The sequence below is a fragment of the Picosynechococcus sp. PCC 8807 genome, assembly GCF_001693295.1.
Taxonomy (GTDB): Bacteria; Cyanobacteriota; Cyanobacteriia; order Cyanobacteriales; family MRBY01; genus MRBY01.
In genome coordinates this window covers 744,107-801,045 of the sequence record NZ_CP016483.1, presented here as the reverse complement: position 1 = coordinate 801,045, position 56,939 = coordinate 744,107, and the positions used below count along the sequence as shown (strand labels likewise).

Below are 56,939 nucleotides of genomic sequence, written 5' to 3'. Positions count from 1 at the left end.
GATGCGCTTGAAGCCTTCAATGGTTTCTTCAAGGGTCACATACTTACCAGGAGAACCGGTAAATACCTCTGCCACGAAGAAAGGCTGAGACAAGAAACGCTCAATCTTCCGGGCCCGGTCTACGGTCAGACGGTCTTCTTCAGAAAGTTCGTCCAAACCAAGAATTGCGATGATGTCCTGGAGTTCCTTATAGCGCTGGAGGGTAGACTGTACCGCACGCGCCGTGTTGTAATGGTCTTCACCCACGATGCTGGGCTGAAGCATTGTACTGGTGGAATCGAGGGGATCCACAGCAGGATAAATCCCTTTAGACGCCAAAGCACGGGAAAGTACAGTAGTACCGTCGAGGTGAGCGAAGGTGGTTGCCGGAGCAGGGTCAGTCAAGTCATCCGCAGGGACATAAACTGCCTGGATCGAGGTGATAGAACCTTCCTTGGTGGAGGTGATGCGCTCCTGGAGATCCCCAACGTCAGTACCGAGGGTGGGCTGATAACCTACCGCAGAAGGCATCCGACCGAGCAGTGCCGATACTTCAGAACCAGCCTGGACAAAGCGGAAGATGTTGTCAACGAAGAGAAGTACATCCTGCTTGTTTACATCACGGAAATATTCCGCCATGGTCAAACCAGACAGACCAACCCGCATCCGGGCTCCGGGGGGCTCGTTCATCTGACCGTACACAAGGGCGATCTTGGAATCGTTGAGGTTATCGGGGTTGATAACGCCAGATTCGATCATTTCGTTGTAAAGGTCATTCCCTTCACGGGTCCGTTCCCCTACACCAGCGAATACAGACACACCACCGTGGTTAGTGGCGATGTTGTTGATCAGCTCCATCATGATGACGGTTTTACCAACACCAGCACCACCAAAGAGACCAATTTTCCCACCACGACGGTACGGAGTAAGAAGGTCAACAACTTTAATGCCCGTTTCAAACACAGAAGGAGCCGTGTCGAGTTCGGTCAGCTTAGGAGCAGGGCGGTGGATTGGGGAGGTTTCTTCTGCACCAACTTCGCCTTTTTCGTCTACGGGTTCACCGAGGACGTTGAAAATCCGACCGAGGGTTTTCTTCCCTACAGGAACGCTGATGGGAGCACCAGTGTCGAGGATATCCATGCCGCGAACGAGACCGTCGGTGGAGCTCATGGCAACGGCCCGGACTTGGTTGTCGCCGAGCAACTGTTGAACTTCACAGGTGAGGTTGATTTCTTGACCGTAGGGGTTTTTTCCTTGGATTTTTAGAGCGTTATAAATCCGAGGCATTTTGCCACTGGGGAACTCTGCGTCAATGACAGGGCCAATGATCTGAGTGATTTTACCTAAAGTTTTTTCTTGTGTAGCTACCATGCTTCTCTATTATCGATTGGTTTCGCTCTAGGCCAAATGCTGGCTTTGTTCCTAAAGTTTTAACCAAATGTAAAAATTTGCCATACTCAGGGTACCATCTCTTGGGATCAAGTAAACAAGATTCGACAGAGGGCCAGGGAGCTTGATCTATAAGGCTTAAACCGGGGCGAGGGGGGATTGTTTCGGCAGGCCGATCGCCCTGGGGAATTGGGGGGCTGTGGTCTGTTTTTTCTCGATGTAGAGACAGGTGCGCTGGCCTTGAGTAATCGGGGTTGTAAATTGCTGTACGGCTAGGAGTTGACCACCACATTGGGCGATCGCCCCTTGGAGTTGTTCTGTTTCAGTCTCAGACCATTGACCCCGATAGAGAACCGCGAGGCCGCCAATTTTGAGTAGGGGCAAGAGATATTCCACACAGAGGGAGGCTTTACCCACGGCGCGGATCGTCGCGATGTCGTAGCGTTCACGGTGATTCGGATCTTGACCTAGGGTTTCGGCTCGGTCAGCGATGCCCAGGGTATTGAGTTGGAGGGTTTGGCTCAGTTCAACGAGGAAATTAATTTTTTTACGGGTGGAATCGAGCAGGGTGATTTGCCACTCAGGAAAGGCGATCGCCAAGGGAATGCCGGGAAAGCCGCCCCCAGTGCCCACATCGATGACTTTTTGGGGCTGGGTTAAACGCTCTGCCAATACGTCTAGTTTCAAAGCGGCGTAGGAATCCCACAAATGTTTTTCCCAAAAGTCTTCTGGAGACGTGATTCGGGTCAGATTCAGCCGCTGGTTGCCGTCGCAGATTCCGTGGTAAAGGGCAGCAAAAGCCGGATAGTGGGAGGAATCGGGTTGCCAAAGGTGAGGATCGGCATAGCGCTGGCATAGGTCGCGAAATAGAGCTTCGATGTCGTTCATGGTTTCAAGAAAAAATAAAGCCTAGATTGGGATCAACGGGGAATTTGGAGGCGTTGGTAAGCGGTAACGAGGCTGTGGCGATCGCCCACATTGCCAGGAAACAGTACCACAGGTAACTGGGGAAATTGCGGGTGATCATGCTCCGTTTGCACGAGGCAACAACCGGAGATAATTTGGCCGAGTAACTGAATCGCTGGAACCCGCAAACCTTTTTGGAGCAGCGCATTGGTGGTGTTACCGCCTTTACTAATCACAAAGCCGAGATCTGCGGGCAACTGGGCAAAAATTTCAAGGAATAGAGCCGTGATATTTTTACCAAATTCAAGGTTATGTTGGGCTTGGTCGCTGGCTGGCACTTGCCGACTGGTAAAGAGTACGGGGGTTTGTCCGGCCTGACGAATTTTTTGGATCTGCTCTAGCATCGCTACTGCTAGTTGATCACGGCCTAGGGATGTTTGGCACAGATCTACGTCGATTTCAATGCCGACAACGCCTGCTAATTGCAGTAATTCCGTGAGTTGGACGGTTGTTTTTTGCGTGTGGGAACCGACAATAATCAGTCCAGGCTGAGGCGATCGCCGCACGGTAAAACTTTCTTCTGGGGGAATCGGCTGGGGGCCGAGAGCCGCGAGGGAAGTCAGCAAACTGGCGGCACTACGAAAGAGAAACTTTTTACCCTGGTGAATCGCGTGAAATAGCGCCGGAACTAGACGATCAAAATCAGCCTGTTGTTCACCGTCGAGGACAACGTATTTGCCATTCTGCAGACGACAAAAATAATCTTGAAGATTTTCGGGTAAATTCCCTGGATTCAGGCAAGCCACTTGATTCGCTGTCACTACGCCCTTCGTTTTTGTCGCAATAAAATCAGGTAAAAAACTGTCCTGAAAACCAAAGAGGCGATCGCCCGCAAATTCTGTCTCAGCCACGGGGATCAAGCGTTCATTTTCCTGGACATAGTGAATGCCGTTGCGGGTAATGCGGCCCCCCTCAAAAAATGCTGGGGCAAAAAAACAAGCATCAAACGGCCCTAATACGTTGGCGATCGCCTCAGTTTCTGCCGGGAAATGGCCCCTCAAGGTGGAATCCGAGCGACTAACGATTAGATATTCCTGGATATTTTCCTGGGTCAGGGCAATTTTGAGATTCCGACAAACTGCTGTGGTAGTGGCGATCGCCTCTGGTTCCGTCAAAGCGCGGGTATTCGCCAAAATAAAAATAATGGGGGCCGGATCCCGTAAGCCCAACCGCAGCGTGTCCACATCCCAACGCAATAATAATGGACAACTATGTACCGTTTGGGAACCCGTCGGGTCATCATCAAGCACAATAATTTTTGCTGTCATGGTCACTTTCTCCCAGAAACCATGGAGACCGGATCGGCGATCGCGTTTGTCTGGGGCACCAGGGCCAAGGCTTGCTCAATAATTTCTCGTCCCACCGTCGTTCCTCGACCTTCCTCCGTGATAAACCGTTTCCAGGCTTTGGTGCCGGGCTGGCCTAAAAACAGCGACAACATGTGACGGCTAATGCTGTGGAGTTTCACCCCGGCTTTTGTGGCACGTTCAATGTAGGGCAACATCTCCTCAACAATTTCATGGCGGCTTTTGGGCTGAATCGCTTCCCCGTAGATATCGCGGTCCACCGTCGCAAACAGATAGGGGTTGTCATAGGCTGCCCGCCCCACCATGACCGCATCCACTTGGGTTAAATGGGTTTGAATTTGTTCTAGCGCCGTAATGCCGCCATTGATCTCGATCCAGAGGTGAGGAAAGTCTTGTTTTAACCGATAAACATCTGCATAACGTAAAGGTGGGACCGTGCGGTTTTCTTTTGGGCTTAAACCCTGTAGCCAGGCTTTGCGGGCATGGACAGAAAAGCGATTGCATCCGGTTGCCGAGACAATCTCGATAAAGCGGCAGAGGTCTGCGTAACTATCTTGTTCATCGACGCCAATGCGATGTTTTACCGTAACGGGAATATTGACTGCCCCCTGCATCGCCGCTACACAATCGGCCACCAACTCCGGCTGGGTCATCAAACAAGCGCCAAAATTGCCCTGTTGCACCCTCGGACTGGGACAGCCCACATTGAGATTAATTTCGTCGTAACCCCAGTCTTCGCCCACTTTGGCACATTCGGCTAATTCCTTGGGATTATCGCCTCCCAATTGGAGGGAAATGGGATGTTCTGCGGCATCGAAGTCTAAGAGCTTGGGGCGATCGCCATGGATAATCGCCTGGGTGGTAATCATCTCTGTGTAGAGTAATGTCCGTCGGGTAATCTGGCGCATCAAGTAACGAAAATGGCGATCGGTGCGATCCATCATCGGCGCTACACTTAACAAATGGGGACAAACCACGGCATTGATCCTCTGCGACATAAACCAAAACGGATGAAGAAATATTCAATGGAAATTTCAGCCAATCCTAGAACAAAACAGAAACCAGCCAACAGGCTACAATGCGATGTATTCTCAACGCTAACTGATTTCTTTAGAGCAATGCCCCATGGCTGTTTTTGACGATATCCAATCTGCAGGAAAGGGAGAAGTGATGGTTTATGCTCCCTACTATCCAAAAAATAAACAAAAAACACTGCCCAAAGCCCTCGGACTATACCAGATCGGCTCCGTTGAGGGGAAACGGGTGATCGAAAAAGGAGAAAGTATCCCCTTTGTGGCCAGTTGGTATGTCTCTAAATTACCGTCGGAAATGACCAGTTGTCGCCTTCAATTTGCGGCCCAGGCGGATCTCAGTTACAGCGTGACATTACCAAACCACCAGTTCGTAGATTACCTCATTGATCTCTTAATTGGCTTCGGCCGTGACGGGGCCATTGACTTTCCTAAGGATTTTTATCGGGAGCTTCTGGGCCTAAAAAAAGAATAGCGTCCTGGTTTGCTCAGTCGCGAAATTCCGTTATTGTGGAGGCTAAAGAATGTGAGCTTCTAAAGGAGTAGTGGGTGTGACCAATTCAACCCAACATATCGTCGTTGCTTCTACCGAACCCTACAGTGGGAAATCTGCTGTGCTACTTGGGTTGGTACAGAGCCTTAAGCAAAAAGGCATCTCTGTGGCCTACAGTAAGCCCATCGGTACAGTTTGGCATGACGAGCAGAATGGGCGTTTCACCCGCATCGAAGATGATCTCCGGTTCCTTGGGGAAGCCTTTGGTCTTAGGGAAACGGAGGTGCGATCGCCGGTACTTTTTCTGGATGAGGCAACGGTGGCCCAGCGACTCACGGGTCAAGACCAAATCGATTATCCTCAAAAATTAAAGGATGATCTAGGGGCGATCGCCAGTGACATCACCTTTATCGAAGCCCCCAAAAGTCTCTGGGAAGGGAGTTTATTTAACCTCTCTGCCGGAGAAATTGCGGCGACCCTAGGGGCCAAAATCCTCTTGGTCATTCCCTACCACCACAAGCTTTTAGTTGATAGTTTGTTGACAATTTATCGGTTCCTGGGCGATCGCCTCATGGGAGTGGTGATTAACAAAATTCCCCCCGAAGCCCTCGAAACCGCCGAGACTCAAATTAAGCCCTTCTTGGCCCAGCGGGGTATTGATGTCTATGGCCTTGTCCCCGCCGACCGCATCCTCCGCAGTGTAACGGTGCGGGAATTGGTGAAGCGCCTCAATGCGGAAGTTCTTTGTCGGGCCAATCGCCTAGATCTGATGGTCGAAAGTCTCACCATTGGCGCGATGAACGTTAACTCTGCCTTGAAATATTTCCGGCAACGGCAAAATATGGCGGTGGTCACTGGGGGCGATCGCACTGATCTGCAACTGGCAGCCCTAGAAACCTCAACCCAATGTCTGATCCTGACAGGCCATGTCGCCCCCCAAGAAATTATTCTCAACCGCGCCGAAGACCTAGAAATCCCAATTCTGTCGGTGGACTATGACACCCTGACCACCGTCGAAATCATCGACCAAGCCTTTAACCATGTGCGCCTCCAGGAGCCGATTAAAGTAGAAGTGGCCCAGACCCTATTCCAAAAGCATTTTGACTTCGAGCGTTTCTTGGCCCAGATGCCCTTTCCCGTTGCCTAGAACCTTTGCCAACGCTTATGCTTAGATCCTAGATACCAGCGACTTTTTGTAATTTCCTATCCTCAAGTTCCATGCAAGCTGTAGAGCGTCCTGTGCAAACGACCGATTCCCTTGTGGATACCACTATCCATCGCCGGAAAACCAGAGCTGTCAAGGTGGGCAATGTCACCATCGGCAGTGATTATCCTGTGGTTGTCCAGTCGATGATCAACGAAGATACCCTTGACGTGGAGGGCTCCGTCGCGGCAATCCGCCGACTTCATGAAATTGGCTGTGAAATCGTCCGGGTAACTGTTCCGAGTATGGCCCATGCCCGTTCCCTGGCCCAAATCAAAGCTAAGCTCGCCGAAACCTACCAGGCAGTGCCAATTGTGGCGGATGTCCACCATAACGGCATGAAAATTGCCCTAGAGGTGGCAAAACATGTGGATAAAGTGCGCATCAATCCTGGTCTTTATGTTTTTGAACAGGCCAGTGGCGATCGCACTGGTTATACCGAAGCAGAATTTGCGGCCATTGGTGAAAAGATTCGTGAAACCCTCGAACCCTTAGTGGTTTCCCTGCGGGATCAAGGCAAAGCCATGCGCATCGGCGTAAACCATGGTTCCCTCGCTGAGCGGATGCTCTTCACCTACGGGGATACTCCCGAAGGCATGGTCGAATCAGCCCTAGAATTTATTCGGATTTGTCAGTCCCTCGATTTCCATAACCTGATCATTTCCATGAAGGCATCCCGTGTCCCGGTGATGTTGGCTGCCTATCGCCTCATGGCTAAACGGATGGATGAACTCGGCATGGACTATCCCCTGCACCTGGGCGTAACCGAAGCTGGAGATGGGGAATATGGCCGCATTAAATCTACCGCAGGCATTGGGACGCTCCTGGCGGAAGGCATTGGCGACACAATCCGTGTTTCCCTCACGGAAGCACCTGAAAAGGAAATTCCCGTCTGCTATAGCATCCTCCAAGCCCTAGGCCTACGGAAAACCATGGTGGAATACGTCGCCTGCCCTTCCTGTGGCCGGACGCTCTTTAACCTCGAAGAAGTGCTCCACAAGGTGCGCGAAGCGACAAATCACCTCACGGGTCTAGATATTGCCGTAATGGGTTGTATCGTGAATGGCCCCGGTGAAATGGCCGATGCGGATTATGGCTATGTGGGGAAAACGCCCGGTGTAATTTCCCTATACCGTGGTCGGGAAGAAATCCGCAAAGTCCCGGAAGCCCAAGGGGTTGAAGAACTGATTAACCTTATTAAAGCTGATGGTCGCTGGGTTGATCCGCCTCAATAGTTTTTGATAGAAATTTTCTCAATCATTTGTCACCCAGGCGATATCAATTCATCCCCTGGGTTTTTTCTCGTATCAAAGCAATGAACCGATTGATGCAGAGCCGAATCCTTGATATTCAGACTGTCAATCATAGGAACGTTCTACGGTTTGTTTTTGTTCCTGCTAATCTTCCGCGTCTTCGGGGTAACGGGCATCGTAAGCGGGGCGTTCTGCTTCACTGACGAGGTGCTTAAGGGCATCCAGGCGGGAATTCAGCAGCAGTTGGGCAACGGTGGCTGCATCCCCTTCTTTGATCTGCATGGTAGCGAGGGAATCAAAGAGCTTTTGGTAACACTGGTTAAGCTCGTGGTGCAGCTGAAAACGAATTTCGGAGGTATCACGCATGGGCCAAAGGTTGATCGAGTCTAAAAGGGCATATCTTTTTTCATAGCATGCTCTTCTGTCGGAGTTAAGGCGCGGCAATATATGTTGATTTTCAAGGAAAATGCTTACTGTTTTACTTGAGTCGTTCGAGCATAGAACCGGGGCACCAATCGGTAAAGCCATCAACGGTAAACATGACGTAATCAACCCCGTAGGCGTCCCAATAATCCACTACTTTGCCCTGTTTTTGCTCTGGATCTGCCCGGCGTTGCACAAGGCAACCAAGGGGGAACTCCTGGGCGATCGCCTTATCTTTCAAATCCCTGAGCTTGAGAATGCGGCCCTGTTGATCTGCCGATAATTGTTTCCAGGCGATCGCCTTAAAGTCGGAGTAGGCTTGGGTGAGCAGTTCAATTTCTGCCCAGGTTTGGGCTTGGGTGAGACATTCCGCCAACTGTTCGGGAGATTCAAGCACAGGGACAGGATGAGGAGCAGTGGTCATGGCAAGCTTCAAAATTTAACGGGACTGAAACGGATTTTGCACCATGGTTTTTGTGACTTGGGCTGCCGCTTGATCGAGGGCTTCTACTTCAGCGGCGCTTAGGTGCCAACCCAATGCCCCAGCATTTTCCTGGGCTTGGGTGAGATTTTTTGCCCCCGGAATCGGCATTGTCCCTTTACAAATACACCAGTTTAAAGCGACCTGGGCCATGGTTTTTTGGTGCAGCGCCATCAGCTCCTGTAAACAGCTCTGCAACGGGGCTATATTTGGCAAAACTTGCTTAAAAACTCGCCGTCGTAAACCTTTGGGCAGCGGTTTATCTAAGCTGTATTTTCCCGTCAACAGACCAAGGGCCAGGGGACTATAGGCGATTAACTGAATTTCCAATTCGTCGCATACGGCTTTGACGTCATATTTCAGTACCGGATCCGTTGAAAGCAAAGAATACTGCACTTGCAATGTCCGAATCGGTACGCCCCAATCCTGAAACCAACGGTGCACTTCCCGGAGTCGCTGACCACCATAGTTGGATAACCCTACGCCTTTCACCTGACCCGTTTCGTACAGTTCTGCTAAACCCCGCAATAATCGTTTTTCCTGCCAAGGAGCATAATTTGCCGTTGACCAATGCATTTGCACTAAATCAATTGGCCGCTGGAGGCGTTTTGCGGAGGCAGCCCCAGCCCGCTTCATGGAGCCAGCGGTGAGCCGCCAAGGATAAGGAGCTAGTTTAGTCGCCAGAATGATTTCCTGTTGGTGACGGCCAGTGTAGGCTTGGGAAAATTGCCCCAAAAGGCTTTCACTACGACCGCTTAAACGCCCAGTGCCATAGGAATCCCCCGTATCAAAGAGGGTAATCCCGCTGGTCACACAGAAATTAAACACCTGTTGTAGTTCTTGATCCATGCTGGGTTGGTACCCCCACAGGAGGCGATTGCCCCAGGCCCAAGTGCCACAGCCCATGGTGGGGAGAATGAGTTGCTCTCGCATAACATCGGTTTGAATGGAGTGAAATGTGGATAAAAGTCAGGAAAAGCTGATTAGCGCCGACTGAAAATTTGCCAACAGACCAGTAGGGTGACCCCAAAATAGCCGGCGATCGCCACCCAATCTAACACCGCAGTCTCCATCGCCATAATCCTCCTAGAACGATTCATTCTCCCACCAAAGCAGGTTTGCGCCCTATAAAAATAACTTGAATCTTCCCAGACACAACCCACAAATCCCCATCTTTAGCCCTTTTACAGCCTTCTCCCTGGGTCATGGGGAACTTTTTAAGGATTGTGACAATGGCGTGATATGATTGCACGTGGTTTGTACTGTTTCCCTTGTACAAAGCAATATAGACAGTCAAATAAACTGATCAAAACCCTTGATCTTCTAAACCTGCTGAGCGTGAATTCATCTGAGTCTCAAAGCCAATCAGACATTCCCAACTCTTCTAACTCAACCTTAGAAAACAATGGGGATTCGGCAAGTAACACCCCAATGGACGAGTACTATCAGCTCAAACAGTCCATTTTTTTTGTGACTCTTGCCATCAGTGGGGCGATCGCCCTGTTGGTCTGGTACTTTTATTCTGCCCAAACAGCGGTGAGTTATCTCATTGGTGCTGGCGTTGGAATAATTTATTTGAGACAGTTGGCAAAAAGCGTAGAAAAAATCAGTAGCACTAATCCCAGAACCGGTTCCGGTCGCCTAGCCCTTTTTATCGGCTTGATCGTCATCGCAACCCAACTGGAGCAACTGGAAATTCTCCCCGCTTTTTTAGGGTTCATTACCTATAAACTTGCCATCATTGTTTATGTGCTGCCGAATAGTTTACTTGCCGCAGACAAAACAAATTAGAATTCCGCCCTAGCCCTTGATTGTCGAGAGAAAGAACCGGGGAAAGATCATCAAATGGAAATGCTTAATAGTTTAACTACATTTAGTTTATTTCCCCTTGCTGAACTCGAAGTCGGCAAACATTTTTATTGGGAACTCGGTGGCTTAAAAGTTCACGGACAGGTACTAATGACCTCTTGGTTCGTTATTGCTGTACTCGTGCTTGCTTCGATCCTAGCAACCCGTAATGTTCAGCGTGTCCCTGGTGGTTTCCAAAACTTCATGGAATACGCCCTCGAATTTATTCGGGATCTGGCTAAAAACCAGCTAGGCGAAAAAGAATATCGTCCTTGGGTGCCCTTCATTGGAACATTGTTCCTCTTCATCTTCATTGCCAACTGGTCCGGTGCCCTTGTGCCTTGGAAAATCATTGGTTTACCCGAAGGTGAATTGGCCGCTCCCACTAACGACATTAACACCACCGTAGCCCTAGCTCTGTTGACTTCCTTGGCATACTTTTATGCTGGGTTCAAAAAGCGTGGAATTGGTTACCTGAAAAAATATTTGGAACCAACCCCTATCCTGCTTCCAATTAACATTCTGGAAGATTTCACCAAGCCCCTCTCCCTGAGCTTCCGTCTTTTCGGAAACATCCTCGCGGACGAACTGGTGGTTGGTGTACTGGTTTTCTTGGTTCCCCTGATTATTCCTTTACCCTTGATGGCACTTGGTTTATTTGCCAGTGCGATCCAAGCGTTGATTTTTGCGACCCTCGCCGCAGCCTACATTGCTGAAGCGATGGAAGGTCATCACTAAGGGAAGGTTTGACTTCAGGATTATTGATAAAAGCCCGAAGGCTAGCTAGAAATTTCAACTTGATTTGTGTTTCTGGTCACTTTTTCTGTTAATTTTTTTGACGGGGATCTGTTTTAGAGACCTGTTTATACCCACTTCAATAACATCGAAAGGAAAAAATTATGGATTCTTTAACTGCTGCTGCTTCTGTTATTGCTGCTGCTCTTGCTGTTGGTCTTGCGGCGATCGGCCCTGGTATTGGTCAAGGTAATGCTGCGGGTAGTGCAGCCGAAGGGATTGCCCGTCAACCCGAAGCGGAAGGCAAAATCCGCGGTACTCTCCTCCTCAGCTTGGCTTTTATGGAAGCTTTAACCATCTACGGTCTTGTTGTTGCCCTCGTTCTCTTGTTTGCAAACCCCTTTGCATAAAAAGACACTGGACTGGGTTTAGGTCATTCGAGGCTGATTTAAAGGCAGCTTACCTGGATGACCTAAGCCCCGTTTTTCCATGGGACAATGGGGTAACCCCCTAGATGTATAAACTCTATAAGACCCAAACACGGTGGGGTCAATTGATAAATGACACACTGGACAATTGTTTTAGCAACTGAAGCAGTCGAGAAAACCGCTGAGGGTGGTCTTTTTGATTTTGACGCAACGCTCCCCGTGATGGCCATTCAGTTTTTGGTCTTGGCGGCGTTGTTAAATAAGCTTTTTTATAAGCCTATTGGTCAAGCAATTGACGACCGTTCCGATTACATTCGCACCAACTTAGTGGACGCGAAAGAACGTCAGCAAAAGGCGGAGGACTTAGCCGCTCAATATGAGCAAGAACTCCGTGATGTGCGTCGTGAAGCCCAGGATGTAATTGCAAAAGCTCAGACTGAAGCTCAAAAGGTCGTAGCAGATGAAGTGAAGTCTGCCCAGGCTGAGGCTTTGGCGGAGCGGGAAAAAGCAGCTCTGGAAATCGAGGCACAACGGGAATCTGCGTTCAAATCCCTTGAACAACAAGTTGATTCTCTAAGCCAGGCGATCGCCTCTAAATTAGTTGGGGCAAAGCTTTAGGGTAGTGCGGTTTTCGCTGCCTAGATGGGAACTCTTGAAGATTTCAAGCTTTTATATCTTTAAGAAAAAGAGTTATCCATTTTTAGATGTATACACCATAAGCAAATAGCGCTGGGGTAGATCGATATCATGGGAATTATTTCCTACCTTGCCACCGCATCGGAGGGTGGTTTTCATTTAAACTTCGACATTTTAGAAACAAACATTATCAACCTTGCGATCATCATTGGGGTTCTGTACGTCTATGGGAGCAAGTTTATTGGCAATATTTTAGAGACGCGCAAAAGCAAAATTGTCGCCGATCTAGAAGACGCTGAAAACCGCGCGAAAAAAGCCCAAGAAGCACTGACAAAAGCCCAGAAAGATCTCGAACAGGCCCAGGCCCAGGCTGCCAAGATTCGGGAAGACGCTAAGGTTGCCGCAGAAAAAACCAAACAAGACATCTTGGCCAAAGGTCGCGATGAAGTTGAAAAACTCAAGGCCTCTGCGGTTAAAGAATTAAGCACAGAACAAGCGAAAGTAATCACCGAGCTGAAGCGACGGGTTGCAGAGCTTGCTCTGGCAAAAGTGGAAGCTCAATTGCGGTCTGATTTGGATGAGTCTGCTCAAGCCAAGTTAGTTGATCGCAGCATTGCACAACTGGGAGGTGGCGCATGAAAGGCAACACGATGATTGCTCAGGTTGTTGAGCCCTATGCTGGTGCCCTGATGACCCTTGCGCAAGAGACCAATAAAGTCGAGGCATTTGCAGAAAATTGTCGGGCTTTACTGTCACTCTTTCAAGAGTCTGCGGAGTTCCGGTCTTTTGTGATGAATCCTTTGGTCAAAGCAGAGGATAAAAAAGGTGTTCTCCAAGGGGTTTGTGGCCAGGATGTAGATGCCTACTTCCTTAACTTTTTGTTTTTGCTTGTGGATCGTCGGCGTATTGTTTTCCTCGAAGGCATTTGCCAGGAATTCGTCGCCCTCCAGCGAAAACTGAACAATATTGTTCTCGCTGATGTCACGAGTGCGCAACCGTTGACCACTGACCAAGAAGCGGCGATCGCCGATCAAGTCAAACAAATGACCGGGGCCAATGCCGTCGAATTGAACATTAGCACCGATGCCGATTTGATTGGTGGTGTCGTGATCAAAGTCGGTTCCAAGGTCTTTGACGCTAGCTTGCGGGGCCAACTCCGGCGGATCAGCATGAATCTATTAGGCTCAAACTAAGCTGGTGCCAATTTTTTGGACCTGTTTTAACACCGGCCACTTAACTTTAAAAGTGTCTCAATAGACTGTCCCTAGAATTAACCTTATTTAACAGTACAGACATGATTAGTATCAGACCCGACGAAATTAGTAGCATTATTCGTCAACAAATTGAGTCCTACGACCAAAAAGTTCAAGTCGATAACGTCGGCACCGTACTTCAAGTCGGTGATGGGATTGCTCGGATCTATGGTCTTGAGCAGGCCATGGCCGGTGAATTGCTTGAGTTTGAAGATGGCACCGTAGGGATCGCCCTCAACCTTGAAGAAGACAACGTCGGTGCCGTATTGATGGGCGACGGTCGTGACATCCAAGAAGGCAGTAGTGTGAAGTCCACTGGCCGGATTGCAGAAATCCCCGTTGGCGACGCGACCGTTGGCCGTGTCGTTGATGCCCTTGCCCGTCCCATCGATGGGAAAGGCGACATTGACGCTACCGATACCCGCCTCATCGAATTCATGGCCCCTGGGATTATTGCCCGTCGCTCTGTCCATGAACCGATGCAGACTGGGATTACCGCAATTGACGCGATGATTCCCGTCGGTCGGGGTCAGCGGGAATTAATCATTGGTGACCGTCAAACTGGTAAAACTGCCGTTGCGGTTGACACAATCATCAACCAGAAGGGTGAAGATGTAATTTGTGTGTACGTGGCCGTTGGTCAAAAGGCGTCCACCGTTGCTCAAGTTGTTTCGACCCTCGAATCTAAGGGCGCTTTAGATTACACCGTCGTTGTTGCTGCGAATGCTAACGATCCGGCAACTCTCCAGTACCTTGCTCCCTACACTGGTGCGGCGATCGCCGAGCACTTCATGTACCAAGGTAAGGCGACCCTCGTTGTCTACGATGACCTTTCCAAGCAAGCCCAGGCCTACCGCCAAATGTCCCTGCTGCTCCGTCGTCCCCCCGGACGTGAAGCTTATCCCGGTGACGTTTTCTACTTGCACTCTCGTCTGTTAGAACGGGCAGCGAAACTCAGTGATGAACTCGGCGGCGGTAGCATGACCGCTCTACCGATCATCGAAACCCAAGCCGGTGACGTTTCCGCTTACATTCCCACCAACGTTATTTCCATTACCGACGGTCAGATCTTCTTGTCCTCTGACCTATTCAACGCAGGTTTCCGTCCGGCGATCAACGCGGGTATTTCCGTATCCCGGGTTGGTTCTGCGGCTCAAACCAAAGCGATGAAAAAAGTTGCCGGTAAGCTGAAGTTGGAATTGGCCCAGTTCGCAGAACTCGAAGCCTTTGCCCAGTTTGCTTCTGACTTGGATGCAGCAACCCAAAACCAGTTGGCCCGGGGTCAGCGCCTGCGTCAGATCCTCAAACAGCCCCAGAACTCTCCCCTCTCCGTTGCTGAGCAGGTGGCGATTGTTTACGCTGGCTTGAATGGCTATCTTGATGATGTTCCTGTAGATAAAGTGGTTGAGTTTGCTGCTGGCCTCCGTCAGTACCTCGCCACCAGCAAAGCCCGGTACGGTGAAATCATTGCCAACGATAAAGTGCTTTCTGAAGAAGCGGAGAACCTCCTCAAAGAGGCGATCGCCGAGCACAAGCAAAGTTTCGCCGCTGCGGCCTAAGCAGATGATCATGTCGCCTGTGGCCTATGGCTAGCATCACCAGGGGTTGCAGGCGACCCAGAATCGAACTAAGGGATATTACTCATGCCAAACCTAAAGGGGATTCGCGACCGGATTCAATCCGTCAAAAATACCAAGAAAATTACCGAAGCGATGCGTCTGGTGGCCGCGGCAAAAGTACGTCGTGCCCAAGAACAGGTGACTTCCACCCGTCCCTTTGCTAACACCCTCTTGCAGGTACTCTATAGCCTCAAGAGTCGTCTCCGCCTTGAAGAAGCAGATTTGCCCCTCCTCAAGCAACGGGAAGTAAAGTGTGTCGGTCTGTTGGTCATCACTGGCGATCGCGGCCTTTGTGGGGGCTACAACGCCAACATCATCCGCAAAGCCGAACAAAGAGCAAAAGAATTAGCAGCGGCTGGTATCAGCTACAAGTTTGTGCTGGTGGGCCGTAAAGCGGTGCAATATTTTCAGAATCGCCAAGCTCCCGTTGCTAAAACCTATGCTGGTTTAGAACAAATTCCTTCGGCAGCAGAAGCGTCGGACATTGCCGATGAACTGCTCTCTTTGTTCCTCTCGGAAGAAGTGGACAAAATTGAACTGATTTACACACGCTTTGTGTCTTTGATTAGTTCTCAGCCCGTTGTGCAAACGCTGTTGCCTTTGGTACCTGAAGCGCTCACCAACCCTGACGACGAAACTTTCAACCTGATTACCCGGGGTGGTAAGTTCCAGGTCGAACGGGAAAAGGTGGCAACCGAAGTTAAAGAACTGCCCGCAGATATGATCTTCGAGCAGGATCCGAAGGACATTTTGAATGCTTTGTTGCCGCTATATCTCAGCAACCAACTGCTGCGGGCGCTCCAGGAAGGGGCAGCCAGTGAGTTGGCGGCGCGGATGACGGCGATGAACAATGCCAGTGACAATGCTTCTGAACTGATGAAAACCTTGACGTTGTCCTATAACAAGGCCCGTCAGGCAGCGATTACCCAGGAGCTATTGGAAGTGGTCGCCGGTGCAAATGCACTCTAAACAGACGAACAAGTCATTTCTATTACCGTCACTAACGCTAACGGTTACTTGAGGACGGCTTTAATAACATGAAAGGGTGGCATAACCATGTCACTCTTTTTTTATAGTGGCCTAGGGAGGCGATCGCCAAAGAGTTTTAAGGAGTTTTTAGAGGGGATCAATTTACTGACCAAAGGAGATTTTTGGGGGTGAATTTTAATTGAAATATTGAGCCGTCAAGAATCCGTCCCAGACCCATCACCTTGGCAAACGCCTCTGGAAACGTCAAAATAGAATATTGAAATGTCAATTGTGGGTTCCATTTGTGAGTCAAGTTCGCACCGTTTCCGATACGAAGCGTGATTTTTATACACATCATACTCGGCCAATTAATTCGATTTTTCGGCGCGTCGTCGAAGAACTTTTGGTTGAAATGCATTTACTGTCGGTGAACGCCGATTTTCGCTACGACCCTTTCTATGCGCTGGGCGTCGTCACTTCCTTTGAGCGCTTTATGCAAGGCTACCGCCCAGAGGCAGATAAAGTTTCTATTTTCCAAAGCATGTGCCAAGCGATTGGGGGCGACGCCAACCGTTACAAAGAAGATGCAATGGCCCTGGTTGAACTGGCAAAACATTGTTCTGGGACGCAACTGATTGAGTGCTTCCGGCAAGATATGCCTCCTGAAGGTGCCCAGGAATTATGGGAAAAAATTGAGGCGATCGCCAAAAATGATCACTTCAAATATAGTCGGTTGTTTGCCATTGGCGTCTATACTTTTTTGGGTGAATCAGAGCCACAACTCCTTGAGGACACCGAGAAGCGCGACGAAATGCTGACCACGGTCACCGCAGGTCTGAATCTCCCTGAGGAGAAAATGAAAAAAGACTTAGATCTTTATCGCAGCAATCTCGAAAAAATGAATCAAGTTCTAGAGGTTTTAGAAGATGCCCTCGCCGTAGAACGGCAACGTCGAGAAAAGGCAGAAGCAGAGGCGAAGGCCAAAACAGCAGAAGCCACCGTAGCGACTGAAACCAACGACGAACAAGACGAACAAAAAGAAACCAGTGAATCCGGCTCCGATGCTTAGGATTACTTGTGCGAAACCTTGATTCTTAAATGTTATTTACTAACACCTTGATCTTCAGGATTTTTGATTGCCTTTGTGGGGTAAAAACTGCAGATCAAGGTGTTCTTTAATGGGTAATTGTGGCGGTGAAATCGTTCCCTCTTCTACGGTGTCGATAATCGCCTGTTCTTGAATAAAAAATTCCCCAAAATTTTGTTGCTGGAGTTGCAACTCATGGAATTGTAATTGCCCGGCGATCGCCAATTCTGCCCCAGGCTCCGGCAGCGGAGTTTCCGTAATCACCCAAATGCGCCCGGTGCTGTCCTGCAATTCGTAAGCACCTTGATCGAGGAGAGGCACCCGCTGGGTTACAGTTCCCTGGACATAGACCTCAGCCCCCGGTGACACGGCCCCAAGACTGGCGATGGGCTGCCTGGTTGTGCCCAGGTTTTCCTGTTGAGATAAAACTGTCCAAGGAGTACAGCCGATTAAATTTACTGCGATGAAGCCGCTAAGACACCACCGACTAACTTTGAAGGCGATCGCCATAGACAACACAAGCTTATAAACGCATCACAAAATCAAAAAAGTATATCCAGTGTACTCGATTCCCCAGAAGCTTCAAAAATCTTGGGACCAGTGATCAATGTTTCCAAAGAAATGTCTAGAAAATTTAGCGATGTACTGACCCCGAAATATCAACAAGATTGTCTAAGTTTGTGGAATCGTATCGAGGCCCGCCTTAGCCAGAAACTCCCTTGCTAGGATCAAAAGCAGCATTTCTAGCCGACGGTTCCCCTATGGTTTCTCCCCAAAACCCAGTTCAGATCTACGACACCACCCTCCGCGATGGTTGTCAGCGGGAAGGGCTTGCCCTCTCCCTCGAAGATAAAGTCCGCATCGCCCAACACCTCGATCGCCTCGGCATTCCTTTTATTGAAGGGGGCTGGCCAGGGGCAAATCCCAAGGATGAACAATTTTTTCTACATCTCCGGGAATATCCACTCCAGCAGGCGAAAATTGTCGCCTTTTGTTCAACACGACGTCCCCATTCCGCCGTCGAAACGGACTCTTTACTCCAGGCATCCCTCCGGGCGCAAACCCACTGGATTACTCTTTTTGGCAAATCTTGGGATCTCCATGTCACCCTTGGTTTAGGCACTACTTTGGCAGAAAATTGCGCGATGATCCGGGAGAGCCTCGCCTATCTAAAATCCCAAAATCGGCGGGTAATTTATGATGCCGAACATTGGTTTGATGGCTACCAACAAAACCCCGAATATGCCCTCAAGACCCTCGAAGCAGCGATCCAAGGGGGAGCCGAATATCTAGTTTTGTGCGATACCAACGGCGGCACATTGCCCCAAGGAATTATGGCCAGTCTCCAGGATATTCAACGGGCATTTCCGGATCTCAAGATTCCCCTCGGCATCCACACCCACAACGATTCGGGGATGGCGGTGGCCAATGCAGTAATGGCCGTGCAAGCCGGAGCCACCATGGTCCAGGGCACCATCAATGGCTATGGAGAACGGTGTGGTAATGCCAATTTATGCACGTTAATTCCCACCCTGCAACTGAAGTTAAATCAGCCTTGTCTCGCACCGGAAAAACTACAACAGCTCACCAGTACAAGCCGCTTAATCAGTGAAATTGTCAATTTAGCTCCCGATGACCATGCGCCCTATGTGGGCCGTTCGGCTTTTGCCCATAAGGGAGGAATTCATGTCTCAGCAGTGCAAAAAAATGCCCTCACCTATGAACACATCAATCCGCAAACGGTGGGCAATGAGCGGCGTATTGTTGTGTCAGAACAGGCGGGATTAAGCAATATTTTGGCTAAAGCGAAAAGCTTCGGCATTGCCCTAGAGAAAACGGATCTGGCTAGTCGGACGATCCTGCAAAAATTAAAGAATTTGGAGCATGAAGGCTACCAATTTGAGGCGGCAGAGGCGAGTTTTCAGTTGTTAATCCGTTCGGCATTGGGGCATCGGCAGGAATTTTTCAAGCTGCGGGGATTCCATGTGAATTGTGATGTGGGAGAAACTCAAAGTACGGCGATCGCCACGATCAAGTTAGAAGTGAACGGGAAAAATTTGCTCGAGGCAGCAGAAGGGAACGGCCCCGTTTCGGCGTTGGATCAGGCGTTGCGGAAGGTGTTGACGAAATTTTACCCAGAGATTGCCGAGTTCCAATTGACGGATTATAAAGTGCGAATTTTGGATGGGGCAGCGGGCACCGGGGCGAAAACCAGGGTTTTGGTGGAATCAAGTGATGGTCTGGAACGGTGGACGACGGTGGGCGTATCAGCCAATATTCTTGAGGCATCCTATCGGGCTGTGGTCGAGGGCATTGAGTATGGTCTGTTGCGGCGATCGCCTTATCCCTCTGTGCCTTTACCTGTGGCAACCCTGTGACTCTAACTCTGCGGAGACGGTGTAGATTTTTGACCCATTTTTCGATGCGGGAGAGTTGACATTTAGAGGCGATCGCCACCCCTCCTTTTTTGATCTGAGCTAGTATGGTTTGCAAGTCAAAATACCTAAAAAATTTTGGGTATCAGTATTCTTCATTGCCGTCTCGTGTTCTAGTTGCCGGACTCACTCAACTCAGATTTTTAGTCTATTTTCTGGTTCTGGTGTTGATCTACTATGACCCAAACCTACCAAACCCAAAGGACTCTCTTTTTGGAAAATTAGTAACTTAAAAGTTGCTAAGGCTTCAGAATTCTTGGGGACTGGGTCGCATCCTCTCCACGCAATTTTCATGTTTGATAATCTTCTTCCCCCCCTCAACGAGCATAATCTGCCCTATCCCGACACAATTCACCCGATTGTGGTGCATTTTGTGATTGCGATGGTGTTGTTTGCTTTTTTCTGTGATGTGCTTGGCTATTTCAGCCGCAACAGCAAACTCTATGAAGTGAGCTGGTGGAATATGTTCGTCGCCACGGTTTCGATTTTTATTGCCATTATCTTCGGACAAATCGAAGCAGGTTTAGCGATCGCCTACGATGCCGTTGAACCCGTGCTGAATCTCCACACGATCATTGGTTGGTCTTTGTCGGGGATTGTCGCGGCCTTGACCGGTTGGCGCTACGTGATTCGCTCTAAAAACCCGGAAACCTTGCCGATGTCCTATCTGGGCATGGGAGCCATTTTGACGGGGATTGTCTTTTTCCAGGTGTATCTCGGCGATAAATTGGTCTGGGTTTACGGACTCCACACCACAGAGATTGTCCAAGCAGCAAAAGAGGGACTTTTATAAGCGATGTATTCTGATCTGATCCATCAACTCGATTTGGGGGCAAACGGCTTACCCTACAGCATTCCCATTCACCCGAATCTGGTGCATCTGACCCTGGGGCTGTTCATCATTGGCATTGCTTTCGATATTGTCGGTGTATTTTTTACTTTTGAGCGTCCCATTTTTAAATATCTGGCGATCCCGGCCACCCGTTCTAATTTCTTTGATGTGGGCTGGTACAACATGGTAGCGGCGTCAATCATTACCTTTTTTACAGTGGCGGCAGGTTTCTACGAAATGCTGTTGATGGATGCCCCGTCTGAGGTAAAAAGTGCCTGGAATTTTACTGCGATAGATACGATGATTTGGCACGGCATCGGCGGTGTGCTGTTGCTGGCATTAATCGTTGGGATGACGGTTTGGCGAGGCTTTCAGCGCTATGTGTGGCGCAGCGATCGCAGTCGGCAGGTGCAGTGGTGGTATCTGTTGGCGGGACTGGTGATTATGTTTGTGATGTATATCCACGGCACATTAGGCGCTCAGTTAGCCGCAGAATTTGGCGCGCACAATACGGCGGGTCATTTGCTCCGGCTCGGTGAAGATCCCAATGTGCTGTTGCGGTAGGGGTGAGAAAACTTAGGCTATGAAATTAAAAACAATTATTTCACTTTCGGCGATCGCCCTAATTTTAGGGATATTTAGCTACAACGTCGGGCAATGGTCTTACAGTTGGTTGCCGCCCCAGGCTTCCGTGGAATCCCAACTGGTGGATCGGCTCTTTAGCACCCTGGTGGCGATCGGCACATTTATCCTGTTTGGCGTTGCCGGCACGATGACCTATTCGATCCTCTTCCACCGGGCAGGACGCTACGACACTAGTGATGGCCCCCCCATCGAAGGCAACGTCACCCTAGAAATCGTTTGGACAACGATCCCCTTCTTGATCGTGATTTATCTGGCCTATTTCAGCTATCAAACCTACCGCGAGATGAATATTCAAGCTCCGGGACATATGCACCAAGAGGCTTTAGTGACCAATGTTTCTACAGGGAAAACCACCATGGAGATGCCCGTCACCAATGTGGAAGTCACTGCCAAGCAATGGTCCTGGATTTTCCATTACCCTGAAAAAAATGTCACCAGCACCGAACTCCATCTCCCGGTAAACCAACGCGCCCACTTCATTCTGCGATCGCCCGATGTGATCCATGGCTTTTTTATCCCCGCCTTCCGGGTGAAACAGGACGTGATCCCCTTTGAAGACACCGATTTTGAATTTACACCGATCAAAACAGGGAAATACCGCATCCGTGATTCCCAATTTAGTGGCACTTATTTCGCAGCGATGCAAGCCGATGTGGTGGTGGAATCCCAGGAAGACTACCAAACCTGGTTAAACCAAGCCGCCCGCCAAACCCCCACCCCTGCCCCTAACCAAGCCGTCAGTGAATACGCCCGCCGTCAACAGAAAGCAGACCGCGCCGCCTGGAAAACCGTACCCCCTGCGCCGCCGCCCGTGGTGAATTATCATCCCTGATTTTGTTTATTGACCTTTTTCCTCTGAATTTTGTTGTCAGTCTTCGATAAATTTTCTGTAATTCCGTAATCGCTCACAAACCATGACCCAAGCTCCCCCAGAAGCCCTGACCAACGAGGGACAACCCCTCACCAACCTGCCCAACTGGCGTACCTTTTTTTCCTTTAGTACCGACCACAAAGTAATTGGGCTGCAATACATTGTCACGTCTTTTTTCTTTTTCCTCGTCGCCGGAATTTTTGCGATGATCATGCGAGGGGAATTGATTACCCCAGAGCCGGATCTCGTGGATCGCACCGTTTACAATGCCCTGTTTACGATGCATGGCAGCATCATGCTGTTTGGCTGGACATTTCCGGTGTTGGCGGGTTTCGCAAATTATCTGGTTCCCCTGATGATCGGGGCACGGGATATGGCATTCCCCCGACTAAATGCGATCGCCTTTTGGATGGTGCCGGTGTTTGGGTCGCTGCTAATCCTTAGTTTCCTGGTTCCTGGTGGCCCGGCTCAGTCAGGATGGTGGTCTTATCCCCCGGTGAGTATCCAGAATCCAGCGGGCGTTTTGCTCAATGGCGAATTTCTCTGGTTGGTTTCCGTGGCGCTGTCGGGGATTTCCTCGATCCTGGGGGCAGTGAATATTGTCACGACCATTGTGCGGATGCGGTGTCCGGGAATGGGCTGGTTTAAGACTCCGGCATTTGTCTGGACAGTGATGGCGGCTCAAATTATTCAGCTTTTTGGGTTACCCGCTTTAACTGCTGGGGCGGTGATGTTGCTCTTTGATCTCACGGTGGGCACAACCTTCTTCGATGCCTCCCAGGGGGGCAGTCCGGTGTTGTACCAGCACTTTTTCTGGTTCTATTCCCACCCGGCGGTGTATGTGATGGTGTTGCCGGTGTTTGGCTTTTTCTCGGAACTGTTTCCCGTTTACGCCCGCAAGCCCCTGTTTGGCTACAAGGTCGTCGTCGTTTCCTCAATGATTATTGTTGTCCTTAGTGCGGTGGTCTGGGTACACCATATGTTTGCCAGTGGTACGCCCCCCTGGATGCGGATGTTATTTATGTTCTCGACGATGTTGATCTCTGTGCCGACAGGGATTAAGGTCTTTGCCTGGGTGGCGACCCTCTGGGGGGGGAAATTGCGCCTGGATACACCGATGCTTTTTGCGATGGGGGGTTTGATTAACTTTGTGTTTGCGGGGATCACGGGGATTATGTTGGCATCGGTTCCGGTGGATATCCATGTGAACAATACCTATTTTGTGGTGGGGCATTTCCACTATGTGATCTACGGGGCGATCGTCTTTGGCATCTTTGGGGCGGTCTACCACTGGTTCCCGAAAATGACGGGCAAGATGTACTACGAGGGTCTGGGGAAACTGCATTTTTGGTTAACGATGATCGGCACGACCTTAAATTTTCTGCCGATGCACCCGGTGGGTTTGATGGGGATGCCGCGCCGGGTTGCGTCCTATGATCCGGAGTTTGCCTTCTGGAATGTGATTGCCAGTATCGGCGGTTTTATCCTCGGCATGTCCACGATTCCTTTTTTACTCAATATGATTGCGTCCTGGATTAACGGCGATCGCGCTCCCGCAAATCCGTGGCGGGCGATCGGTTTGGAATGGCTGATTCCTTCTCCCCCGGAACATGAAAATTTCGAGGAGTTGCCCATCGTCATCGCGGAACCCTATGGCTACGGCAAATCGGAACCCCTCACGGAAAATCTGGGGGGTTAAACCCATGATTTTTTTGTTGTTGCCCCATCACCATTCGTAGGGGCGGTTCGCGAACCGCCCCTACCGTCCCCACCAAACGAACCCCCTACCTAGAAATTCAGTTTTTTTAACACTGCGATTATTGTTATGACTGCCATCAATGAAACCCCGATCTCGGCAACAAGCCACGGACATGGAGAAGAGGATCATCGCCTGTTTGGATTTATTGTCTTTTTGCTCTCAGAAAGTGTGATTTTTATCAGCTTTTTTGTGGGTTATATCGTCTATAAACTCTCGGCAACGGATTGGCTACCGCCGGGGGTGGAGGGGTTAGAAATCCATGATCCGGCGATTAATACGGTGGTGCTGGTTTCGAGTAGCGGTGTGATCTATCTGGCGGAACGGTTTCTGCATAAAGAAAATCTCTGGGGCTTCCGTTTTTTCTGGCTATTAACAATGGCAATGGGGAGTTATTTTCTCTATGGTCAGGCGGTGGAATGGCAGAGTTTAGAGTTTGGGTTTACATCTGGGGTCTATGGCGGAATTTTCTATCTCCTGACGGGGTTTCACGGGTTGCACGTCCTAACGGGGGTCTTGCTGCAAGGGGTAATGCTGGGGCGATCTTTCCTGCCGAATAACTACGCTGGTGGACAGTATGGCGTGGAGGCAACGTCGTGGTTTTGGCACTTCGTGGATGTGATTTGGATTATCCTTTTCGGGCTGATTTATCTCTGGCAATAATTGGAGCGATCGCCGCTCTTTTTTCCCTACGAAAATTTGAGACATGAAATTTAGACATAGTGGTGTGTAAGTAATGATTATTGATGACCAAATTTATGACGTAATCGTTGTTGGAACTGGGGCAGGGGGCGGCACGATCGCCCGGAAATTGGCGGATGCAGGCAAAAAAGTTTTGGTGCTAGAACAGGGGCAATTTTCTGAAAAGGAAAGCTCCGAATTAACCGAAGTCGAAGTTTTTAAAAAAGAGCAATACCACGCCCCGGAACAGTGGTACGACCAGCACGGTGAGCCATTTCATCCCCAAACCAGTTATTGTGTCGGCGGCAACACCAAAATCTATAGCGGCGTGTTAATGCGGCTCCGGGAAAAGGATTTTGAAGCGGTGGAACACAAAGATGGCATTTCCCCAGAGTGGGGGTTGAAATACGCCGATTTTGAACCCTATTACACCGAAGCGGAAAAGTTATACCAGGTGCATGGGCAAGTCGGCGATGATGCCACGGAACCCTCCCGGAGTCAGAATTATGGCTTTCCCCCGGTCGAAAGGTTGCCCCAACTTGATGCCATTAATCAGCGTTTTAAAGATTATGGTTTGCACCCGAACTATCTCCCCATCGGCATCGGGCAGGAAGGGCGTACGGACTCGGAGGATACAGGAATTAGTCCCGCTATCCGCGCTGGCGATCGCCTAACTTTGAAAACGGGGGCGCAGGTCACCTCCATCCACACCGACCCCTCCGGCAAAATCGTGAAGGGGGTGCAGGCGGTCATCCAAAACCAAGCCTTTTTATTTGTGGGGGACATCGTGGTTTTAGCGTGCGGCGCGATTAACTCAGCGGCATTACTCCTCAAATCAGCGAACGCCAAACATGAAAACGGTTTAGGAAATAGTTCCGGGCTGATCGGTCGTAACCTGATGAAGCAGTTGATGACGGTCATCGTGGAGCAGGAACCCACCCTCAAAGATGGACTTTTCCAGCGATCGCTCTATGTGAATGATTTTTATTGGGGCGACCAAGATTTTCCCTATCCCATGGGTCATGTGCAGGATTCGGGCGGCATTTTGCAGGATGTTATTTTTTCGGAATCTCCACCATTGTTGTCCGTGGCAGCGAAGTTTCTACCGAAATTTGGGCTGAAACAGTTGGCGACCCGCTCCCTGGGTTGGTGGCTACAAACGGAGGATTTACCGAATCCCGAAAATCGCGTGTGGCTGAAAAATAATAAAGTTCACCTCAACTATACCGAGAATAACCTCGAAGCCCACGATCGCCTGTTATACCGTTGGCAGCAGATTCTTAAGGCGGTGGATAAGGAATTTAAAGGAACCCATCCCTACGCCCGGATGCCCATCTCCGTCGTCGCCCACCAGTGCGGCACCTGTCGCTTTGGGGAAGATCCCGCCACTTCCGTCCTCGATCTCCATTGCAAAATGCATGATCTGGAAAATCTCTACGTGGTGGACAGTAGCTTTTTCCCGTCCAGTAGCGCCACTAGCCCGATGTTAACGGTCATTGCCAATGCCCTCCGGGTCGGCGATCGCCTGTTAGAAATCCTTAGATAATTAATCCCAATGATGTTGTCGCGCTTCATCGACGATCCCCTGGGCCTCTTCGAGGGAAATATCATAGCGATCGCTTAATAATCGCGGAATACGGTTGCAGTCACGGTTGGGATTCATTTTTGGATGCTGGGCATAGGTAGGGAGAGCAACGTTACAGAGAAAGGGCGAGGGCTCTGCCTTGAGTTGAATGGGTTCAAGGTTAAGCACGTCCCGTGAATTGATAAAAAAGAGCAGGGCACCACTGAGATTCGCCTCGCTGAGGTTGGCATCACTCAGGAGGGTGCAGTTGAGATCAGCATCACTGAGATTTGCATACCTGAGGTCAGCGCCGCTGAGGTTGGTGTATCTAAGATTCACGCGGCTGAGATTCGCATACTGGAGTGATGCACCGCTGAGGTTAGCCCCGTTGAGATTGGCGCTGCTGAGGTTCGCCCCGTTAAAATTAGCACCGCTGAGATTGGCACCACTAAAGTTGGCATCAATTAGGCTCGCACCGCAAAAATCAACGCCATTGAGATCAGCACCACAGAAATTAGTGTCATTGAGATCAGCACCGCAGAAGTCAGTGGTTTCCGTCTTTTTTGTGGCCCTGCGGAAACTGAGGAATAGGAAAATGCCGCCAACAATTGCGGCGATCGCCCGGAGGTCGCTGGCTAAAATTTCGCGATCGCGATGGGTGTCAACGAGGGTAACGCTTTCGTTTTGGAATAAATGAGGATAATTGGTTTGCTGTCTTTGGCCAGGGAGCCACCATAACCACCCCGTCATCCAGAGCACAACTGGCAAGGCGATCGCCCCCATTGTCCACCCCTTGTTAATTTCTTCCTTTAGCTGCCATGGCTTGAATCGCTTGGGCATTCTTGAGACTCCCCGAATACTGATCCCATTATTGCGTCCTCGATTTGGCAACACTCTAATCTTTATACAGGCTTCAGGATTCTCGGAAATGACAAAGGGGAATTGACACCAAAACCTCCACAGCCACCAGAAATCGGGTGTTGTGAAGATAGTGGACTGACCAAAATCAGCTTTACAGTTTTGGGGAACTCAGATTTTGTCGGTGATGGACGTTCTACCAATGTTCGGACATTGGGTGGCCGCAGCGGGCGCAGTCAAAACCTCCGGGTGGATCAACGAATGAGGGGCAACTACAACCGCTATGGGTGCATTTTCCTTTGCCGTTTACGGGGTGGTTTTGGGAAATATCTTTTCGAGGCAGCCGCCCAAATAAAAGTCCTACATTTTTGGTCGGTTGAACGACTGGTGTAAGGGTCTTAGTATTCATCGGTTTGATCGGGTTTACGACTAGACCCCTCCAGGCTAACCTTCCCGGTTGGCGATCGCTAAAAATCGCTAAAAATCTCAAAGTTTCCGTCAATTAATAATTGAGGCATATTTCCTATAGATATTGGTCGTAATCGGATATTTTGACGATCAATCGCTGTGCAAGAAACGGACTGGCCTCACCGAGTTGTTCTAAGATAAACCGTGCTTCACTCTGGTATGTAGCTATTTTGACTTTATCCCAATGCATTGGCGGTGGTTGTAAGTTAGTAATGCGATCGCATAATTTAACCATCCACACTTCCTTAGGTTGCAATTGAATTCTGTTGATACTATCTTTCATTTGCTCAAATTTTGAAGGCAGCTCTGTATTTTTAGTCAGTGCTAAAACCCCATCGGCAATTTCAATCCCAAAATCACGTTTTACATCCTCAAATGTAGTAGAAGTATCTTCAATGACATCATGCAACAATGCACACACAACAAGAAGGTTTGGACTGTCAATTTTCTCATGGGCCACCGTTGCTGTTGCTTCCATGGCAACCAACCCAAGATGATTGATGTAAGGAATATCACTGCCTGGCAATTTCTGACCATTGTGTGCATTTGAAGCGAAATTCCATGCTTTTTGATATTTATCTTGATCCCAAATTTTCATTGATTACCTTTTTGTGACTATTATACGAATACTTTTCCCGTGACATTCTTTTTGTTACTTTCCCATAGAATTTTATGAAGCGATTTAGACTAAACTAATACTTACTCCTTAAAAATCGCCGGTTTTCTTGTACTTCCATATCGCTAAAGACGATGGCTAACGCTGACTTAATCTTGACCCAAAAATATCAACCCCAGGCACCGATCCAAGTAGATCTGGAGTTGTTCCTCACCGCTGCCGAACGTCAAAAGAGCCGCCAACGCCTAGAGTTAGACAATGGCCAAGCGATTCACTTCAACTTATCCCGTGGCAGCCATATCCATCCCGATGACTACTTTCAAGACGCGACTGGCTCTACCCTTGTGCAGGTTAAGGCAAAACCTGAACCCGTGGTTACCGTCACGGCCTCGACCCCCTTGGAACTGCTCAGGGCGGCCTATCACCTTGGTAACCGCCACGTGCCCCTAGAGGTGCATCCCCTGTATCTTCGCTTTTCCCCTGACCACGTACTCGAAGATATGCTCACCCGGCTGGGGTTGCAACTGAAACAGGAAATGCTGCCCTTTTTTCCGGAAGATGGGGCCTATGGCCATCATCACTAAGCACATAATCCGGGCGAATCCTGGGCGGTAACTCCCCAACATAAGGCGATCGCAGGATTTATACTTAAGAGTGATTCCCTTATCAACTTTTTGGTTGCCGAGCACCCATGTCAACGGAAACGGATCTACCGACCCTCTCCCCTAAAGATACTTCCCAAACCGAGATGGGCGTGGCCCCATCCCAGAGTGTAGATGGTTTTGGGCCTGTGTTGCGCAACCCGAAATTCCTCGTCCTTTGGCTTGGTCAAATCTTTTCACAACTGGCCGACAAGATTTATCTCGTGCTGATGATTGCTTTGATTGCCAGTCACTTTCAAACGGCGGATCAGAGCATTAGTGCTTGGGTCTCGGCGATCATGATTGCCTTTACGGTGCCTGCGATTTTGTTTGGTTCCGTTGCGGGGGTTTATGTGGATCGCTGGTCTAAAAAAGGGGTGCTGATTATTTCGAATTTGTTGCGGGGCGTCTTTGTTTTTTGCATCCCGCTCTTACTCTGGCTCGTGCAAGATCAACCCAATTGGTGGGAGCTTCCCCCTGGATTTGTCTTTTTATTGGGGATCACCTTTGCTGTTTCTACCTTGACACAATTTTTTGCGCCAGCGGAACAGGCGACTTTACCGCTCATTGTGAAGAATAAACATTTATTGGCGGCCAATTCCCTCTACACCACCACGATGATGGCCCTGTTAATTGTGGGCTTTGCGGTGGGAGAACCCTTGTTGGGCCTGGCGGATCAGCTGGTTGAATCTTTCGGGATTACGGGGACTTGGGGGAAAGAATTTGTAGTTGGAGGAGGCTATGCGATCGCCGGTTTGATTTTGTTGGCCCTGAAGACCAATGAAACGGAAACGGATCGCCAACGGGAACAGCCCCATGTTTGGGAGGATATTAAAGACGGTCTAAGTTATTTGAATCAAAATCACCGGGTGCGCAATGCGTTGATCCAATTGGTGATTTTGTTTTCTGTGTTTGCGGCCCTGGCGGTGTTGGCGGTGAGTCTGGCGGCTCAAATTCCGGGGTTAAAGGCGGAACAGTTCGGCTTTTTGTTGGCCGCAGGGGGCGTTGGTTTGGGGATCGGTGCTTTCTTTTTGGGTCACTGGGGAAATCAGTTGCCTTATCGTACCCTTAGTCTTTGGGGTTCTATCGGCACGGCGATCGCCTTAATTGCCCTTTCTTTTTCGATCCACAATTTGGTTTTTGCCCTCTTGAGTACCACCTGTCTTGGCTTTTTTGCGGCCCTGGTGGGAGTGCCGATGCAGACGACGATCCAGCGCGAAACCCCAGCGATCCTCCGGGGGAAGGTTTTCGGTTTACAGAATAATGCTGTTAATATTGCTCTATCTTTACCTCTGGCCCTGGCTGGGGTGGCAGAAACCTTTTTTGGCCTGCAACCAGTGCTTCTAGGTCTTTCGGGATTGGCGATCGCCGGTGGGGTATTGAACTGGTATATTTCAATCAAATCCTAACGCACACCACAGGATCCCCCTCAATGCATGTTGCTTGGCTCGGTAAAAAATCTCCTTTTTGTGGCAATGTCACCTATGGCCGTGAAGTGACCAATCACCTCCTTGATCGGGGCTATCAAGTGAGCTTTCTCCACTTTGCCCAGCAAGAAGAATGTGACCAAAAATGGCGGGACTGCCCAGAGGTTTTTTTACCCTTCCTCTACAAGTCGCAAATTTACACGATCCCCAGTCCGAAATCGAGTCAAGTGCTGATGCGATCGCTCCAAAAGTTCCAGCCAGACCTCGTCCATGCCTCCCTGACCCTCTCACCCCTAGATTTTCGTCTGCCCGACATCTGCCGCGAACTCGATTTGCCCCTAGTGGCCACCTTTCACCCTCCCTTTGACAGCAAACTACGCAACCTCAAATCCAGTACCCAATATCTCACCTACCAGCTCTATGCCCCCTGTCTAGCCAACTATGACCGGGTGATCGTCTTCTCAGAAATCCAAAAGGAAATGCTCGTCAAACTGGGAGTACCACGGGATACGGTGCGCATCATTCCCAATGGCGTCGATGAACAAAAATATGCCCCGGCCCTCAGTGCCTACCGCCACACCTTCCAAGCGAAACGGGTATTCATTTACCAAGGCCGCATTGCCCCTGAGAAAAATGTAGAAGCCCTCCTCAAGGCTTGGCGACTGGCCAATATGGGAGAAGATTGTGTGCTGTTAATGGTCGGTGATGGCCCCCTCAAGGCTTCCCTAGAATTGCTTTACACCGAAGATCAAGGGGTCCGCTGGCTTGGGTTTGTCGGCGATGAAACCCAGCGGATTGATCTCCTCCGGGCGGCGGATGTGTTTGTGTTGCCCTCTTTGGTGGAAGGATTGTCTTTATCACTCCTCGAAGCAATGGCCTGCGGTTTGGCTTGCATTGCCACGGATGCCGGCGCCGATGGGGAAGTACTCAACCAGGGAGCCGGGGTTGTCCTCGATACCCAGGGAGTCACCGGACAATTGAAAACCCTTTTACCCTTGTTCCGTGAACAACCAGAATTAGTCACAATCCTGGGTCACAAGGCGAGGCAGCGGGTGTTAGAACGTTACACCTTGCAGAACAACATTAGTCAGCTCGAACAAACTTACCAAGAACTCTGTCCCACGGCGGCATCTGCCCCCCATCCGGCTCCAGTGCAAAGTTTTCCCTAAAAGGTTTACTGTTGGCCAAGGTTTATCATGGGGAGACCAATGTATTTTTTGGCGATCGCCTTGATATTGTTCTATGGATTTAGACCAACAACTGCAAGTCCTCATTGACCAAGCCCCCCAGGATGGCAAGATGCCCCAGGTGATGGCCCAGGCGATCGCCCCAGTCCTCAAAGCCTTCGCCCAAAAATTACAATCCCTCGAATACTATGTTTGTCAATCTTTAGAGGGGGACTGGCTCATCACGACCCTTGCCCAACAGAGCGATCCCCAGCAGACCAAAACCGTTATTTACGGCTTCTCAAGCCTCGCCCTCGCCCAACAGCACCAGGGCAGCAATGCCGATCCGTCCCTAATTGCTGTGCCACTGCCCGTCACCCACCTGTTGTTTCAGCTATTTTCGCTGGCCGCCGTTGATAGCTTGATCCTCACCGAGGCCCAGGGGAGCCTTGAAATTCGCCGCCAGGATCTGCAACAGGCCGTTCAACAACAATTATTAGGCGATCGCCCCCGTCAAACCCCAGGCAGTCAGTGGGCTTAAACAAGATACCAAGGACAAACCCAGTTAAGCCCTAACTAGATGGGGTATCAGCTTTTGTTTCCTGATCAGAGGTTTCCGGCTTCGTTTCCGTAGCCTCGACTTTTTCGCCGTTCCCTTCCTCTAGGCGGGCCTGCATCGAAACAGTTTTTTCAATTTTTTCGGCTTCTTTCTTAAATTCTTCCTGGAACTCGTTGGAGGCATCCTGGAAACTGCGGATCGTTTTCCCAAGACTCCGGCCAATCTCTGGCAACTTTTTCGGGCCAAAGATTAACAAAGCAATAATGAAAATGAGGGCCATTTCTGGCAGGCCAATCCCGAAAATATTCATAGATTCTGGGGGTTAAGGGTGGGTTTTTGCTGTTTTATTTTACCGTTGCCGGGGCAGATCGTCGGAGGTTTGATCGCAGTTGACCACAGGCCGCATCCGCCTCCAAGCCCTTAGAATAACGTACGCTCACCGCAATCTTGTGATCCTGGAGGATTTGCTTAAAGACATTGATCCGTTTTTTCCCTGGTCGCTGGAAAGGCACTTCGGTAATGGGATTGTAGGGAATCAAATTCACATGGCTTTGGAACCCTTTTAGTTTTTTGGCTAATTCGGCGGCATGGTCGGGCAGATCATTCACCCCCGCCAGCAAAATGTATTCAAAACTGAGACGGCGACGGGTGATGGCGACGTACTCGCGGCATTCGTCCAACAGCTCCTCAATGGGATAATGGACAGCGGTGGGAATAATCGATTCCCGGAGGGCTTGGTTTGGGGCGTGGAGGCTTACCGCTAGGGTGATTTGCAGATTCTGCTGGGCAAGGGTGCGGATCTGATCGGGTACCCCCACGGTAGAAACTGTCAGTGATCGCTGGCCAATGCCGATGTCTTGGTTCAAGCTTTGGATCGATTTAAGCACCTGTTCGAGGTTGGCGAGGGGTTCCCCCATACCCATAAACACCACATGGCTGACCCGTTGCTGGAAATCTTCTTGGACAGTGAGCACTTGATCAACGATTTCATGGGCTTGGAGATGCCGGGTAAAACCACTTTTACCAGTGGCGCAAAAATCACAGGCCATGGCACAGCCCACTTGGGAAGAAACACAGACGGTGAGGCGTTTTTCGGTGGGGATACCGACCGTTTCAATAATTAAGCCATCGTGGAGTTGGAGGAGATATTTGCGGGTGCCATCGGGCGCAGTGCGTTGGTGGTGGATCTGCGATCGCCCCACGGGATAGGTGCCCATTTGTTCGCGCCAAACCTTCGGAAAGACGGTGATTTCACTCAGGTTATGGATCCCTTTTTGGTAGAGCCAATTGTAGAGCTGTTTGCCACGGTAGGCGGGTTGACCAGTGGTTTCGATCCAGTCGGTCAGTTCCGGGAGACTTTTGCCGAGGAGTACGTCTTGGGGCATGGGTTGCAAGGGAAAGGGGCGATCGCCTGTGATTGGGTTAAGGGATAAAGTTAAACAATTCCTTTTCCATTGTGGCATAGGGGCCGCTGCTTCCTGATCAGGTGTCCAGACAATCGAAAAACTGTCCTTAAATTCTTGGCTCCTCCAGGGAATCTGCCTATGATTTAGGGGTGGTGTATGGCAAGGAAAATCATGTTGGGCTGGCTATTGATTGGACTGGTATTGTTCTATCTGGGGGGCTGTGGTTATCTCTTTTTTGGGCAGCGGCGGATTATTTTTGAACCCCAAGCTCAACCCTTACATCCAGTGCCGTTGGATTTTGCTCTACCCTACGAAACGATCACGATTCCCGTCACTTCAACGCAACAATTAACAGGCTGGTGGCTACCCCAGAACAAGGGGGACAAAACGCTACTATTTCTCCATGGGAATGGCGGGTTAACGGTTTACAATTTTCAGGCGATCGCCCTCTGGTACCAAGCTGGCTATTCGGTCTTAGCCTTTAACTATCGGGGCTATGGCCAGAGCAGCCCTGGCTTTCCCCAAGAATCCCAGGTGTACCAAGATGCAGCGGCGGCCTATAGATTTCTCACCGAAACGAAGGGGATCCCAGCCCAGCAGTTGACGATCCATGGTCATTCCCTCGGCGGGGCGATCGCCATTGAGTTGGCCCAGCGGTATCCGGTGGGCGGATTATTTCTAGAGGGCACCTTCACCTCGATGTTCGCCATGTCTACCACCAAACCCCTCTATCGAATTTTTCCCGTCTCTTTCCTTTTACACCAGCGGTTTAATTCAGCAGCTAAAATTCCCCAACTCCAGCTACCGATTTTCTTTTGCCACGGGGAATTGGATGAAACAGTCCCCAGTACCATGGGGGCGCAACTGTGGGCGATCGCCAATGAACCCAAGCAATTTCAAGCCGTGCCTGAGGCCGACCACCATAATCTGGCCGCCGTGAGTCCAACCACGATCCAGCAGGGGATTACCTGGCTCGAAACCAAGCGTGCCCTCTGCCACGGGTAATTAAAACAGATGACAGAACCAATTTTTGTGGGGCGATCGCTCTCTTGTCACTTCCGGGGTGTTGCGGCCCTGACGGAACTCAACTTTGAAATTTATCCCGGCGAGAAGGTGGGCCTGATTGGGGCCAGTGGCGCAGGCAAAAGTACCCTCCTTAGTCTCCTCAATGGTCAACAACAACCAACCCAGGGGGAATTGCTCATCTGGGGGGAAGCGATCGCGACCCTATCCCCAAGGGGACGGCGACGCATCCAACGGCAGCTCGGTACCATTTACCAACAACTTCATTTGGTCGAGAGTCTGGCCGTCATTCACAATGTCAACGCGGGTCATCTGGGGCGTTGGTCGTTCCTCCAGGCAATGTTTTCCCTGATCTTTCCCCAAGAGCGTTCCTTAGCCGAAGCTGTTTTGAAACAGGTGGGCATTCCCGAAAAACTCTTTGCCAAAACCAGCGACCTATCGGGGGGACAAAAACAACGGGTTGCCTTGGCGCGGGTCTTGGTGCAAAATCCGGCGGTGATCCTTGCAGACGAACCCATTGCGAGCCTCGATCCTCAACTGAGTCGGGAAATGATGGATCTGCTGGTGCAGCTTTGTGAAACCCAAGGCAAAACCCTCGTCGTCAGCCTCCACTCCCTGGAATTTGCCCGGAGCCACTGCGATCGCCTAATTGGTCTCAAGGGCGGCAAAATTCTGTTCGATCAGCCCACCACAACGGTCAGTGAGGCCCAAATCAACCACCTCTATGGTGAGCAATCGATATACTAGATGTCTGCATTTCTTGAAAAATTTCCATGGCGATCGCATCCTCTTCTATTCCGAAAAATGATTGGCAACTGGCCGGGAAGCTCCTTCCCTACGCCAAGAAAAACCTCATTACCCTTGTTGTGTCGATTGTTTTGCTGATCCCCTTGGCGATCGCCGGTGCGGTTCAGCCCCTCGTTGTCGGTCAGGCGGTTTCCCTATTGCGGGGAGAAACCGTGTGGGGCATCCTCGCCGATCTCAGCATTCCAGCAGGGATTAACCGTTTAATCTGGATTCTGTTGGCCACCATTGTGATTCGCTTGGCCTTCACCTCGATCCAAGGGTACCTCGTTCAAAAAGTGGGCCAGGAAATTACCGCAGGCATCCGCCAGGATTTATTCGATCACGTCACGTCCCTTTCTTCTCGCTTCTTTGACCGGATGCCTGTCGGGAAGCTCGTCACCCGCTTAACCAATGACGTGGAAGCCCTGGGTGATGTTTTTGCCAGTGGGGCGATCGGCATCATTAATGATGTCATTTCCCTGGCCGTGATTATTGTGTCGATTTTTTTGTTGCAATGGCAATTGGCGACGCTCCTCATTTTGATGTTGTTGCCCGTCACCTTTTTGATCGTTTATTTCCAGGGGCAATACCGCAAAGCCAACTACCAAGCCCGGGAAGAACTATCCCAACTGAACGCGATGCTCCAGGAAAACGTTGCGGGGATCAATATCGTGCAATTATTTCGTCGGGAGGCCCTGAATGCCGAGTTATTCCGGACGGTTAATGACCGCTATCGTCTGTCCGTTAACAAAACAATCTTCCATGACTCGGCTGTTTCTGCCACCCTGGAGTGGATTTCGTTGGTGGCGATCGCCGGAGTGCTTTGGTTGGGGGGCTGGCTAATTTTCCAGGATGCCCTGAGCTTTGGGGTGCTGTCTGCCTTTATTCTCTATTCCCAGCGGTTATTTAATCCCCTGCGCCAATTTGCCGACAAGTTCACCATGTTCCAGTCGGGACTAACGGCCATCGAACGGGTGACAGAATTGATGTCGGAGCCCATCGAGATCCAAGATAAACAACAGCATTTAACGACTTCTTTAAATCTCTCGGATTCGGCCTCCGGTGAAATTATTTTTGATAATGTTTCCTTCGGCTATAAACCTGGGGAATATGTCCTGAAAAACCTGAATTTTAAGATCAAACCCGGTGAAAAAATCGCCCTTGTGGGGCCAACGGGGGCCGGAAAAAGCTCGATCATCCGTTTACTCTGTCGCCTGTATGATCCGAGTGAAGGACGGATTCTCGTCGATGGCATTGATATTCGTGATCTGCCCCAAGAAGATCTGCGGCGGCACATTGGCGTCATCCTCCAAGAAAGCTTTCTTTTTGCTGGAGATGTTCAACGCAATATTACCCTGGGGGAGGAGTATCCCTTTGAGGCGGTGAAGCAGGCCGCAGTACTGACCAACGTCGATCAACTCATTGAAGAATTGCCCCAAGGGTATCGCACAGCCCTCCGGGAGCGGGGTACAAATCTTTCTGGGGGCCAAAAACAACTGTTGGCCTTTGCCCGGGTCGCAATCAGGGATCCGAAAATTCTAGTACTCGATGAAGCTACGGCAAGTCTGGATGTGGGCACAGAGGCACTGATTCAGTCGGCCCTAGAACAACTCCTCGAAGACCGCACGGCGATTATCATTGCCCACCGCCTCTCGACCATCCGGGATGTGGATAAAATCATTGTCCTGAAGCAAGGAGAAATCCTCGAAACGGGGAATCACGATCAACTCCTCGCCCAAAATGGGTTGTATGCCAGCCTCTATCGTTTGCATATGTTGGGAGACTAGACGGGGCGTTTCCTTTGCTTGGTATGATAATGAACACAGAATTTTCATAAGGAACGGGCCGATGACAACCCACTTCATTACCGCAGAAATTGATCTCCAGGAAAATCCGGCAGATTTGCCCAAGGCAATTGAAGCAGAGCTCGAAAAGCGGGGTGATGTGCTCCGGTGGGCAATTACTGAAGTTGAAGAAAATACGGCAAAAGTTGAGGCGATCGCCTTAACTCCAGAAGACTAAAATCATGGCTTTGGTGGTTGATCCCGGTACCCAGAATATCGATCTAAAAGCGTGGCAATATTGTCATCCCCATTGGCATCGGCAGATGGAACGGATCAGCCGTCAAAGCCCCGAAGCCCTGCTTGTGCCCCACTCTCGCGCGGCCCTAACGGAAATCTTCCGCACAGCCCACCGGGAAAAAATTACGATTATCCCCTGCGGTAACGGCACAAAGCTCGCCTGGGGTGGACTCACCCCGAAAGTAGATTGGTTGGTGAGCACCCGGCAGTTAAATCACATTGTGGATCACGCCGTTAATGATCTAACCATTACGGTGGAAGCAGGGATTACCTTTGCTGAACTACAAAACCATCTCAGGCCCCATAAACAGTATCTCCCCCTCGATCCTAGTTTCCCCAACCAAGCAACCCTAGGGGGGATTGTAGCCACGGCAGATACCGGCAGCTTGCGTCAACGCTACGGTGGTGTGCGGGATTTACTCCTGGGGATCACCATGCTCCGGGCCGATGGCACCTTGGCAAAAGCCGGGGGAAAAGTGGTTAAAAATGTGGCGGGCTATGATTTGATGAAGCTCCTCACAGGTTCCCATGGCAGTTTGGCGACCATTACCGAATTAACGTTTCGCCTCTATCCGATCCAAGAGCAGTCCCAAACGATCTTAATGCTTGGGTCGTCCGCGCAAATACGCCAGGCCCAGGGCCAAATTTTAAATTCTGTACTTACGCCAGCGGCGGCAGATTTACTTTCGCCACAACTTCTGCAACGGTTACAAAGGGGAACTGGAGAAGACTGGGGTTTGCTGCTGCGTTTTGAGGCGATCCGCGAGAGTATTACGGCACAACTGCAGGAGTTGAAAACTATCGGGCAGTACCTGGATTTAGTCAGCCAACCGGAGCACCTGGATCTGTGGGCACAGCTACGGGAAGCTTTATTTGGGGAAATGGTCGTCGCCAAGGTCGGCATTCTATCCCATCAAAGTATGGCTTTGCTGCAACACATTGAGACCCTAACCAATGGTCAGGCGATCGCCCGGATCCATTGCAAAAGTGGCCTGGGCATCGTTGCGTTTCCCCATGATCAATTTCTCCGACAATTCCGAGCCATCCGGAATTTTTGTCAGGCTCACCACGGTTTTTTCACGATTTTAGATGCTCCCTATCGCCTCAAGCAGCAATTTGAACCCTGGGGCTATCCAGGCGATGCCTTGCCGTTGATGCGCCGCATTAAACAGCAATTTGATCCCCAAAATATCTTGAGTCCCCAGCGTTTTGTGGGCGGCATTTAATGGCGAAGAATTGCCGTGACAAATTGTTCAGGCTTCTCTGGGGTGACGACAATGGTCTGGTTAGGCCATTTCAAAACGACTGCTAACCGAACCGCCGTGGCATAGGCATTGTAGTGACCCAACTTTTTATTCCAAAACTTTCCGGTAAAGGCAAATAGACCACCATTACCAAACAGCCGTAACGAACCATCCATGGCGGTGGGATCGTAGGTGGCACTTTCTAGATTTTCTAAAGCGATTTCTGTGCGCCACCCCGAGCGTTCAATATAAAGGCGATCGCCGTCCAGATGATAGCCTCGCACCATAAATAATGCCGTCATTACCACAATGCCGATGGGCAAAATAATCCACAGCAAAAAATAAGGATTCTGTTGTTGGAGTCCTAAAATCAAAAACAGCAGCACCATGGTCAACAACACTACGCAAACAAGAGTTGTAATGGTGATTAAAGTTTGACTCCAGGGAGCCTTAAAAAACAGACTATTTTCCATAACCGTGACAAAAAGCTGATTTCACGGTAGCAAAGTTCCCCAAGAATTACGGTAGCGGTAAAGTTTTATCTCTGTTGGCCAGTATTGCCTGGCGCCCTTCAACATTTCCGCACATTTATTTCGTAAATCTTGGCCGTGACGGTGCTACCCTGGATTTCTCGCCCGCCCAATAGCCGAAACTTCACAACTTAAATATTAAGAAAGATGATAATTAGGCTACAATTGGGCAGAAATTGTCAAAAAAATTTACAGGTCTTAGGAACCATCCGTAAAATTTATGTCTCTTCCCATTCGTAACGTCGCGATTATTGCCCACGTTGACCACGGTAAAACGACCCTTGTTGATGCTCTCTTACATCAATCCGGCATTTTCCGAGAAGGCGAAGACATCCCCGATTGCGTGATGGACTCCAATGACCTCGAACGGGAACGGGGTATTACGATTCTTTCCAAGAATACCGCCGTCCGTTACAACGACATTCTGATCAATATTGTTGATACCCCTGGCCACGCCGACTTTGGTGGTGAGGTAGAGCGTGTCCTCGGCATGGTAGACGGTTGCATTTTGATCGTCGATGCCAACGAAGGCCCAATGCCCCAAACCCGTTTCGTCTTGAAAAAAGCCCTCGAAAAAGGTCTACGCCCGATCGTTGTCGTTAATAAAATCGACCGCCCCAACGTCAATCCTGAAACCGCCGTTGATAAAGTCTTTGATCTGTTCGTTGAACTCGGTGCCGATGACGATCAATGTGACTTCACCACTCTCTATGCCTCTGGTTTATCTGGTTTCGCCCGGGAATCCCTCGACGATACCAACGAGGATATGGAACCCCTCTTCCAAGCGATTCTGCAGCACGTTCCCCCGCCAGCCGGAGATATTAATAAGCCCCTCCAGTTACAAGTTACAACCCTCGATTATTCCGATTACCTGGGCCGGATTGTCATCGGTCGTCTCCACAACGGCACGATTAAAGCGGGACAACAGGCAGCCCTGGTCAAGGAAGATGGCACCATTGCCAAGGCAAAAGTGGCTAAACTGATGGGCTTTGAAGGCTTAAATCGTGTTGAACTTGAAGAGGCAACCGCCGGAATGATCGTCGCTGTTGCCGGGTTTGCTGATGCCAATATTGGGGAAACGGTAACGTCTCCTGAAGATCCCCAAGCTTTACCACTAATTAAGGTGGATGAGCCTACATTACAGATGACCTTCTCTGTGAATAATTCTCCCTTTGCGGGCCAGGAAGGAACCTTTGTGACCTCTCGCCAAATCCGCGATCGCCTCGAAAGAGAACTCGAAACCAACGTAGCCCTACGGGTAGAAGATGGTGAGTCCGCTGATAGCTTTGCTGTATCCGGTCGAGGTGAACTTCACTTGGGTATTTTGATTGAAACTATGCGTCGGGAAGGCTACGAATTCCAAGTTGCCCAGCCCAAGGTGATTTACCGCGAAGTGAATGGCAAACCCTGCGAGCCTTTTGAATACCTCGTGCTCGATGTCCCTGAAGAAGCAGTGGGTAGCTGTATCGAACGGCTCGGTCAGCGCAAAGGAGAAATGCAAGATATGCAGGCAGGCGCAGGTGGCCGTACCCAACTCGAATTTGTTGTGCCCGCCCGTGGTTTGATTGGTTTCCGGGGTGAATTTATCCGGATCACTCGCGGTGCTGGAATCATGAACCATAGTTTCCTGGAATATCGGCCCCTCTGTGGCGACTTCGACACTCGCTACAACGGCGTCATCACTGCTTTTGAAGAAGGCACAGCAACCTTTTATGCCCTCAAGAACGCTGAGGATCGCGGTCAATTTTTCATTACCCCAGGCACTAAGGTTTACAAAGGCATGATTGTCGGGGAGCACAACCGTCCCCAAGATCTAGAGCTAAACGTTTGTAAGGCAAAACAGCTCACGAACCACCGGGCGGCTAGCGGCGACGAATTAGTACAACTACAAGCCCCCATGGAAATGAACCTAGAGCGAGCCCTCGAATATATCGGCCCTGGGGAACTCGTAGAAGTCACGCCCGAATCGATTCGTCTTCGTAAAGTGGAAACGAAGAAAATGGCAAAACGCTAAATTTTCGCTGACCGACTGAACTATTTGAGCTTTCAATAGTAACGACTGATCCTATGCACAAATGGGATCAGTTTTTTGTCGGTTTAATAAAGGCGATCGCCTTTATTTCACGATTTATCCTGCAATATTTTGTAACAATGTGTATCAACTATTCACAAAAAAGGGTTTAAACCCTGGTGTAGAGCTTGTTAGACTGTAACCTAATCAAAACCCCAAGTCTCACGCGGTTATATTTGGCAAAAAAGAGACTGATCCCCATAAAAAACGGAAGCAATAAACATTACAGATATGGTAAGCACTGTTAACAAATCTGCTGGCGTAGAGGAATTGCGCCCCGGCGTGAAAGTTCCGGCGAAGGAAACTATCCTGACTCCCCGCTTTTACACCACCGACTTCGATGAAATGGCGAAGATGGATCTTTCCGTCAACGAAGAAGAGATGGAAGCGATCATCGAAGAATTCCGCGTGGACTACAACCGTCACCACTTTGTTCGGGATGAGTCTTTTGATATCTCCTTCGACCATATCCAAGGGGAAACCCGGCAACTCTTCATCGAGTTCCTGGAGCGTTCCTGTACTGCTGAATTTTCCGGCTTCTTGCTCTACAAAGAATTAGGCCGTCGCCTTAAGGACAAGAATCCCCTGTTGGCTGAAGGGTTTAACCTCATGTCCCGGGACGAAGCGCGTCACGCTGGCTTCCTCAACAAGGCGATGACGGACTTTAACCTGTCCCTTGACCTCGGTTTCCTCACCAAGAGCCGCAGCTATACTTTCTTTAAGCCGAAGTTTATTTTCTACGCTACCTACCTTTCGGAAAAAATTGGGTACTGGCGTTACATCAAGATTTATCGTCACCTCGAAAAGAATCCCGAAGACCGCATTTATCCGATCTTCAAGTTTTTTGAAAACTGGTGCCAAGACGAAAACCGCCACGGGGATTTCTTTGATGCACTGATGAAAACCCAGCCCAATATCCTTAATGACTGGAAAGCGCGGTTGTGGTGCCGTTTCTTCTTGCTCTCTGTCTTTGCGACGATGTATCTCAATGACACCCAACGCCATGGCTTCTACGAGTCCATCGGTTTGAATGCGCGGGAATTTGACAAGGAAGTGATTTGGGAAACCAATAATACCGCTGGCCGGGTTTTCCCGATCATTCTCGATGTCGAAAAGCCTGAGTTCTACGAGCGTTTAGAAACCTGCGTCAAGAACGGCGAAAAACTGCGGGAAATTGATGCCAGCGATGCGCCTGCGCCTGTGAAGCTGTTGAAGAAGTTACCTGCTTATCTCTCTAACGCAACCCAATTCATTAGTCTTTATCTGATGAAGCCGATCCGCGTTGATCAACTGGCTGGTACTGTTCGCTAATATCTCTCTAACTTCTCTCAAGGGAAACACCCTCCGCCTTCGGCACCTCCCTCAAGGAGACACCCATCTAACTCCCCTCAACGGGAAAATCATTGGCCTCCTTCTTTTTTAGAGGGAGGATTTTTTTGTCTAGAGATAGCGAGATTGCAGGGTTTTGGGCTATGGTTGTTTAGCCAGACAAGGTATTGATTGACTCAGTGGCGATCGCCTTTTTTGGACTGGGATAACGTTTCTGGATCTAGCACACCGATGGTTGATGCATTATTTTGGACGGACATTTTGACCTTTGCGGCGGACACGAGTCACCGGATTGGCGCAGAATTAACGGAAAAATTTGGGAAGCTCACGGCAGTTCGTAAGGCTGATGGTAGCTTGGTGACGGAAGCGGATCGGTGGTCTGATCGAGAAATTTGTCAGGCGATCGCCACAGCCTTCCCTGACCATGGCATTCTCAGCGAAGAAAAAACACATATTTTGCCTGGAAATGATTGGTGCTGGGTAATTGATCCCATTGACGGCACAACGAATTTTACCCGGGGCATTCCGATCTGGGGCATTTCCCTGGGGCTACTCTACAAAGGCACCCCTGTTTTTGGCTATGTGCATTTCCCTTGGTTGCGCCAATCCTTCCATGGCTATTGGTACGGAGACTCCGGTTTAACGGGGCCAACGGGGGCGTTTTGTAATGGCGAACTGCTCCAGACCAGCGACGACGAGCCGAGTCTAAACCATATTTTTAACCTCTGTGCCCGCAGTACGGCAGTGGCAGCTCAACCGAATTTTCCCTGTAAGATTCGCTTGATGGGGGTTGCCAGCTATAACGTTTTAATCGTGGCTTCGGGGGCGGCCCTAGGGGGCGTGGAAGCGACGTCGAAAATTTGGGATATTGCGGCGGTGTGGGCGATTATCCAGGCGGCTGGGGGAGCCATTGAACCCCTAGAACCGAACCCGATGTTTCCTTTAGAAATCGGCAAAAATTATGGCGATCGCCCTTTCCCTTGTTTAACGGCGAGTCGGGCAGAACTGATTCCCGTCTTCAAACCCTGGGTACAATTTATCGGCGATCAAGTCTGCGAAAAATACGGATTGTAAAGAACTTCGATACAATACACAACTGAGCATTTTGACGAACCATTGCGAGGACTCCCCCGACCATGACTGTTGCGGTTGCCATTGACCACCTCCAGAAAAGCTACGGCACCACCCAAGCGGTAAAGGATGTCTCCTTCACGGTGGAACAAGGAAAAATATTTGGGCTGTTGGGGCCGAACGGTGCAGGCAAAACGACGACGATTCGCTGTCTCTGTACCCTCGCCCAACCGGACGGAGGCCAGATCGAAGTCTGCGGTATTTCTGCCCTGACCCAACCGAAAGCAGTGCGACAACGGCTCGGCTATGTGGCCCAGGAAGTGGCGATCGACAAAATTCTCACCGGGCGGGAACTGCTAAATTTACAGGCGGCCCTCTACCATCTCCCGAAAAGCTTTATTCCCCAACGGGTGGAACAACTCCTGAATGCCCTAGGTTTAAACGATTACGCTGACCAGAAAACAGGCACCTATTCCGGTGGTTTGCGAAAACGCTTAGATTTGGCGGCAGGTCTGCTCCATCAACCGGATGTGTTGGTTCTAGACGAGCCGACGGTGGGCCTCGATATCGAAAGCCGCGTCGCAGTTTGGGATTTTCTGCGGCAACTGCGGGCGGCAGGCACGACAGTGATTATCACTAGCCATTATCTCGAAGAAATTGATGCCCTCGCCGATAGTGTCGCGATTATTGATCAGGGCCAAGTCATTGCCAATGGTACCCCCAACGAACTCAAGGATAAGGTGGGTGGCGATCGCATTACGTTACGCATCGAAGAATTTACCTCTGCCCAGAATGCCGAAAAAGCGAAAGAAGTGGTGTCGGCTTTGGATTTTGTTGAGAGCGTGATTATTAATGGCTCCCAAGGGAATTCTTTGAATCTGGTGGTAAGTCGCCAGGGTAATCACCTGAGCACCATTGAGCAAAGCATTCAAGCGGCTGGACTGCCCATTTTTAGCTTGAGTCAAGCGCGACCTAGTTTGGATGACGTTTATCTCGCGGCTACGGGTAAGACCCTCATGGATGCCGAAATCGAAGCGGCCAGCAAGCGGGATCTCAAAAAAGAGAAAAAGCAACAAATGAAAGGTTAAACCCATCCATCGTTTCTGGAGAATTTGTCCACGCAAAAGTTGATCGCTCAAAAACCCTCGCTAAAGATTATCAAAAAATATTTATGGGATGTGTTGTTCGGAATGGACGCCTACGTTTAAATCAAGGCCAGATTTTTTGGCGGGAAACAGGACAGGGAAAGGCGATCGCCTTTATTCACCGGGAATATAGCGACAGTAGTCAGTGGTTAGATTTTTTTGAAAATTTAGGGCGAGATCATCAATGCTTTGCGCCGGATTTGTTGGGGTTTGGGGATTCTGATCCAGCAGTTTCGTCCCAGTCTATTCAATGGCAGAGTGAAATTTTAGCGGAATTTTTTAGCCAATTAAATCTGAAGAAAATATATTTTGTGGGAGATGCCCTTGGAGCTTGGGTTGCTACCCGTTATGCCCTGAACAATCCCGAAAAAATTCAAGGCTTAATTTTGCTTTCCCCCATCGGTTTTGAAGCCCCAAATAATGCTGCTTATTTCCTTGAAAAATGCTTATTATTACCAATTCCAATTTTGCCTTGGGGACTTAAATTACTCTATCCCCTAGGTAAACTCATCGGCCTCGGTCACAAGATTCAAAAACTTCTCAACTATCGACAACAGTTGCTTAAATCTCCGGCCAGTCGGCGACTTTTGTTTCAGCGGCATCCCAGCGAAATTCAGGCAGAATATCTAAACTCTGAATTATCTCAGTTAACTGCACCCACGTTAATTGTTTCAGCCGATCAAGGCTCCCACCAAGCTTTATTGTTTGCCCAAAAAATTCCCCAATCACAAATGGTTAAAGTCCAAGACAAAATAGAGGCGATCGCCTTAATCAAAAACTGGCTTAACCAACAGCAAACCTAAAACCAATGGGTGAGGGGAAACAAAAGATATTCCAGAAAGAAGAGTTTCCAAATAAATTGATAAAAGCTGGCAATGGATTTTTTCGATTCAAGATCAATCTGACGACTACGCCACCACAGCAGAGCACCTAGGATAATGTGACACCCAATAAATAGCAGTTGATTCAAGCTGGTGGTCATCATTATTTCACCGAGAATCATCCCAAAATAACAAATCAAAATGATACCTAGGGACAGTTGAAAAATTCTCTGTTTACCCAACAAAATTGTGAAAGTGGTGATTTGATATTGGCGATCGCCTTCTAGATCCGGTACGTCTTTGAAAATAGCGATCGCCACCGTAAACACAATAATAAACCCCGTCAACAGCCATACCGTCGGCGTAATCACCACTGGGTTCTGTAACATCGTCTGAAAATGGGCAAAAAGACCAAGGTTAACCACCACACCCCGCACCGTAAAAATACACATCGCTGCGAGTAGGGGAAACCGTTTCAGGCGCACTGGGGGTAGAGAATACATTGTCCCGATGGCCAAACTCCCCCACACCGTCACCCCAAGCCACAGGCCACTAAAAGCACTCAAAATCAGCGCTAAAGCTCCGCAAAACCAGACAATACCCCAACCTGTTTTTCGAGAAAAATGTCCCGCCGCCACTGGTAAATGGGGTTTATTAATTTTGTCAATGTCAATGTCCGTCAGTTGATTGAGGCCGACAATAAAGACATTGCCCGCCAGACAAGCGAGCCAAGCACCAAGCACCGACTGACCATAGCCCCAGGAAAATGTTTCAGGGGTCACCGCCAACAGCGCCAAAGCCCAAACACTCAGACTCGTGCCGATAATCGTATGGGGTCGGGAAAATTGCCATAGGGAAGCAAGAAATGACGGTCGCGGGGCAGTGGGAGAAATAGAAGACTTCACAGGTAAAAGGTTGCACCTCAAAAAGGCGGCAGCATACACTAATCGCACATCATTTTAACGGACTTGTCCATGGCTTCTCCCCTTTTGGCGATCCTCCAGGAAAAACTCCAGACCGCACCGCACCAGCGCCTCACCTTTGCTGAGTTTATGGAATTGGCGCTCTATCACCCCACGGTAGGTTACTACAGTAGTGGGAAGGTGGCGATCGGTGCCCAGGGGGATTTCTTCACGGCCACATCCCTCGGCCCAGACTTTGGGGAATTATTGGCAGAACAGTTGCTCCAAATGAAACAAATTTTGGGGCGATCGCCGTTTCAGATCGTCGAAATGGGAGCAGGCAAGGGCGACTTGGCGAAGGATATTTTGTTTTACCTCCAGCAGCATTATCCAAAAGAACTTGAAGAAATTGAATATTACATTATTGAAAAATCCCCGGCTCTCCGCCAGCAACAACAGGAAAAATTAGCAGGGTTTTCCTATTGCAAAATTCAATGGTGCGATTGGTCAGAGTTACTTGAAAATAGTATCCAAGGCTGTTTTATTTCTAATGAATTGCTTGATGCCTTTCCGGTACATTTGGTCACAGTGAATACCGGGAAACTTCAGGAGGTTTACGTTCAATATAATCCTGCTCAAAATGCATTGGAAGAAGTGAATGATTCTCTATCTACACCAGAGATTCAAGCTTATTTTGATCACTTAAATATTGATTTCTCTAATTATCCTGATGGTTATCGCACAGAAGTTAATCTAGGGATGCTGAGTTGGTTAGAGCAGCTACAGACCAAACTAAAAACCGGCTATATTCTCACCATTGACTATGGCTATCCAGCGAAAAAATATTATCATCCCCAACGGTCTCAGGGCACTTTGCAGTGTTATTTTCAGCACCGTCGCCATGATAATCCCTACACCAATTTAGGCGAGCAGGATCTAACAGCCCATGTGGATTTTACCAGCCTCCAAAACCATGGCGAATCTCTAGGATTAGCAACTTTAGGTTTAACGCAACAGGGACTTTTTTTGATGGCCTTAGGGTTAGGCGATCGCCTCAATGCTTTATCCCAAAATCCCACTGATGTGATGACTCTGTTTCGTCGTCGGGATGCCCTCCATCAGTTGATCGATCCCATGGGTTTAGGGGGCTTTTATGTCTTGGTTCAGGGAAAAAATCTCACAAATGATCAGCTTCAGACTTCCCTAAAGGGTTTAACCCAGCCCCCCATGGTCTAATAGTTTTCAACGATTGCGGAAGGTTCTATGCGTCCTGTTTTGTATTTGGCGATTACGAGTCATGGGTTTGGCCATGTGGTGCGGGTGGCTTCGGTGGCGGCCCAGGTGCAGAAATTACTGCCCGATGTATTGCTGATTTTTGTGACGACAGCGCCCCACTGGTTGATTCGCAGTTATGTTAAAGGAGATTTTATTCAGCGGCCGAAACGGTTGGACGTGGGGGTGATTCAGGCGGACAGTTTCTCCATGGACTACGACGCAACCCTAGAAAAATTGCGGGAAATTCGCCGGCGATCGCCCCGGATTATTGCGGGCGAAGTGGACTTTTTACGGTTAAATCGTGCCCAGTTAGTCCTCGCTGATTTGCCGCCCCTGGCGATTCCCATTGCCCATGGTGCCGAGATTCCCTGTTGGTGTATGGGAAATTTTGGTTGGGATTTTATTTACCGTGCTTGGGGTGGAGAATTTATTCCCGAAGCCGATTGGATTACAGAGCCTTATCGTGAAGGCGATCGCCTGTTTCGTTTACCGCTGCACGAACCCATGGGGAATTTTGCAAACGTTACCGATGTGGGACTGACGGGCGGCGATCCGCAATATGATCTGGCAGCCCTGCGGGAAAAATTTCAATTAACTCATCCCAAGGAAAAAACTATTCTTCTCAGTTTTGGCGGCCTCGGTTTTGCCGGAATGCCCTATGAAGCCTTGGCGCAATTTCCTGATTATCAATTTATTAGCTTCGACCGTAACGCCCCCGATTTAGCAAATCTCCGCAAAATTACAGAGACCCAATACCGCCCCGTTGACTTCATGCCCCTGTGCGATCGCATTATTTCCAAACCGGGCTTTAGTACCTACGCCGAAGCCCTGCGCCTCGATCTTCCCGTTGTGACCTTGCCTAGGGATGATTTTGCCGAAGGGCCAATTTTAATTAAAAACCTCCAACAATATGGCCACCACCAAATTTTAGATCCAGAGCAATTTGCCCAGGGTGATTGGGATTTTCTCCGGGAATCACCCCAACCGCCCCAAGGCAATCAACCCATCGATAAGACGGGCACAAAGGCGATCGCCCAAGCCATTGCCGAATTTCTCAGCCATTAATTTCCCGTAACAAAAACCTCAGGTACAGACTCCGGTTCAGGAAACGGTGATTCCCCCAGGACAAAGGGGAGATGCGCCCCCGTAAGTCCCTTAATAATGTGCTCAGGGGTTGTCGGGAACACCACAAACAAAGGGTGAATTTGGGCCGGAAGATTACTGATCATGTGGGCCTCCGACTCTGGCATTAACCACTCGTAATCTTGATCAAGGTAAACCTGGGTATGACGCCAGCGCAGCAATAGCTCTGAAAAAGTTTCCCCAGGCCGATGGATAAACACCATAATTTCGGCATCTAGCTTAATTTGCCACTCCGGATCACAGGTCAAAATCGCCAGATCACAGGGCAAAATTAAGGTTTTTGGAGTGGAATGCTGTTCATTTCTGCTGAGGTGGCGCATCACCGGCAGCGGCATCACAATTAAACTCCCCTCAGGACGCCGGACACTGGGTACCAAAGAAAGGTAAGGGCGATGTTGCTTCAGTAAGGCGATCGCCGTTTGTCGATCACTGTAGGCCGCTAAAAGCGTTTCATACTGACTTTGCTGTCCGGTCATCGTTTGTTCTAACCCAAATCTTCAAATACCTTAAACATCGGCAGATACATCGATAGCAAAATAACACCAACCATCGCTGCAATAATCACCATCATCGCTGGTTCTAAAATACTGGTCAGCGCCTTCACGGTCTGCTCTACTTCATCTTCGTAGAAATCTGCCACCTTCATCATCATGCTATCCAATTCCCCTGTTTCCTCACCAATGGTCATCATTTGAATCGCAAGGATCGGAAAAACCCGGTCGCGATCAAGGGCAACACTTAACATCCCCCCCTCTTGAATTTCAGACTTGGCATCATTAATCGCCTTGGCAATGACCACATTCCCCGCTGTTGCTCCGACAATATCAAAGGAATTGAGGATCGGTACCCCAGACCGGGTTAATGTCCCGAAGATCCGACAGAACCGAGCCACCGCATTTTTCCGGAGCAAATCCCCAAACAGAGGCAACTTGAGTAACAAAGAATCGATTTGCCACCGCCCCATTTCGGTGTTGTAATAACGGCGGATTGCAAAAAAGAGAATATTGGCACCAATAATCATCAGGAGCACATTCCCAAAAGGCATTGGCAATAACCCTTCGCTCGTCCGCAGAAAGTTACTGATCCCCATCATGATGATCGTTAAAGCCGGCAGTTCTGTGCCAATACTTTCAAAAATATCGGCAAAAACCGGAATCAAAAAGACGGTCATCCCAAAGAACACCGCCACCGCCAAAAATGCCACGGCCATTGGGTAGGTCATGGCTGATTTGATTTGGTTTTCCAGTTTGGCCATGTCTTCGAGTACCTTCGCCAAACGGTTCAGGACTTCATCGAGCACCCCACCAATTTCACCGGCTTCTACCATGCTGACATACAGGGTATCGAAGCATTCTTCGTGGGGCCGCATCGCGTCGGAAAGATTCACCCCCTGCTGAACTTCGGCCTTGATGGCAGTGAGGGCTTTACGCATCTTGATGTTGGAGTGGTTTTCTCCCAAGATGCTTAGACAACGAACGATCGCCACCCCAGCATTGATCATCACCGCAAATTGTCGCGAAAATACGGCTTTATCTTTGATGGAAACTTTCGCGAGGGCTTCTTCTAAAAACGAGAGATCGATTTCCCCCGGCTTCATGATCTTGCCCACTTCTGGATAGCGCGTCGCTAGCATGGTGCGGGCTTGTTCGGGGGAGTTGGCTTCGATTTTTTCTTTTAGCTTTTGACCGTTGCGATCAACGACTTGTGCGACATACTGTGCCATGGCTTTCGTTCACTGGGAAAAATGGAATAAAGGGTGCTCTTGTCAGCTTAACTGACAATATTTATTTAGCGACGTTTTGCGGTTGGGCTAGCCCCCAAGGCTCCCCCAACGAGTCGTTGTAGTTCATCGGGTTTACCACTCTTCGACAGGGCTTCTTCAAAGGTAACGGTGCCTGTGGCCACTAAACCCGCCAGGGCTTGCTCCATGGTTTGCATGCCGAGCTTCATCCCCGTTTGGATTGCTGAGTAGACCTGGGCGCTTTTTCCTTCACGAATCAGGTTGGCGATCGCCGGGGTGACAACCATAATTTCTTGGGCCATAGAGCGCCCGAATTCACCGGGTTTCGGATTCGCTTTTTTCACTAGACATTGACTAAAAACAGCCAAGAGAGAGTTGGAGAGCATCGCCCGAATTTGGGGCTGTTGGATCGGCGGGAACACGTCTAACATCCGGTCGATGGTGCTGGCGGCGGAGTTGGTGTGGAGCGTCCCGAAGACGAGGTGCCCGGTTTCAGCGGCGGAGATAGCCAAGGAGATAGTTTCGAGGTCTCGCATTTCCCCGACGAGGATGATGTCTGGATCTTCCCGGAGCGCGGCCCGGAGCGCATTGGCAAAGCTTTTGGTGTCTTCTCCCTTTTGCCGTTGGTGGAAGAGGCTTTTGTGGTTTGGGAAAACGTATTCAATGGGGTCTTCGACGGTGAGGATATGTTCGGCACGGGTGCGGTTGATTAAGTCCAACATCGCAGCCATGGTGGTGGTTTTCCCGGAACCCGTTTGGCCCGTAACGAGGACTAAGCCCCGGGGGCGTTCGGCCATTTCCCGCACAATATCGGGTAAACCGAGTTGATCAAAGTTGGGAATTTTCGAGGACAGGGCCCGCAGGCAAGCAGCATAACAGCCCCGTTCTTTGTAGACATTGACCCGGAAGCGCGCGAGTCCTTTTACGCCATAGGAACAGTCTAGTTCCCAATTTTGTTCTAGGTCTTTGCGTTGGGTGTTGTTGAGCATACTGAAGATGAGCTTTTGGGCATCTTGGGCGGAGAGGGGCTCGTCATTAATGGGGCCAAGTTTCCCACTGACTCGGAAATAAACGGGGGCACCGGCCTGGATGTGCATATCGGAGCCGCCCATTTCTACGAGTTGCTCCATGAGGTCTTCGATCATGTAATCCATTAGCTTGTTACTCCTTGGGCGATCGCCTGCGATAGGAAAAGAAAAAAGTTGGGGTGAAAGATTGTCGCTGCCATTATTCTGCCCAAAAGGCGATCGCCAGGGAACAGAGAGTGAAGAGTCTTAACTAAAGCGGGGCGTCATACAGTAGGGACAATCTAGCCAATCCGGCTGCAACTCAGCATTACAGGTGTCACAAACCAAGCCCGTCTTTCGTTTCGCCTTTAGTTCTGCCTCAAGGCCAGAATCAGTAAAGGTAACACGGTCTACCTCCTCAAAGGTCGTATGGCCTTCTTTGACCAACTCCAAACTGTAGGCCAAGATACTCAACATGCCCTCTTGCACTGCCACTTCTTTAATCATGTCCGTGGTGGCCCCGGTATTAATCAACCGTTCAATTTCTTCACTATTTTGCATAAACTCATAGACCCCCACCCGGCCTTTGTAGCCGCCGCCGCCACATTTAGGACAGAGACTGCCGGCTTCTTTGGCCATTTGGATTTGCTCTGGCGTCAGGGTATTGGCCCGGTACACCGTTAAAGGATGGCGATCATTACTGGAAAGGCCGTAGCGTGCCAGCTCTTCCACTGTGGGCTGATAGGGGATGCGGCATTCCCCACAAACCCGTCGCATCAAGCGCTGGGCCAGAACTCCCAGGAGTGACCCGGAAATCATAAAGGGTTCAACTCCCATCTCATCTAGACGGGCGATCGCCCCTGGAGCATCATTGGTGTGGAGAGTCGTTAGTACCAAGTGCCCCGTTAAAGCCGCTTCAATGGCTGTTTTTGCCGTTTCCTTATCCCGGGTTTCCCCCACAAGAATGACATCTGGATCCTGCCGCAAAAATGCCCGCAAAATTGACGCAAAATCCATTCCCTTCTCCCGGATGACCTGCACCTGGGTAATGCCCGGCAAAGTATATTCAATGGGGTCTTCTGCGGTACTGATGTTGATGCCCGGCTCGTTGCGCTCCGCCAGAATTGAATACAAAGTTGTTGATTTTCCTGAGCCTGTTGGCCCTGTCACCAAAATTAGACCAAATGGCCGCTGGGCCATTTCCCGCACCTGCCCCAGAATATTTTGGTTGGTAATTAACAAATCCAAGCCCAACTGGGTTGAAGAATTATCGAGAATCCGTAAAACGATTTTTTCGCCGTAGCGACTGGGTAGGCTATTGACCCGAAAGTCCACCTTGCGCCCCTTAAACATCCGCCGAATCCGACCATCCTGAGGCGAACGACGTTCCGCAATGTCTAGGTCCGCCATAATTTTAAACCGGGCCGTTACCGCCGGCACAATCCGTTTGGGCAGCGGATCAAAAGCATATTGCAGAACCCCATCTTTACGGAAACGAATCCGCAGATCATTTTCTTGGGGTTCGATGTGAATATCTGAGGCCCCTTCCTGGAGGGCTTTGAGCAGCACTTTATTGACGAGTTTGATCACCGGGGCCGAGCTAGCCTGATTTTCATTCATCAGGTCGGCGCTTTCTTCTTCCTGCTCGTCTAATTCCCCGGCTACACCGAGATCAAGATCTTCGATATCAACTGCTTTTCTCAGTTCCGCTGCTTCGGCGGCCTTGGCTGCTTGTTCCTGCTGTTGGATTTGAATCTGGACTTGCTGTTCTAAATAGCCATCTAGAACCTGACGATAGTCATCTTCTGTGATCACGATGCGCCGTAACGTCAGATTTTGCAGGCGAAAAAGACGGTTTAAATCATCTTGGGCGGCTAGGTTATCGGGCTCTACCATCGCCACAATCACTTCATCTTGAACCCGCCGGATCGGGAGGAGACGATGGCGGCGACATAATTCTACGGGCACGAAGGAATTGATCAACTCGCCCATCTGATCGATGTCAATTTTTTGAACTTCTGGGTCAATGGAATTGAGACCGTAGAGGATCTTCAGTTCAAAGAGATGATGCTTTTTGTACTGTCGGACTAGCTCAGGGGACAGGGCTTTCCCGGTTAGTTCTTCGACAATGGCCGTGAGGGGGCGTCCACTACGCCGGGTTTCAACGAGGGCTTTTTCCATCTGTTGATGGTCTACAACTCCCTGTTGAATGAGCTTGTTGCCGAAAGGAGAGAAATCATTGCGGAGGGCAAGGGCTCTTGTCCGTTTGGGAAGGGAAGAGTGGGTCATAGGAAAAACCAGACAGCATTGGCAAATGACGGCAGACTAGGCAAAAAAGAAAAGCGGGATAGTTGTTGGCAATATGATGATTCGTAGTTCAATGCTGAATGTAGCAGAAAGAATCTGCTTTTTGGGATCAAGGGGATCGGTCGGGGCTTAATAATGGCAACTGTCTGTGTCGGTTACGATGCCAGGGTTGTTTCCTCCTAATATAGCGGTTGCTTGAAGTTTTATTCTTTTTACCTGGGAAAGACGGGATCCATAGGGGACAATGTTACATTTGGTAATGTTAAAAGACCTATATTTGATGTTTTTACTCTAGGTTAGGCGATCGCCCACCATCACTACTAGGATAGAAACGACTAAAAACATCGATATAACCCAATAGCCAATCCTAAAACAACTAGTTCAAGCAACCATGGTAGAAGACGCGAAAAATCTTGATAGCCCAATTGATCCAGGAAGCACGCCCGAGTCTGTTTCCGACGAGGCCCCCGAGACAACCATCGAGTCTAACCTTGGGGAGGATGCCACAACGATCGAAGCTCAAGGAGAAACAAACACCGATACCGCAGATCAAGCCCCTGACCAGGAGGTCGATGACACGCCCCTCGATGGTGCCGAACTAGAAGCTGTCATTGCCGCTCTCCAGCAGGAGGTCAGTACCCTGCGCCAACAGCTCAGTACCCAAAGTCAACAAACCGAAAATTTCAAAAGCCAATATATGCGGATCGCTGCCGATTTTGAAAATTTCCGCAAGCGCACCAGCAAAGAAAAAGAAGAAATGGAACTGCGGATTAAGTGCAATACCGTCAATGAAATCTTGGGCGCCGTTGATAACTTTGAGCGGGCCAGATTGCAGATCAAGCCCTCCACCGATGGCGAAATGACAATCCACAAAAGCTATCAAGGGGTTTATAAACAACTTGTCGATGGATTGAAGAAAATTGGTGTCTCTGCCATGCGTCCAGAAGGAGAAGAATTTGATCCCAATTTCCACGAGGCGATCTTCCAAGAACCCACCAGTGAGCACCCAGAAGGCACTGTGATTGAGCAGGTCGTGCGTGGCTATCTTTTAGGGGACATGGTGTTACGCCATGCCATGGTTAAGGTTGCCGCCGCGCCCGAGGAACCCTCCAGCGGTGAAACCAGCACCAATGAAAGTTAAGGGTTAAACCCAATTTTTGCGATGGGGCCTATAGACATAAACTGTTGTAGTTCCTGGCCCCAGACAAAATCTTCAGTAGTATTGAAAAAATCCTTATCGTCTTTCGGCCGCGAACCATGGGCAAAGTAATTGGCATCGATCTTGGCACTACCAATAGCTGTGTTTCCGTCCTTGAGGGCGGTAATCCCCTTGTCATTACCAACGCAGAAGGGGCACGGACTACGCCAAGTATTGTCGGTTTTGGCAAAAGCGATATTCGTCTCGTGGGTCAATTGGCAAAACGCCAGAGCGTAACCAATGCCGAAAACACAGTCTATAGTATTAAGCGGTTCATTGGCCGTCGCTGGGATGATACGGAACAAGAACGCCGTCGGGTTCCTTACAAATGTGTTAAAGGAAAGGACGATACCGTTGATGTCGCGGTGCGGAAACAGGTTTTTACGCCCCAAGAAATTTCAGCCATGGTGCTCCAAAAGCTCAAGGCCGATGCAGAGGCATTTTTAGGGGAGGAAGTTTTTCAAGCTGTCATCACCGTGCCAGCCTATTTTACCGATGCCCAACGTCAAGCCACCAAAGATGCCGGAACGATCGCCGGTCTTGAAGTGCTGCGAATTATCAATGAACCGACCGCTGCGGCCCTTGCCTATGGCCTAGACAAACAAGACCAAGAACAATTTATCCTCGTGTTTGACCTTGGGGGCGGCACCTTCGATGTTTCCATCCTGCAGTTGGGAGACGGGGTGTTTGAGGTCAAGGCGACCTCTGGAAACAATCAACTGGGTGGTGATGATTTCGACAACGCCATTGTGGAATGGATGGTTGAACGGTTTCAGCAACTCGAAGGCATTGATCTAAGTAGCGATAAGATGGCCCTCCAACGGCTCCGGGAAGCGGCAGAAAAGGCCAAGATTGAGTTGTCTAGCACCATTACGACATCCATTAATTTGCCGTTTATCACGGCCGATGACACTGGCCCTAAGCACTTTGAAATTGATTTGAGTCGCTCGAAGTTTGAGGAATTAGTTAAAGATTACATTGAGGCAACCCTCCGCCCTGTAGAACAAGCCCTAAAAGATGCAGAATTAACGGTCGATAATATTGATCGGATTATTTTGGTGGGGGGTTCCACGCGCATCCCCGCAGTCCAGCAGGCGATTCAAGGTTTTTTCCATGGCAAACAAATTGATCGTTCTGTAAATCCTGACGAGGCGATCGCCATTGGGGCTGCAATCCAAGCCGGGGTCCTCAATGGTGAAGTGAAAGACGTTCTCCTCCTTGATGTCACCCCCATTTCCCTCGGCATCGAAACCCTCGGCGAAGTCTTTACCAAAATCATTGACCGCAACACCACCCTCCCAACCAACAATTCCCAAGTTTTTTCCACCGCCACCGACGGCCAAACTTCTGTAGAAATCCATGTTCTGCAAGGTGAGCGCGCCCTCGCAAAAGACAATAAAAGTCTAGGAAAATTTCTGCTCACAGGGATTCCCCCTGCTCCCCGGGGCTTGCCTCAAATTGAAGTTAGCTTCGAAATCGATGTCAACGGTATTTTGCAAGTGTCCGCCCAGGATCGCGGTACCGGCAAAGAACAGGGCATTAAAATCACCAATACCGGTGGCCTTGACCCTGCTGAAATCGAAGCAATGCGCGCCGAAGCCGCAAAATACGCCGAACAAGACCGCCAACGCCTCCAAGTAGTTGACCTCCAAAACCAAGCCGATAGCCTTTTCTACAGCCTTGATGCCACCCTGCGAGAAAATAGCGAATTGTTAACCAATAAAGTTAAAACCCAACTAATCCAAAAACGCGCTGTTTTAGAACAATCCTTTACCGACCGTTCCTTCTCGACCGCAGAAATTCGCCGTCTACTCGAAGACTTTAAGACAGCACTCCTGGCCATTGGCTCAAAACTCTATGACCGCGAAGGCGATACACCGATCTATCGCCCCATCTCAGTGACCCCTGTGCCAACCACTGCCGACGATGATTTGATTGAATTTCCCACCGAAGCTGGTGTTGTCATCGAAAATGGCGAAGGCAATATTACTGGGGATTATGAAACCATTGATTGATTGAGTTATGGCTAAACCTTGACCCAGATAACACATCTATTCCCCATAACACTTTTCAGGTTTTCCCAGTTCAAGTTAAGATTGGTAAAGGCTAGATTGTGCTCGTTATTAGAAAAGGTTTATGGCAGGCGACTTTTACGAAATTCTTGGTGTCTCCCGTGATTGTGGGAAAGATGAACTCAAGCGGGCTTATCGTCGTCTAGCTCGTCAATATCACCCAGATG

At 49.7% G+C, this 56,939-nt stretch carries 55 protein-coding genes and 2 pseudogenes (2 of these 57 running past the window's edge); 39 read left to right on the top strand and 18 right to left on the bottom strand.

Annotation, left to right across the window (positions count from 1 at the left end; translation table 11 throughout):
• The 4 genes from atpD to dusA form a co-directional block, all read right to left on the bottom strand.
• On the bottom strand, positions 1 to 1,350 hold the 5' portion of the coding sequence (atpD, locus tag AWQ24_RS03860; protein WP_012306378.1) for a F0F1 ATP synthase subunit beta. Its footprint begins 102 nt before the window's first position; 1,350 of the gene's 1,452 nt are visible here — the first part of the coding sequence; it begins with the start codon at positions 1,348 to 1,350; its stop codon lies beyond the left edge, outside the window.
• Between the two features lie 156 nt (positions 1,351 to 1,506).
• On the bottom strand, positions 1,507 to 2,256 hold the full coding sequence (rsmG, locus tag AWQ24_RS03855; RefSeq protein ID WP_065716060.1) for a 16S rRNA (guanine(527)-N(7))-methyltransferase RsmG: 750 nt from the start codon (positions 2,254 to 2,256) through the stop codon (positions 1,507 to 1,509).
• 32 nt (positions 2,257 to 2,288) lie between these two features.
• On the bottom strand, positions 2,289 to 3,602 hold the full coding sequence (locus AWQ24_RS03850) for a four-carbon acid sugar kinase family protein (protein ID WP_065716059.1): 1,314 nt from the start codon (positions 3,600 to 3,602) through the stop codon (positions 2,289 to 2,291).
• A 2-nt stretch (positions 3,603 to 3,604) separates the two neighbouring features.
• The gene (dusA, locus tag AWQ24_RS03845; protein ID WP_397428274.1) at positions 3,605 to 4,582 is read right to left on the bottom strand and encodes a tRNA dihydrouridine(20/20a) synthase DusA; all 978 of its coding nucleotides are present in this window, start codon (positions 4,580 to 4,582) and stop codon (positions 3,605 to 3,607) included.
• Positions 4,583 to 4,766: 184 nt separating this feature from the next.
• Here dusA and ebsA point away from each other — a divergent pair, with 184 nt between their 5' ends.
• From ebsA to ispG, 3 genes are all read left to right on the top strand, one after another.
• Complete coding sequence (gene ebsA / locus AWQ24_RS03840) at positions 4,767 to 5,147, top strand: type IV pilus biogenesis protein EbsA (protein ID WP_012306374.1); 381 nt, start codon at positions 4,767 to 4,769, stop codon at positions 5,145 to 5,147.
• A 76-nt stretch (positions 5,148 to 5,223) separates the two neighbouring features.
• Positions 5,224 to 6,312 (top strand): phosphotransacetylase family protein, encoded by a 1,089-nt coding sequence (locus AWQ24_RS03835; protein ID WP_065717295.1) that lies wholly within the window; start codon positions 5,224 to 5,226, stop codon positions 6,310 to 6,312.
• Between the two features lie 71 nt (positions 6,313 to 6,383).
• A complete protein-coding gene (gene ispG, locus AWQ24_RS03830; RefSeq protein WP_065716057.1) occupies positions 6,384 to 7,604 on the top strand; it encodes a (E)-4-hydroxy-3-methylbut-2-enyl-diphosphate synthase in 1,221 nt (406 codons plus the stop codon).
• 162 nt (positions 7,605 to 7,766) lie between these two features.
• On the opposite strand, the gene AWQ24_RS03825 is transcribed toward ispG, so the two are convergent.
• The 3 genes from AWQ24_RS03825 to AWQ24_RS03815 all read right to left on the bottom strand — a co-directional run bounded on the left by AWQ24_RS03825 (position 7,767) and on the right by AWQ24_RS03815 (position 9,459).
• On the bottom strand, positions 7,767 to 7,988 hold the full coding sequence (locus tag AWQ24_RS03825; RefSeq protein ID WP_030005973.1) for a hypothetical protein: 222 nt from the start codon (positions 7,986 to 7,988) through the stop codon (positions 7,767 to 7,769).
• Positions 7,989 to 8,100: 112 nt separating this feature from the next.
• Complete coding sequence (locus AWQ24_RS03820) at positions 8,101 to 8,469, bottom strand: hypothetical protein (RefSeq protein WP_065716056.1); 369 nt, start codon at positions 8,467 to 8,469, stop codon at positions 8,101 to 8,103.
• Positions 8,470 to 8,484: 15 nt separating this feature from the next.
• Positions 8,485 to 9,459 carry an aldo/keto reductase gene (locus AWQ24_RS03815; protein ID WP_065716055.1) on the bottom strand — a complete coding sequence of 325 codons (975 nt, stop codon included), beginning with the start codon at positions 9,457 to 9,459 and terminating at the stop codon, positions 8,485 to 8,487.
• 498 nt (positions 9,460 to 9,957) lie between these two features.
• On the opposite strand from AWQ24_RS03815, the gene AWQ24_RS03810 reads away from it, so the two are divergent.
• From AWQ24_RS03810 to psb29, 9 genes are all read left to right on the top strand, one after another.
• Positions 9,958 to 10,317 carry an ATP synthase subunit I gene (locus tag AWQ24_RS03810; protein WP_065710235.1) on the top strand — a complete coding sequence of 120 codons (360 nt, stop codon included), beginning with the start codon at positions 9,958 to 9,960 and terminating at the stop codon, positions 10,315 to 10,317.
• Between the two features lie 60 nt (positions 10,318 to 10,377).
• Positions 10,378 to 11,112 (top strand): F0F1 ATP synthase subunit A, encoded by a 735-nt coding sequence (atpB, locus tag AWQ24_RS03805; RefSeq protein WP_012306368.1) that lies wholly within the window; start codon positions 10,378 to 10,380, stop codon positions 11,110 to 11,112.
• Positions 11,113 to 11,273: 161 nt separating this feature from the next.
• Positions 11,274 to 11,519, top strand: a complete 246-nt coding sequence (gene atpE, locus AWQ24_RS03800) for an ATP synthase F0 subunit C (RefSeq protein ID WP_012306367.1) — start codon at positions 11,274 to 11,276, stop codon at positions 11,517 to 11,519.
• A gap of 150 nt (positions 11,520 to 11,669) precedes the next feature.
• Positions 11,670 to 12,155 (top strand): F0F1 ATP synthase subunit B', encoded by a 486-nt coding sequence (locus tag AWQ24_RS03795; RefSeq protein WP_062432751.1) that lies wholly within the window; start codon positions 11,670 to 11,672, stop codon positions 12,153 to 12,155.
• Between the two features lie 129 nt (positions 12,156 to 12,284).
• Positions 12,285 to 12,812, top strand: a complete 528-nt coding sequence (locus AWQ24_RS03790; protein ID WP_012306365.1) for a F0F1 ATP synthase subunit B — start codon at positions 12,285 to 12,287, stop codon at positions 12,810 to 12,812.
• On the top strand, positions 12,809 to 13,366 hold the full coding sequence (atpH, locus tag AWQ24_RS03785; protein ID WP_065716054.1) for an ATP synthase F1 subunit delta: 558 nt from the start codon (positions 12,809 to 12,811) through the stop codon (positions 13,364 to 13,366). Before AWQ24_RS03790 ends, atpH begins: the two co-directional genes overlap by 4 nt.
• Before the next feature lie 101 nt (positions 13,367 to 13,467).
• Entirely contained in the window at positions 13,468 to 14,985 is a 1,518-nt protein-coding gene (atpA, locus tag AWQ24_RS03780) for a F0F1 ATP synthase subunit alpha (protein WP_030005968.1), read from the top strand.
• An 84-nt stretch (positions 14,986 to 15,069) separates the two neighbouring features.
• Positions 15,070 to 16,014, top strand: coding sequence for a F0F1 ATP synthase subunit gamma (locus tag AWQ24_RS03775; RefSeq protein ID WP_030005967.1), 945 nt, complete (start codon positions 15,070 to 15,072; stop codon positions 16,012 to 16,014).
• A 304-nt stretch (positions 16,015 to 16,318) separates the two neighbouring features.
• Positions 16,319 to 17,083, top strand: a complete 765-nt coding sequence (psb29, locus tag AWQ24_RS03770; RefSeq protein ID WP_065717294.1) for a photosystem II biogenesis protein Psp29 — start codon at positions 16,319 to 16,321, stop codon at positions 17,081 to 17,083.
• 54 nt (positions 17,084 to 17,137) lie between these two features.
• On the opposite strand, the gene AWQ24_RS03765 is transcribed toward psb29, so the two are convergent.
• Positions 17,138 to 17,611 (bottom strand): hypothetical protein, encoded by a 474-nt coding sequence (locus tag AWQ24_RS03765; RefSeq protein WP_049761560.1) that lies wholly within the window; start codon positions 17,609 to 17,611, stop codon positions 17,138 to 17,140.
• Between the two features lie 251 nt (positions 17,612 to 17,862).
• Between AWQ24_RS03765 and cimA the strand changes: the two genes are divergently transcribed.
• From cimA to AWQ24_RS16745, 8 genes and pseudogenes are all read left to right on the top strand, one after another.
• Positions 17,863 to 19,479, top strand: coding sequence for a citramalate synthase (cimA, locus tag AWQ24_RS03760; RefSeq protein WP_012306359.1), 1,617 nt, complete (start codon positions 17,863 to 17,865; stop codon positions 19,477 to 19,479).
• Positions 19,480 to 19,828: 349 nt separating this feature from the next.
• Positions 19,829 to 20,329: a DUF2231 domain-containing protein gene (locus AWQ24_RS03755; RefSeq protein WP_065716053.1), complete on the top strand. Its 501-nt coding sequence runs from the start codon at positions 19,829 to 19,831 to the stop codon at positions 20,327 to 20,329.
• A gap of 3 nt (positions 20,330 to 20,332) precedes the next feature.
• On the top strand, positions 20,333 to 20,932 hold the full coding sequence (locus AWQ24_RS03750; RefSeq protein ID WP_012306357.1) for a DUF2231 domain-containing protein: 600 nt from the start codon (positions 20,333 to 20,335) through the stop codon (positions 20,930 to 20,932).
• A gap of 19 nt (positions 20,933 to 20,951) precedes the next feature.
• Positions 20,952 to 21,845: a cytochrome c oxidase subunit II gene (locus AWQ24_RS03745; protein WP_065716052.1), complete on the top strand. Its 894-nt coding sequence runs from the start codon at positions 20,952 to 20,954 to the stop codon at positions 21,843 to 21,845.
• A gap of 82 nt (positions 21,846 to 21,927) precedes the next feature.
• Positions 21,928 to 23,583, top strand: coding sequence for a cytochrome c oxidase subunit I (gene ctaD, locus AWQ24_RS03740; protein ID WP_065716051.1), 1,656 nt, complete (start codon positions 21,928 to 21,930; stop codon positions 23,581 to 23,583).
• Positions 23,584 to 23,709: 126 nt separating this feature from the next.
• On the top strand, positions 23,710 to 24,303 hold the full coding sequence (locus AWQ24_RS03735; RefSeq protein WP_062432730.1) for a heme-copper oxidase subunit III: 594 nt from the start codon (positions 23,710 to 23,712) through the stop codon (positions 24,301 to 24,303).
• A 73-nt stretch (positions 24,304 to 24,376) separates the two neighbouring features.
• Positions 24,377 to 25,867: a GMC oxidoreductase gene (locus AWQ24_RS03730; protein ID WP_065716050.1), complete on the top strand. Its 1,491-nt coding sequence runs from the start codon at positions 24,377 to 24,379 to the stop codon at positions 25,865 to 25,867.
• A 187-nt stretch (positions 25,868 to 26,054) separates the two neighbouring features.
• Positions 26,055 to 26,150, top strand: a pseudogene (locus tag AWQ24_RS16745) (hypothetical protein); the annotation flags it as partial.
• Here the strand turns inward: AWQ24_RS16745 and AWQ24_RS16740 are convergent.
• A pseudogene (locus AWQ24_RS16740) lies at positions 26,144 to 26,635 on the bottom strand (pentapeptide repeat-containing protein); the annotation flags it as partial. The pseudogenes AWQ24_RS16745 and AWQ24_RS16740 overlap by 7 nt on opposite strands.
• 631 nt (positions 26,636 to 27,266) lie before the next feature.
• Positions 27,267 to 27,809: an HD domain-containing protein gene (locus tag AWQ24_RS03715; RefSeq protein ID WP_065716047.1), complete on the bottom strand. Its 543-nt coding sequence runs from the start codon at positions 27,807 to 27,809 to the stop codon at positions 27,267 to 27,269.
• A 152-nt stretch (positions 27,810 to 27,961) separates the two neighbouring features.
• Here AWQ24_RS03715 and ureE point away from each other — a divergent pair, with 152 nt between their 5' ends.
• The 4 genes from ureE to AWQ24_RS03695 all read left to right on the top strand — a co-directional run bounded on the left by ureE (position 27,962) and on the right by AWQ24_RS03695 (position 31,602).
• Positions 27,962 to 28,411: an urease accessory protein UreE gene (gene ureE / locus AWQ24_RS03710; protein WP_065716046.1), complete on the top strand. Its 450-nt coding sequence runs from the start codon at positions 27,962 to 27,964 to the stop codon at positions 28,409 to 28,411.
• 107 nt (positions 28,412 to 28,518) lie between these two features.
• On the top strand, positions 28,519 to 29,877 hold the full coding sequence (locus AWQ24_RS03705; RefSeq protein WP_030005954.1) for an MFS transporter: 1,359 nt from the start codon (positions 28,519 to 28,521) through the stop codon (positions 29,875 to 29,877).
• 23 nt (positions 29,878 to 29,900) lie between these two features.
• Positions 29,901 to 31,064 (top strand): glycosyltransferase family 4 protein, encoded by a 1,164-nt coding sequence (locus AWQ24_RS03700; protein WP_030005953.1) that lies wholly within the window; start codon positions 29,901 to 29,903, stop codon positions 31,062 to 31,064.
• A 73-nt stretch (positions 31,065 to 31,137) separates the two neighbouring features.
• Positions 31,138 to 31,602: a hypothetical protein gene (locus AWQ24_RS03695; RefSeq protein WP_012306346.1), complete on the top strand. Its 465-nt coding sequence runs from the start codon at positions 31,138 to 31,140 to the stop codon at positions 31,600 to 31,602.
• A 31-nt stretch (positions 31,603 to 31,633) separates the two neighbouring features.
• Here AWQ24_RS03695 and AWQ24_RS03690 read toward each other — a convergent pair whose 3' ends face one another.
• Both AWQ24_RS03690 and rlmN read right to left on the bottom strand, forming a co-directional pair.
• A complete protein-coding gene (locus tag AWQ24_RS03690; RefSeq protein WP_065716045.1) occupies positions 31,634 to 31,930 on the bottom strand; it encodes a TatA/E family twin arginine-targeting protein translocase in 297 nt (98 codons plus the stop codon).
• 34 nt (positions 31,931 to 31,964) lie between these two features.
• Complete coding sequence (gene rlmN, locus AWQ24_RS03685) at positions 31,965 to 33,005, bottom strand: 23S rRNA (adenine(2503)-C(2))-methyltransferase RlmN (RefSeq protein WP_065716044.1); 1,041 nt, start codon at positions 33,003 to 33,005, stop codon at positions 31,965 to 31,967.
• 177 nt (positions 33,006 to 33,182) lie between these two features.
• On the opposite strand from rlmN, the gene AWQ24_RS03680 reads away from it, so the two are divergent.
• From AWQ24_RS03680 to AWQ24_RS03665, 5 genes are all read left to right on the top strand, one after another.
• Complete coding sequence (locus tag AWQ24_RS03680) at positions 33,183 to 34,031, top strand: alpha/beta hydrolase (RefSeq protein ID WP_065716043.1); 849 nt, start codon at positions 33,183 to 33,185, stop codon at positions 34,029 to 34,031.
• Positions 34,032 to 34,040: 9 nt separating this feature from the next.
• The gene (locus AWQ24_RS03675; RefSeq protein WP_065716042.1) at positions 34,041 to 34,796 is read left to right on the top strand and encodes a phosphonate ABC transporter ATP-binding protein; all 756 of its coding nucleotides are present in this window, start codon (positions 34,041 to 34,043) and stop codon (positions 34,794 to 34,796) included.
• Between the two features lie 26 nt (positions 34,797 to 34,822).
• Positions 34,823 to 36,622 (top strand): ABC transporter ATP-binding protein, encoded by a 1,800-nt coding sequence (locus AWQ24_RS03670; protein WP_065716041.1) that lies wholly within the window; start codon positions 34,823 to 34,825, stop codon positions 36,620 to 36,622.
• 61 nt (positions 36,623 to 36,683) lie between these two features.
• Positions 36,684 to 36,857 carry a hypothetical protein gene (locus AWQ24_RS16390; RefSeq protein WP_198161506.1) on the top strand — a complete coding sequence of 58 codons (174 nt, stop codon included), beginning with the start codon at positions 36,684 to 36,686 and terminating at the stop codon, positions 36,855 to 36,857.
• 4 nt (positions 36,858 to 36,861) lie between these two features.
• Positions 36,862 to 38,142, top strand: a complete 1,281-nt coding sequence (locus AWQ24_RS03665) for an FAD-binding oxidoreductase (protein ID WP_065716040.1) — start codon at positions 36,862 to 36,864, stop codon at positions 38,140 to 38,142.
• Here AWQ24_RS03665 and AWQ24_RS03660 read toward each other — a convergent pair.
• Entirely contained in the window at positions 38,139 to 38,633 is a 495-nt protein-coding gene (locus AWQ24_RS03660; protein WP_065716039.1) for a PH domain-containing protein, read from the bottom strand. The two genes, AWQ24_RS03665 and AWQ24_RS03660, sit on opposite strands and share 4 nt — an antisense overlap.
• Positions 38,634 to 38,910: 277 nt before the next feature.
• On the opposite strand from AWQ24_RS03660, the gene typA reads away from it, so the two are divergent.
• From typA to AWQ24_RS03635, 5 genes are all read left to right on the top strand, one after another.
• Positions 38,911 to 40,704, top strand: coding sequence for a translational GTPase TypA (gene typA, locus AWQ24_RS03655; RefSeq protein ID WP_012306337.1), 1,794 nt, complete (start codon positions 38,911 to 38,913; stop codon positions 40,702 to 40,704).
• A gap of 288 nt (positions 40,705 to 40,992) precedes the next feature.
• Positions 40,993 to 42,072: a magnesium-protoporphyrin IX monomethyl ester (oxidative) cyclase gene (gene acsF / locus AWQ24_RS03650; RefSeq protein ID WP_012306336.1), complete on the top strand. Its 1,080-nt coding sequence runs from the start codon at positions 40,993 to 40,995 to the stop codon at positions 42,070 to 42,072.
• A gap of 249 nt (positions 42,073 to 42,321) precedes the next feature.
• Positions 42,322 to 43,164, top strand: a complete 843-nt coding sequence (locus AWQ24_RS03645) for an inositol monophosphatase family protein (protein ID WP_065716038.1) — start codon at positions 42,322 to 42,324, stop codon at positions 43,162 to 43,164.
• A 62-nt stretch (positions 43,165 to 43,226) separates the two neighbouring features.
• Positions 43,227 to 44,249 carry an ATP-binding cassette domain-containing protein gene (locus AWQ24_RS03640; RefSeq protein WP_062432682.1) on the top strand — a complete coding sequence of 341 codons (1,023 nt, stop codon included), beginning with the start codon at positions 43,227 to 43,229 and terminating at the stop codon, positions 44,247 to 44,249.
• Positions 44,250 to 44,332: 83 nt separating this feature from the next.
• Positions 44,333 to 45,109, top strand: coding sequence for an alpha/beta fold hydrolase (locus AWQ24_RS03635; RefSeq protein WP_065716037.1), 777 nt, complete (start codon positions 44,333 to 44,335; stop codon positions 45,107 to 45,109).
• On the opposite strand, the gene AWQ24_RS03630 is transcribed toward AWQ24_RS03635, so the two are convergent.
• Entirely contained in the window at positions 45,106 to 46,032 is a 927-nt protein-coding gene (locus AWQ24_RS03630) for a homogentisate phytyltransferase (RefSeq protein WP_065717293.1), read from the bottom strand. The two genes, AWQ24_RS03635 and AWQ24_RS03630, sit on opposite strands and share 4 nt — an antisense overlap.
• Before the next feature lie 69 nt (positions 46,033 to 46,101).
• On the opposite strand from AWQ24_RS03630, the gene AWQ24_RS03625 reads away from it, so the two are divergent.
• The gene (locus tag AWQ24_RS03625; RefSeq protein WP_065716036.1) at positions 46,102 to 47,265 is read left to right on the top strand and encodes a class I SAM-dependent methyltransferase; all 1,164 of its coding nucleotides are present in this window, start codon (positions 46,102 to 46,104) and stop codon (positions 47,263 to 47,265) included.
• A gap of 27 nt (positions 47,266 to 47,292) precedes the next feature.
• Positions 47,293 to 48,369: a hypothetical protein gene (locus AWQ24_RS03620; RefSeq protein WP_012306330.1), complete on the top strand. Its 1,077-nt coding sequence runs from the start codon at positions 47,293 to 47,295 to the stop codon at positions 48,367 to 48,369.
• Here AWQ24_RS03620 and AWQ24_RS03615 read toward each other — a convergent pair.
• The 4 genes from AWQ24_RS03615 to AWQ24_RS03600 form a co-directional block, all read right to left on the bottom strand.
• Positions 48,366 to 48,923, bottom strand: a complete 558-nt coding sequence (locus AWQ24_RS03615; RefSeq protein ID WP_012306329.1) for a hypothetical protein — start codon at positions 48,921 to 48,923, stop codon at positions 48,366 to 48,368. The two genes, AWQ24_RS03620 and AWQ24_RS03615, sit on opposite strands and share 4 nt — an antisense overlap.
• Before the next feature lie 8 nt (positions 48,924 to 48,931).
• Positions 48,932 to 50,170 (bottom strand): type II secretion system F family protein, encoded by a 1,239-nt coding sequence (locus AWQ24_RS03610; RefSeq protein WP_012306328.1) that lies wholly within the window; start codon positions 50,168 to 50,170, stop codon positions 48,932 to 48,934.
• A 65-nt stretch (positions 50,171 to 50,235) separates the two neighbouring features.
• Positions 50,236 to 51,342 (bottom strand): type IV pilus twitching motility protein PilT, encoded by a 1,107-nt coding sequence (locus AWQ24_RS03605; RefSeq protein WP_012306326.1) that lies wholly within the window; start codon positions 51,340 to 51,342, stop codon positions 50,236 to 50,238.
• A 120-nt stretch (positions 51,343 to 51,462) separates the two neighbouring features.
• Positions 51,463 to 53,484: a GspE/PulE family protein gene (locus AWQ24_RS03600; RefSeq protein WP_065716035.1), complete on the bottom strand. Its 2,022-nt coding sequence runs from the start codon at positions 53,482 to 53,484 to the stop codon at positions 51,463 to 51,465.
• Positions 53,485 to 53,893: 409 nt separating this feature from the next.
• On the opposite strand from AWQ24_RS03600, the gene grpE reads away from it, so the two are divergent.
• From grpE to dnaJ, 3 genes are all read left to right on the top strand, one after another.
• Entirely contained in the window at positions 53,894 to 54,643 is a 750-nt protein-coding gene (gene grpE, locus AWQ24_RS03595) for a nucleotide exchange factor GrpE (RefSeq protein WP_065716034.1), read from the top strand.
• A gap of 116 nt (positions 54,644 to 54,759) precedes the next feature.
• Positions 54,760 to 56,715 (top strand): molecular chaperone DnaK, encoded by a 1,956-nt coding sequence (gene dnaK / locus AWQ24_RS03590; RefSeq protein ID WP_065716033.1) that lies wholly within the window; start codon positions 54,760 to 54,762, stop codon positions 56,713 to 56,715.
• 121 nt (positions 56,716 to 56,836) lie between these two features.
• Positions 56,837 to 56,939: the 5' end (the start) of a molecular chaperone DnaJ gene (gene dnaJ / locus AWQ24_RS03585; RefSeq protein WP_065710208.1), read on the top strand. 1,034 nt of this gene lie beyond the right edge of the window; the window shows 103 of its 1,137 coding nt (coding positions 1-103); it begins with the start codon at positions 56,837 to 56,839; its stop codon lies beyond the right edge, outside the window.

Coding starts and splice junctions, on each gene's coding strand:
- AWQ24_RS03730 (WP_065716050.1), top strand. CDS start 24,377: ATGATTATTGATGACCAAATTTATGACGTAATCGTTGTTGGAACTGGG.
- AWQ24_RS03635 (WP_065716037.1), top strand. CDS start 44,333: ATGGGATGTGTTGTTCGGAATGGACGCCTACGTTTAAATCAAGGCCAG.
- ctaD (WP_065716051.1), top strand. CDS start 21,928: ATGACCCAAGCTCCCCCAGAAGCCCTGACCAACGAGGGACAACCCCTC.
- AWQ24_RS03850 (WP_065716059.1), bottom strand. CDS start 3,602: ATGACAGCAAAAATTATTGTGCTTGATGATGACCCGACGGGTTCCCAA.
- AWQ24_RS03695 (WP_012306346.1), top strand. CDS start 31,138: ATGGATTTAGACCAACAACTGCAAGTCCTCATTGACCAAGCCCCCCAG.
- atpE (WP_012306367.1), top strand. CDS start 11,274: ATGGATTCTTTAACTGCTGCTGCTTCTGTTATTGCTGCTGCTCTTGCT.
- AWQ24_RS03755 (WP_065716053.1), top strand. CDS start 19,829: ATGTTTGATAATCTTCTTCCCCCCCTCAACGAGCATAATCTGCCCTAT.
- ureE (WP_065716046.1), top strand. CDS start 27,962: ATGGCTAACGCTGACTTAATCTTGACCCAAAAATATCAACCCCAGGCA.
- AWQ24_RS03795 (WP_062432751.1), top strand. CDS start 11,670: ATGACACACTGGACAATTGTTTTAGCAACTGAAGCAGTCGAGAAAACC.
- AWQ24_RS03750 (WP_012306357.1), top strand. CDS start 20,333: ATGTATTCTGATCTGATCCATCAACTCGATTTGGGGGCAAACGGCTTA.
- grpE (WP_065716034.1), top strand. CDS start 53,894: ATGGTAGAAGACGCGAAAAATCTTGATAGCCCAATTGATCCAGGAAGC.
- AWQ24_RS03715 (WP_065716047.1), bottom strand. CDS start 27,809: ATGAAAATTTGGGATCAAGATAAATATCAAAAAGCATGGAATTTCGCT.
- AWQ24_RS03680 (WP_065716043.1), top strand. CDS start 33,183: ATGGCAAGGAAAATCATGTTGGGCTGGCTATTGATTGGACTGGTATTG.
- AWQ24_RS03670 (WP_065716041.1), top strand. CDS start 34,823: ATGGCGATCGCATCCTCTTCTATTCCGAAAAATGATTGGCAACTGGCC.
- AWQ24_RS03605 (WP_012306326.1), bottom strand. CDS start 51,342: ATGGATTACATGATCGAAGACCTCATGGAGCAACTCGTAGAAATGGGC.
- acsF (WP_012306336.1), top strand. CDS start 40,993: ATGGTAAGCACTGTTAACAAATCTGCTGGCGTAGAGGAATTGCGCCCC.
- AWQ24_RS03640 (WP_062432682.1), top strand. CDS start 43,227: ATGACTGTTGCGGTTGCCATTGACCACCTCCAGAAAAGCTACGGCACC.
- AWQ24_RS03675 (WP_065716042.1), top strand. CDS start 34,041: ATGACAGAACCAATTTTTGTGGGGCGATCGCTCTCTTGTCACTTCCGG.
- atpH (WP_065716054.1), top strand. CDS start 12,809: ATGAAAGGCAACACGATGATTGCTCAGGTTGTTGAGCCCTATGCTGGT.
- AWQ24_RS03625 (WP_065716036.1), top strand. CDS start 46,102: ATGGCTTCTCCCCTTTTGGCGATCCTCCAGGAAAAACTCCAGACCGCA.
- rlmN (WP_065716044.1), bottom strand. CDS start 33,005: ATGCCCCAAGACGTACTCCTCGGCAAAAGTCTCCCGGAACTGACCGAC.
- typA (WP_012306337.1), top strand. CDS start 38,911: ATGTCTCTTCCCATTCGTAACGTCGCGATTATTGCCCACGTTGACCAC.
- AWQ24_RS03790 (WP_012306365.1), top strand. CDS start 12,285: ATGGGAATTATTTCCTACCTTGCCACCGCATCGGAGGGTGGTTTTCAT.
- AWQ24_RS16390 (WP_198161506.1), top strand. CDS start 36,684: ATGACAACCCACTTCATTACCGCAGAAATTGATCTCCAGGAAAATCCG.
- AWQ24_RS03815 (WP_065716055.1), bottom strand. CDS start 9,459: ATGCGAGAGCAACTCATTCTCCCCACCATGGGCTGTGGCACTTGGGCC.
- AWQ24_RS03620 (WP_012306330.1), top strand. CDS start 47,293: ATGCGTCCTGTTTTGTATTTGGCGATTACGAGTCATGGGTTTGGCCAT.
- AWQ24_RS03690 (WP_065716045.1), bottom strand. CDS start 31,930: ATGAATATTTTCGGGATTGGCCTGCCAGAAATGGCCCTCATTTTCATT.
- dnaK (WP_065716033.1), top strand. CDS start 54,760: ATGGGCAAAGTAATTGGCATCGATCTTGGCACTACCAATAGCTGTGTT.
- atpA (WP_030005968.1), top strand. CDS start 13,468: ATGATTAGTATCAGACCCGACGAAATTAGTAGCATTATTCGTCAACAA.
- dusA (WP_397428274.1), bottom strand. CDS start 4,582: ATGGATCGCACCGATCGCCATTTTCGTTACTTGATGCGCCAGATTACC.
- AWQ24_RS03660 (WP_065716039.1), bottom strand. CDS start 38,633: ATGGAAAATAGTCTGTTTTTTAAGGCTCCCTGGAGTCAAACTTTAATC.
- AWQ24_RS03610 (WP_012306328.1), bottom strand. CDS start 50,170: ATGGCACAGTATGTCGCACAAGTCGTTGATCGCAACGGTCAAAAGCTA.
- AWQ24_RS03665 (WP_065716040.1), top strand. CDS start 36,862: ATGGCTTTGGTGGTTGATCCCGGTACCCAGAATATCGATCTAAAAGCG.
- AWQ24_RS03765 (WP_049761560.1), bottom strand. CDS start 17,611: ATGGCGATCGCCTTCAAAGTTAGTCGGTGGTGTCTTAGCGGCTTCATC.
- ispG (WP_065716057.1), top strand. CDS start 6,384: ATGCAAGCTGTAGAGCGTCCTGTGCAAACGACCGATTCCCTTGTGGAT.
- AWQ24_RS03825 (WP_030005973.1), bottom strand. CDS start 7,988: ATGCGTGATACCTCCGAAATTCGTTTTCAGCTGCACCACGAGCTTAAC.
- AWQ24_RS03615 (WP_012306329.1), bottom strand. CDS start 48,923: ATGACCGGACAGCAAAGTCAGTATGAAACGCTTTTAGCGGCCTACAGT.
- ebsA (WP_012306374.1), top strand. CDS start 4,767: ATGGCTGTTTTTGACGATATCCAATCTGCAGGAAAGGGAGAAGTGATG.
- AWQ24_RS03810 (WP_065710235.1), top strand. CDS start 9,958: ATGGACGAGTACTATCAGCTCAAACAGTCCATTTTTTTTGTGACTCTT.
- AWQ24_RS03705 (WP_030005954.1), top strand. CDS start 28,519: ATGTCAACGGAAACGGATCTACCGACCCTCTCCCCTAAAGATACTTCC.
- rsmG (WP_065716060.1), bottom strand. CDS start 2,256: ATGAACGACATCGAAGCTCTATTTCGCGACCTATGCCAGCGCTATGCC.
- atpB (WP_012306368.1), top strand. CDS start 10,378: ATGCTTAATAGTTTAACTACATTTAGTTTATTTCCCCTTGCTGAACTC.
- AWQ24_RS03745 (WP_065716052.1), top strand. CDS start 20,952: ATGAAATTAAAAACAATTATTTCACTTTCGGCGATCGCCCTAATTTTA.
- AWQ24_RS03645 (WP_065716038.1), top strand. CDS start 42,322: ATGGTTGATGCATTATTTTGGACGGACATTTTGACCTTTGCGGCGGAC.
- AWQ24_RS03775 (WP_030005967.1), top strand. CDS start 15,070: ATGCCAAACCTAAAGGGGATTCGCGACCGGATTCAATCCGTCAAAAAT.
- AWQ24_RS03820 (WP_065716056.1), bottom strand. CDS start 8,469: ATGACCACTGCTCCTCATCCTGTCCCTGTGCTTGAATCTCCCGAACAG.
- AWQ24_RS03700 (WP_030005953.1), top strand. CDS start 29,901: ATGCATGTTGCTTGGCTCGGTAAAAAATCTCCTTTTTGTGGCAATGTC.
- AWQ24_RS03735 (WP_062432730.1), top strand. CDS start 23,710: ATGACTGCCATCAATGAAACCCCGATCTCGGCAACAAGCCACGGACAT.
- cimA (WP_012306359.1), top strand. CDS start 17,863: ATGGTTTCTCCCCAAAACCCAGTTCAGATCTACGACACCACCCTCCGC.
- AWQ24_RS03600 (WP_065716035.1), bottom strand. CDS start 53,484: ATGACCCACTCTTCCCTTCCCAAACGGACAAGAGCCCTTGCCCTCCGC.